The sequence below is a fragment of the Candidatus Accumulibacter phosphatis genome, assembly GCF_000024165.1.
GTDB classification, from domain to species: domain Bacteria; phylum Pseudomonadota; class Gammaproteobacteria; order Burkholderiales; family Rhodocyclaceae; genus Accumulibacter; species Accumulibacter phosphatis.
Window position 1 is genome coordinate 57,672 of the sequence record NC_013193.1, and the last position, 56,301, is coordinate 113,972.

General features: G+C 61.9%; 51 protein-coding genes and 5 pseudogenes (2 of these 56 running past the window's edge). 24 read left to right on the top strand and 32 right to left on the bottom strand.

What is annotated here, in order from left to right; translation table 11 throughout:
- Together CAP2UW1_RS22445 and istA (CAP2UW1_RS22450) are read left to right on the top strand one after the other, a co-directional pair.
- Positions 1-343 carry the final stretch of a TRAFAC clade GTPase domain-containing protein gene (locus CAP2UW1_RS22445; RefSeq protein ID WP_012806736.1) on the top strand. It extends 374 nt beyond the left edge of the window, so only the last 343 of its 717 coding nucleotides appear in the window; its start codon lies beyond the left edge, outside the window; it ends in the stop codon at positions 341-343.
- A gap of 824 nt (positions 344-1,167) precedes the next feature.
- Positions 1,168-1,857, top strand: a pseudogene (gene istA, locus CAP2UW1_RS22450) (IS21 family transposase); the annotation flags it as partial.
- A gap of 21 nt (positions 1,858-1,878) precedes the next feature.
- Here the strand turns inward: istA (CAP2UW1_RS22450) and CAP2UW1_RS22455 are convergent.
- The 4 genes from CAP2UW1_RS22455 to CAP2UW1_RS24925 form a co-directional block, all read right to left on the bottom strand.
- Complete coding sequence (locus CAP2UW1_RS22455; protein ID WP_012806738.1) at positions 1,879-3,957, bottom strand: recombinase family protein; 2,079 nt, start codon at positions 3,955-3,957, stop codon at positions 1,879-1,881.
- Complete coding sequence (locus tag CAP2UW1_RS22460; protein WP_012806739.1) at positions 3,954-4,238, bottom strand: hypothetical protein; 285 nt, start codon at positions 4,236-4,238, stop codon at positions 3,954-3,956. Before CAP2UW1_RS22460 ends, CAP2UW1_RS22455 begins: the two co-directional genes overlap by 4 nt.
- Positions 4,235-4,702 carry a helix-turn-helix domain-containing protein gene (locus CAP2UW1_RS22465; protein ID WP_012806740.1) on the bottom strand — a complete coding sequence of 156 codons (468 nt, stop codon included), beginning with the start codon at positions 4,700-4,702 and terminating at the stop codon, positions 4,235-4,237. Before CAP2UW1_RS22465 ends, CAP2UW1_RS22460 begins: the two co-directional genes overlap by 4 nt.
- Before the next feature lie 166 nt (positions 4,703-4,868).
- A complete protein-coding gene (locus tag CAP2UW1_RS24925) occupies positions 4,869-5,117 on the bottom strand; it encodes a DUF5372 family protein (RefSeq protein WP_412566887.1) in 249 nt (82 codons plus the stop codon).
- A 104-nt stretch (positions 5,118-5,221) separates the two neighbouring features.
- On the opposite strand from CAP2UW1_RS24925, the gene CAP2UW1_RS22475 reads away from it, so the two are divergent.
- The 5 genes and pseudogenes from CAP2UW1_RS22475 to CAP2UW1_RS22490 all read left to right on the top strand — a co-directional run bounded on the left by CAP2UW1_RS22475 (position 5,222) and on the right by CAP2UW1_RS22490 (position 9,407).
- Positions 5,222-6,025 (top strand): Mu transposase domain-containing protein, encoded by an 804-nt coding sequence (locus CAP2UW1_RS22475; protein ID WP_049778702.1) that lies wholly within the window; start codon positions 5,222-5,224, stop codon positions 6,023-6,025.
- Complete coding sequence (gene istB, locus CAP2UW1_RS22480) at positions 6,012-6,773, top strand: IS21-like element helper ATPase IstB (RefSeq protein ID WP_012806741.1); 762 nt, start codon at positions 6,012-6,014, stop codon at positions 6,771-6,773. Before CAP2UW1_RS22475 ends, istB (CAP2UW1_RS22480) begins: the two co-directional genes overlap by 14 nt.
- Entirely contained in the window at positions 6,770-7,012 is a 243-nt protein-coding gene (locus CAP2UW1_RS22485) for a hypothetical protein (RefSeq protein ID WP_012806742.1), read from the top strand. Before istB (CAP2UW1_RS22480) ends, CAP2UW1_RS22485 begins: the two co-directional genes overlap by 4 nt.
- Before the next feature lie 137 nt (positions 7,013-7,149).
- Positions 7,150-7,317 (top strand): annotated as a pseudogene (locus CAP2UW1_RS26305) (hypothetical protein); the annotation flags it as partial.
- Positions 7,317-9,407 (top strand): GAP1-N1 domain-containing protein, encoded by a 2,091-nt coding sequence (locus tag CAP2UW1_RS22490; protein WP_012806743.1) that lies wholly within the window; start codon positions 7,317-7,319, stop codon positions 9,405-9,407. The pseudogene CAP2UW1_RS26305 and the gene CAP2UW1_RS22490, both read left to right, overlap by 1 nt.
- Before the next feature lie 2,159 nt (positions 9,408-11,566).
- Here CAP2UW1_RS22490 and istB (CAP2UW1_RS22495) read toward each other — a convergent pair.
- From istB (CAP2UW1_RS22495) to CAP2UW1_RS22515, 5 genes are all read right to left on the bottom strand, one after another.
- Positions 11,567-12,355 (bottom strand): IS21-like element helper ATPase IstB, encoded by a 789-nt coding sequence (gene istB / locus CAP2UW1_RS22495; protein ID WP_012806746.1) that lies wholly within the window; start codon positions 12,353-12,355, stop codon positions 11,567-11,569.
- A 54-nt stretch (positions 12,356-12,409) separates the two neighbouring features.
- Positions 12,410-13,948: an IS21 family transposase gene (istA, locus tag CAP2UW1_RS22500; RefSeq protein WP_012806747.1), complete on the bottom strand. Its 1,539-nt coding sequence runs from the start codon at positions 13,946-13,948 to the stop codon at positions 12,410-12,412.
- Between the two features lie 480 nt (positions 13,949-14,428).
- Positions 14,429-14,866 (bottom strand): conjugal transfer protein TraM, encoded by a 438-nt coding sequence (locus tag CAP2UW1_RS22505; protein WP_012806748.1) that lies wholly within the window; start codon positions 14,864-14,866, stop codon positions 14,429-14,431.
- Positions 14,866-15,591, bottom strand: coding sequence for a nucleotide-binding protein (locus CAP2UW1_RS22510; protein WP_012806749.1), 726 nt, complete (start codon positions 15,589-15,591; stop codon positions 14,866-14,868). Before CAP2UW1_RS22510 ends, CAP2UW1_RS22505 begins: the two co-directional genes overlap by 1 nt.
- The gene (locus CAP2UW1_RS22515; RefSeq protein WP_012806750.1) at positions 15,591-15,989 is read right to left on the bottom strand and encodes a TraK family protein; all 399 of its coding nucleotides are present in this window, start codon (positions 15,987-15,989) and stop codon (positions 15,591-15,593) included. The genes CAP2UW1_RS22510 and CAP2UW1_RS22515 overlap by 1 nt, the downstream gene beginning before the upstream one ends.
- A gap of 344 nt (positions 15,990-16,333) precedes the next feature.
- On the opposite strand from CAP2UW1_RS22515, the gene traJ reads away from it, so the two are divergent.
- Genes traJ through CAP2UW1_RS22545 form a run of 6 tightly spaced genes read left to right on the top strand, consistent with a single transcriptional unit; the run spans position 16,334 to position 24,453 of the window.
- Positions 16,334-16,705: a conjugal transfer transcriptional regulator TraJ gene (gene traJ, locus CAP2UW1_RS22520; protein WP_012806751.1), complete on the top strand. Its 372-nt coding sequence runs from the start codon at positions 16,334-16,336 to the stop codon at positions 16,703-16,705.
- A gap of 34 nt (positions 16,706-16,739) precedes the next feature.
- Complete coding sequence (gene traI / locus CAP2UW1_RS22525) at positions 16,740-18,965, top strand: TraI/MobA(P) family conjugative relaxase (RefSeq protein ID WP_012806752.1); 2,226 nt, start codon at positions 16,740-16,742, stop codon at positions 18,963-18,965.
- A complete protein-coding gene (locus CAP2UW1_RS22530; protein ID WP_012806753.1) occupies positions 18,962-20,872 on the top strand; it encodes a type IV secretory system conjugative DNA transfer family protein in 1,911 nt (636 codons plus the stop codon). Before traI ends, CAP2UW1_RS22530 begins: the two co-directional genes overlap by 4 nt.
- Positions 20,869-21,405, top strand: a complete 537-nt coding sequence (gene traF, locus CAP2UW1_RS22535; RefSeq protein WP_012806754.1) for a conjugative transfer signal peptidase TraF — start codon at positions 20,869-20,871, stop codon at positions 21,403-21,405. Before CAP2UW1_RS22530 ends, traF begins: the two co-directional genes overlap by 4 nt.
- 43 nt (positions 21,406-21,448) lie before the next feature.
- Complete coding sequence (locus CAP2UW1_RS22540) at positions 21,449-21,736, top strand: hypothetical protein (RefSeq protein ID WP_012806755.1); 288 nt, start codon at positions 21,449-21,451, stop codon at positions 21,734-21,736.
- Positions 21,737-21,741: 5 nt separating this feature from the next.
- Positions 21,742-24,453, top strand: coding sequence for a zincin-like metallopeptidase domain-containing protein (locus tag CAP2UW1_RS22545; RefSeq protein WP_012806756.1), 2,712 nt, complete (start codon positions 21,742-21,744; stop codon positions 24,451-24,453).
- Between the two features lie 434 nt (positions 24,454-24,887).
- On the opposite strand, the gene CAP2UW1_RS22550 is transcribed toward CAP2UW1_RS22545, so the two are convergent.
- Positions 24,888-25,328, bottom strand: a complete 441-nt coding sequence (locus CAP2UW1_RS22550; protein ID WP_041568870.1) for a hypothetical protein — start codon at positions 25,326-25,328, stop codon at positions 24,888-24,890.
- 29 nt (positions 25,329-25,357) lie between these two features.
- Positions 25,358-25,825: a hypothetical protein gene (locus tag CAP2UW1_RS22555; RefSeq protein WP_041568871.1), complete on the bottom strand. Its 468-nt coding sequence runs from the start codon at positions 25,823-25,825 to the stop codon at positions 25,358-25,360.
- 446 nt (positions 25,826-26,271) lie between these two features.
- On the opposite strand from CAP2UW1_RS22555, the gene CAP2UW1_RS22560 reads away from it, so the two are divergent.
- Entirely contained in the window at positions 26,272-26,664 is a 393-nt protein-coding gene (locus tag CAP2UW1_RS22560) for a CzcE family metal-binding protein (RefSeq protein ID WP_012806757.1), read from the top strand.
- A 105-nt stretch (positions 26,665-26,769) separates the two neighbouring features.
- Positions 26,770-27,057 (top strand): periplasmic Cu(I)/Cu(II)-binding protein CopK, encoded by a 288-nt coding sequence (gene copK / locus CAP2UW1_RS22565; RefSeq protein ID WP_012806758.1) that lies wholly within the window; start codon positions 26,770-26,772, stop codon positions 27,055-27,057.
- A gap of 9 nt (positions 27,058-27,066) precedes the next feature.
- Here the strand turns inward: copK (CAP2UW1_RS22565) and CAP2UW1_RS22570 are convergent, their stop codons facing one another.
- From CAP2UW1_RS22570 to CAP2UW1_RS22615, 10 genes and pseudogenes are all read right to left on the bottom strand, one after another.
- Positions 27,067-28,374: an HD-GYP domain-containing protein gene (locus tag CAP2UW1_RS22570; RefSeq protein WP_012806759.1), complete on the bottom strand. Its 1,308-nt coding sequence runs from the start codon at positions 28,372-28,374 to the stop codon at positions 27,067-27,069.
- The gene (gene flgB, locus CAP2UW1_RS25850) at positions 28,371-28,889 is read right to left on the bottom strand and encodes a flagellar basal body rod protein FlgB (protein WP_296757897.1); all 519 of its coding nucleotides are present in this window, start codon (positions 28,887-28,889) and stop codon (positions 28,371-28,373) included. Before flgB ends, CAP2UW1_RS22570 begins: the two co-directional genes overlap by 4 nt.
- Before the next feature lie 1,039 nt (positions 28,890-29,928).
- Entirely contained in the window at positions 29,929-31,512 is a 1,584-nt protein-coding gene (tnpC, locus tag CAP2UW1_RS22585) for an IS66 family transposase (protein ID WP_012806762.1), read from the bottom strand.
- Positions 31,503-31,880, bottom strand: a complete 378-nt coding sequence (locus CAP2UW1_RS25855; RefSeq protein ID WP_199931757.1) for a hypothetical protein — start codon at positions 31,878-31,880, stop codon at positions 31,503-31,505. The genes tnpC (CAP2UW1_RS22585) and CAP2UW1_RS25855 overlap by 10 nt, the downstream gene beginning before the upstream one ends.
- Positions 31,881-32,340: 460 nt before the next feature.
- Positions 32,341-32,683: pseudogene (locus CAP2UW1_RS22590) on the bottom strand (c-type cytochrome).
- A gap of 42 nt (positions 32,684-32,725) precedes the next feature.
- Positions 32,726-35,860, bottom strand: coding sequence for an efflux RND transporter permease subunit (locus CAP2UW1_RS22595; protein ID WP_012806763.1), 3,135 nt, complete (start codon positions 35,858-35,860; stop codon positions 32,726-32,728).
- 24 nt (positions 35,861-35,884) lie between these two features.
- Positions 35,885-37,513 carry an efflux RND transporter periplasmic adaptor subunit gene (locus tag CAP2UW1_RS22600; RefSeq protein WP_012806764.1) on the bottom strand — a complete coding sequence of 543 codons (1,629 nt, stop codon included), beginning with the start codon at positions 37,511-37,513 and terminating at the stop codon, positions 35,885-35,887.
- The gene (locus CAP2UW1_RS22605; protein ID WP_012806765.1) at positions 37,510-38,781 is read right to left on the bottom strand and encodes a TolC family protein; all 1,272 of its coding nucleotides are present in this window, start codon (positions 38,779-38,781) and stop codon (positions 37,510-37,512) included. Before CAP2UW1_RS22605 ends, CAP2UW1_RS22600 begins: the two co-directional genes overlap by 4 nt.
- 78 nt (positions 38,782-38,859) lie before the next feature.
- Positions 38,860-39,204: a copper-binding protein gene (locus CAP2UW1_RS22610; protein WP_012806766.1), complete on the bottom strand. Its 345-nt coding sequence runs from the start codon at positions 39,202-39,204 to the stop codon at positions 38,860-38,862.
- Positions 39,205-39,222: 18 nt separating this feature from the next.
- Positions 39,223-39,663 (bottom strand): DUF411 domain-containing protein, encoded by a 441-nt coding sequence (locus CAP2UW1_RS22615; protein ID WP_012806767.1) that lies wholly within the window; start codon positions 39,661-39,663, stop codon positions 39,223-39,225.
- Positions 39,664-40,186: 523 nt separating this feature from the next.
- On the opposite strand from CAP2UW1_RS22615, the gene CAP2UW1_RS22625 reads away from it, so the two are divergent.
- The 4 genes from CAP2UW1_RS22625 (at position 40,187) to CAP2UW1_RS24945 (ending at position 43,172) form a co-directional block, all read left to right on the top strand.
- Positions 40,187-40,720, top strand: a complete 534-nt coding sequence (locus CAP2UW1_RS22625; RefSeq protein WP_012806769.1) for a DUF6431 domain-containing protein — start codon at positions 40,187-40,189, stop codon at positions 40,718-40,720.
- Positions 40,721-40,849: 129 nt separating this feature from the next.
- Positions 40,850-42,175: a DDE-type integrase/transposase/recombinase gene (locus tag CAP2UW1_RS22630; protein WP_012806770.1), complete on the top strand. Its 1,326-nt coding sequence runs from the start codon at positions 40,850-40,852 to the stop codon at positions 42,173-42,175.
- Positions 42,176-42,177: 2 nt separating this feature from the next.
- Positions 42,178-42,972 carry an ExeA family protein gene (locus CAP2UW1_RS22635; RefSeq protein ID WP_012806771.1) on the top strand — a complete coding sequence of 265 codons (795 nt, stop codon included), beginning with the start codon at positions 42,178-42,180 and terminating at the stop codon, positions 42,970-42,972.
- Entirely contained in the window at positions 42,969-43,172 is a 204-nt protein-coding gene (locus tag CAP2UW1_RS24945; protein ID WP_012806772.1) for a hypothetical protein, read from the top strand. Before CAP2UW1_RS22635 ends, CAP2UW1_RS24945 begins: the two co-directional genes overlap by 4 nt.
- On the opposite strand, the gene CAP2UW1_RS22640 is transcribed toward CAP2UW1_RS24945, so the two are convergent.
- Together CAP2UW1_RS22640 and CAP2UW1_RS22645 are read right to left on the bottom strand one after the other, a co-directional pair.
- Positions 43,150-44,196, bottom strand: a complete 1,047-nt coding sequence (locus CAP2UW1_RS22640) for an IS5 family transposase (protein ID WP_012806773.1) — start codon at positions 44,194-44,196, stop codon at positions 43,150-43,152. The genes CAP2UW1_RS24945 and CAP2UW1_RS22640 overlap by 23 nt on opposite strands.
- Positions 44,193-44,399, bottom strand: coding sequence for a hypothetical protein (locus CAP2UW1_RS22645; RefSeq protein ID WP_041568872.1), 207 nt, complete (start codon positions 44,397-44,399; stop codon positions 44,193-44,195). The genes CAP2UW1_RS22640 and CAP2UW1_RS22645 overlap by 4 nt, the downstream gene beginning before the upstream one ends.
- A gap of 109 nt (positions 44,400-44,508) precedes the next feature.
- On the opposite strand from CAP2UW1_RS22645, the gene CAP2UW1_RS22650 reads away from it, so the two are divergent.
- Both CAP2UW1_RS22650 and copK (CAP2UW1_RS22655) read left to right on the top strand, forming a co-directional pair.
- The gene (locus CAP2UW1_RS22650) at positions 44,509-44,901 is read left to right on the top strand and encodes a CzcE family metal-binding protein (protein WP_012806774.1); all 393 of its coding nucleotides are present in this window, start codon (positions 44,509-44,511) and stop codon (positions 44,899-44,901) included.
- A gap of 105 nt (positions 44,902-45,006) precedes the next feature.
- A complete protein-coding gene (gene copK / locus CAP2UW1_RS22655) occupies positions 45,007-45,294 on the top strand; it encodes a periplasmic Cu(I)/Cu(II)-binding protein CopK (RefSeq protein ID WP_012806775.1) in 288 nt (95 codons plus the stop codon).
- Between the two features lie 9 nt (positions 45,295-45,303).
- Here the strand turns inward: copK (CAP2UW1_RS22655) and CAP2UW1_RS22660 are convergent, their stop codons facing one another.
- Both CAP2UW1_RS22660 and tnpC (CAP2UW1_RS22665) read right to left on the bottom strand, forming a co-directional pair.
- The gene (locus CAP2UW1_RS22660; protein ID WP_412566881.1) at positions 45,304-45,510 is read right to left on the bottom strand and encodes a hypothetical protein; all 207 of its coding nucleotides are present in this window, start codon (positions 45,508-45,510) and stop codon (positions 45,304-45,306) included.
- Positions 45,511-45,581: 71 nt separating this feature from the next.
- The gene (tnpC, locus tag CAP2UW1_RS22665; protein WP_012806762.1) at positions 45,582-47,165 is read right to left on the bottom strand and encodes an IS66 family transposase; all 1,584 of its coding nucleotides are present in this window, start codon (positions 47,163-47,165) and stop codon (positions 45,582-45,584) included.
- 82 nt (positions 47,166-47,247) lie between these two features.
- Between tnpC (CAP2UW1_RS22665) and CAP2UW1_RS22670 the strand changes: the two genes are divergently transcribed.
- Positions 47,248-47,502, top strand: coding sequence for a hypothetical protein (locus CAP2UW1_RS22670; RefSeq protein ID WP_012806777.1), 255 nt, complete (start codon positions 47,248-47,250; stop codon positions 47,500-47,502).
- A 320-nt stretch (positions 47,503-47,822) separates the two neighbouring features.
- Here the strand turns inward: CAP2UW1_RS22670 and CAP2UW1_RS22675 are convergent, their stop codons facing one another.
- Positions 47,823-48,083 (bottom strand): hypothetical protein, encoded by a 261-nt coding sequence (locus CAP2UW1_RS22675; protein ID WP_012806778.1) that lies wholly within the window; start codon positions 48,081-48,083, stop codon positions 47,823-47,825.
- 189 nt (positions 48,084-48,272) lie between these two features.
- Between CAP2UW1_RS22675 and CAP2UW1_RS22680 the strand changes: the two genes are divergently transcribed.
- Together CAP2UW1_RS22680 and CAP2UW1_RS25860 are read left to right on the top strand one after the other, a co-directional pair.
- Entirely contained in the window at positions 48,273-49,631 is a 1,359-nt protein-coding gene (locus tag CAP2UW1_RS22680) for an IS1182 family transposase (RefSeq protein WP_012806779.1), read from the top strand.
- A 145-nt stretch (positions 49,632-49,776) separates the two neighbouring features.
- A pseudogene (locus tag CAP2UW1_RS25860) lies at positions 49,777-50,011 on the top strand (IS3 family transposase); the annotation flags it as partial.
- A gap of 111 nt (positions 50,012-50,122) precedes the next feature.
- Here CAP2UW1_RS25860 and CAP2UW1_RS22690 read toward each other — a convergent pair.
- The 6 genes and pseudogenes from CAP2UW1_RS22690 to CAP2UW1_RS22715 form a co-directional block, all read right to left on the bottom strand.
- A pseudogene (locus CAP2UW1_RS22690) lies at positions 50,123-51,189 on the bottom strand (sulfate/molybdate ABC transporter ATP-binding protein).
- Positions 51,186-52,061, bottom strand: coding sequence for a sulfate ABC transporter permease subunit CysW (gene cysW / locus CAP2UW1_RS22695; RefSeq protein WP_012806780.1), 876 nt, complete (start codon positions 52,059-52,061; stop codon positions 51,186-51,188). The pseudogene CAP2UW1_RS22690 and the gene cysW overlap by 4 nt, the downstream one beginning before the upstream one ends.
- Positions 52,058-52,933: a sulfate ABC transporter permease subunit CysT gene (gene cysT / locus CAP2UW1_RS22700; RefSeq protein ID WP_012806781.1), complete on the bottom strand. Its 876-nt coding sequence runs from the start codon at positions 52,931-52,933 to the stop codon at positions 52,058-52,060. The genes cysW and cysT overlap by 4 nt, the downstream gene beginning before the upstream one ends.
- Before the next feature lie 95 nt (positions 52,934-53,028).
- Positions 53,029-54,027, bottom strand: a complete 999-nt coding sequence (locus tag CAP2UW1_RS22705) for a sulfate ABC transporter substrate-binding protein (protein ID WP_012806782.1) — start codon at positions 54,025-54,027, stop codon at positions 53,029-53,031.
- 711 nt (positions 54,028-54,738) lie between these two features.
- Positions 54,739-55,122 carry a hypothetical protein gene (locus tag CAP2UW1_RS22710; protein ID WP_012806784.1) on the bottom strand — a complete coding sequence of 128 codons (384 nt, stop codon included), beginning with the start codon at positions 55,120-55,122 and terminating at the stop codon, positions 54,739-54,741.
- 25 nt (positions 55,123-55,147) lie between these two features.
- Positions 55,148-56,301 carry the end of an efflux RND transporter permease subunit gene (locus CAP2UW1_RS22715; protein WP_012806785.1) on the bottom strand. 1,966 nt of this gene lie beyond the right edge of the window, so the window shows 1,154 of its 3,120 coding nt (coding positions 1,967-3,120); its start codon lies off the right edge, out of view; it ends in the stop codon at positions 55,148-55,150.

A 56,301-nucleotide genomic window follows, 5' to 3' on the forward strand; every position in this document is an offset into this window, starting at 1 on the left:
AGACGACATCAAGCGTCCGCTGTGGATCATGGATGTTGCCGCCATGGCGCTCGCGCTGGACTTGCCGCCGGACGAAGTTGCACAGCCCGTGCCATGGCAACCTCGTCTGGCGCCCACACAAGTGCAGTTGGTGGGACTGCTGAGCCTCCTCGGCGCAGCACCGCTGGACATTGGGCCACGGCGCCTTGTTGTGATGCTTTCCGCTTGGGATAAAGCGAAGGGCGAACGTCTTGCGCCACGTGAGTTTCTTCGCGCAAAGCTGCCCTTGCTCTCGCAGTACCTAGATACGAATCCGAAGCTTTGGCAGTGGACGGTGTCAATGGCGGTCAAGAAGCGCCGATAACTGGCTGCGAGCGGTGGAGGATGTGACCGGGGAGGGACGGTCCGTGGTCGAGACGGATGGGGGTTTTGGGGCGTCTGGGCGACCGATGGTGCGGCAGGAGGGCGCGTCGGAAGGAGCCCGAAGGGCGACTGGAGACGCGCCCTCCTGCCGCGCGGTGGCCATCGGGGAAACCTGCCGCGGATGCGGCCAAGGGGGCCAGGCGGGGATGACAAGCCCGTTCGCGATGCGGTAAAAAGGACCCGCCGAGGAGAACGGGCACGACACCGGCCAAACCCGCAAAGTCCACACCGATGTCGTGCCCCACACCGTGCTGGGCACGGGTGCAGGGAGAGTATTTCACGAGCGGCCTCTTCCTGTCGATAGCTCGTTGGCGTAAGCGGAACCGCCAATGGAAGCCACCGGCCGATTCTTCCTGTGCCATCGCTGTCGAACCCAGGTCGTCGTCTGCAGCCGCTGCGACCGGGGCCAGATCTATTGCGCCGCTGGCTGCGCGCAGGCGGCACGCCGCGCTTGCGTCCAGGAAGCCGGCCGCCGCTACCAGAAGAGCCGAAGAGGCCGCCTCAAGCATGCCGAAAGAAACCGCCGTTACCGGCTGCGTCAGCAGAATGTGACGCATCAGGGTTCTATGCCGCCGGCACAAGATGATCTACTGCTGGCGAACTCGGCAGTGGGCCGGGAACCGGCGGCAGTCGGTTCGAGCGCCCATTCCCGGACGGCGCGCTGCCATTTCTGCGGGATGCGCTGTTCGGGTTTGCTCAGGCAGGGCTTCCTGGGTAGCTGCCGGGTTCCATCCGCCATCTCACCTGATCGAAGAGGAACCCGATTTGAGCATTTCCCCTGAAACGGAAGCGCAGATTCTGCGCTACTACCATGCCGAGCGCTGGCGCATCGGCACCATCGCCACCCAACTGGGCGTCCATCATGGCACCGTCCGGCGTGTCCTGACGCAGGCGGGTCTGCCACGTACGGGTATTTCGCCGCGCCCTTCCCGCATCGACCCCTATCTGACCTTCATCCGCGCGACCCTGGCGCAGTTTCCGACGCTGACGGCCAGCCGGCTGTACGTCATGGTCAAGGAACGCGGCTATCCCGGCCGTCCCGATCACTTTCGTCATCTGGTCGCCTTGCATCGTCCGCGACCGAAGGCGGAAGCCTACCTGCGGCTCTCGACGCTGCCCGGCGAACAGGCACAGGTCGATTGGGGGCACTTCGGCCACCTGGAAATCGGCCGCGCCCGCCGGGCACTGATGGCCTTCGTGATGGTGCTGGCGTGGTCGCGCATGATTTACCTGCGCTTCTTTCTCGATGCGCGCATGGAGAACTTCCTGCGCGGCCATGTCGGGGCGTTTGGCGCTTGGGGGGGGCTGGCGAGAGTGCTGCTGTACGACAACCTGAAGAGCGCCGTCCTCGAGCGACAAGGGCAGGCGATCCGCTTCAATCCCACCTTGCTGCAGTTCGCCGGTCATTATCGCTACGAGCCTCGCCCGGTGGCGATCGCGCGGGGGAATGAGAAGGAGTGTGCTGCATATTGCACCTCATGCGGTATGTGCGGGGAAACTTCCCTCGCGGGTGGTTGATTTGCCTGTGGTTTTGCCTTGATGTTGATGCTTGACCGGCGTGTCAGGACCAGGCGGTTCGAAGAGGTAGCCGCCCCTGTCGTCATACTTGTGGGCCTTGAGCAGGCCGGCGCGCCGCCAACGCTTGAGGCTGTCCGGACAGATGTTGAGACGCTGTGCCATTTCATGCAGGGTCAGCAAGCCACGCGCGCGCAGCCGATCGTGGCGACTGGGCAGCGCATAGTCGATCCGGATACGACGAACCATCGGGCGGTGGAAGGGCTTGCCGTCGCCGGAGATCAAGCCTTGGTCGTTGAGCCAGTCCGCGATTTCACTATCGGTGTGATCTTCGAGGAGTCGGTCAATCTCGGCGACCACGGTGCCTGGCGTCTGGCGCAGCATCCAGGCTGGCTTGGGCAGCGGGAGGTGCAGCGTGTGCGTCGCACCACCGCTGAAGCGTACTTGCGCCCTGATGTCGGCCTCTTTGAGCAAGGTGACATCCGCGATCAGCAACCGGGCCATCCGCTTGCGCTCCCGGTCAGCCGTATGGGGATCGTTCCACAGGCGTGGGAAGTCTTTCGCCAGCGCAAGGATGGCGGCGCGCTGCTGGTCATCGAGCCCGGTCTCGCTCTCGCGCTGTTTGTCGTAGTGCTCCTGGGCCGCCGTCTGGTTGCGCAGCGCCTGGTTCCATTCCACTTCCAGCGAATCGGCGACCAGACGGTTGTCGGGATCACAACGCATATAACGGCGGCGTGCCAGATCGGACTCGTAGCGCGCCCGCTCGACGGCTTGACGGCGCAAGCGGTCACTGTCTTCGCTTCGGCTCTCCAGTTCTTTCTGCACCGCCAGCGCCACCCCCAGGGTGATCGGAGTCACGACCTCCACCAGCAAGCGGCCAATGGCCGCGTCGAGTTCGCCACCGACAATCTGCTGGCAGATCGGCTGCGCATGCTCGACCCCCTCGCGCTGACAAACATAATCCGGCACGCGCCGTGTGCCGTTCACATGATAGCGAACGGTCATGCGATCACCACATTTGGCGCAGAGGGCCAATCCTTGCAGCAACGCCGGGCCTTCACGCGGCGTGCCCCGATCACGCCCGGTGGCAGGTGCCTGCGCATTGTCGCGCAGGATCCGGAGGTTCTCTTCGTACTCGTCCCAAGTAATGTATCCAGCATGGGCATCACGAATCAGCGCGATCCATTCCTCGGATGGCAGCCGTTGATGGCGATGAGAACCATCGGGCTGCTTGCGCACGCGCGTCCGCCCAAAGCAAAAGGCACCGGTATAGCGCGGATGATGCAGGAGCCAGAGCGCGCGCGAGTGTTCGAGATCAGTCCACAACAGCTCGCCAGTCTGCGGTCCGCGGTAAATCCGGTGCGGGAAGCTCAGCCCTTCGGCACGAAAGGCCTTGACCGTCGCCGTTGCCGAACCCGTACGCCGGAAGGTGCGGAAGAACTGCCGCAGGCTTTCCTGAACGCGGACATCGGGATCCAGCCGCACGCGCCCGGCCGGATCGTAATCAAATCCGATCGGCAGCCGAATCTCGAGTTCGCCGCGGCGAGCCTTGTTGAGGATGCCACCGCGCAGCCGGGCCTGCAAAACGTGCAGTTCGGCCTCGCTCATCGTACCCTTCAGGCCGAGCAGCAAGCGATCATTGAAGTGCGCCGGGTCGTACACACCGTCTTCGTCGAGGATCAGCGTGTCCGCCAAAGCGCAGATCTCCAGCAGGCGGTGCCAGTCCGTCGAGTTGCGCGCCAGACGCGACACTTCCAGGCCCATGACGATCCCCGCCCGCCCCAGACCGACCTCGCTGACCAGTCGCTGGAAGCCTTCGCGATCCACCGCACTCGCCCCGGACTGGCCGAGATCGGAGTCAATGACGACGACTTGATCGAGACGCCAGCCCAGTGCCAGGGCCCGCTCGCGCAAATCGTACTGGCGCTTGGTACTCTCGCTGTTCTCGAGCACCTGGCGCAACGTCGACTGCCGCACGTAGAGATAGGCATTTCTCTTCAGGTGTCGCGCCTGTATTTTTGCGTGCTGCTCACCCATCATGGCCTACTCTCCCGTGCCGTCGCCAGCGCCATGCTGGCGACCAGATTGATCAGGTGCTGTTCCATCCCCGCCGGTAACCTCGACTCATTGCGCAGAGCGGCGGCGGCCGGACTCGGGGCCGTTTCGCTGACGCCACGCATCCAGGCCGCCATCCCTTTGAACAGGAAGAGTGCACGCCCGGGCGAGCGGTGACGGCCGCCGGGCCTCTCGGCGGTCTCTTGCCGCAAGGACTCGTAACCCTCGGCCAAGGTCTGGCCATCGGTCATCAGCGTCGGCTTCATCGGCGTTTTTTTTTGCTCCGTGCCAGCGCGCGGTCGACCGTGCGCCGATGGACGGCCAGTCCGAAGTGCTCTGCGATCCGCTCCACCAACTCCTGTGCGTCCAGTCCTTCTTCCTGGGCACGTGCCGCCTCGATGAAGGCCATGACCTCGTCGGTGATCTTGTGCGGTCCGTGCGGCCCTCGCTTGACCGGCAACAGTCCGGCGAGACCCGCGCGTTCGAAATCTGCCTGGGCCTTGTAGAAGGTCGGCCGGGAGACGCCGAAGCTGCTGGCGGCATCGACAACGGTCTGACCTTCGGTGCGTACACGACGCAGCATCTCGTAACGCACCTGTACCAAGTCCCGCGGATCGAAGAACTCGCTGTCGAGAAAGGCGGCATCCTGAACGTCCTGCGCGTGCGGATTCACGGTTCCGCTCTCGGCGAGAGCGAGGAGTTTGGGGTCGGGCTTCGAGGGCGGGATCATTGTAAGCATAATTCTGCCACACAAAGGCCGATGCAAAGACCCATTTTTGAGTTGGAGCCGTAACGCACTGATTGGTAATGGTCTTGCCATATCGGAAACGGAGTCATGGCATCGAGTCCTCCGTCAGTTCTCCCAGCAGGGCAGAATTCACTTAACACTGCCGGCATTATTCTCTTGACACTTTGCGCTGCCGGGAGCTTGCCCCGGCCGACCCCTGTGCTGCGCTTTGGCGGACAATCAGCGCCACCAGGTGCAAGAGGTCGTCGACCCGGAAGTGCGAGCGGCCGGCCGACACGCTGGCGAACGGATCCGGCGCCACTGCACTGGTCCAGGCGGCTGTCAGGCGCCTCACCCGGCCGCTGTCATCGTGAAAGTAGACGCGCTCCTCGCCCCAGGCATTGCGCCGTTCGATCAGAACGAACTCGCGCCCAAAGAGGGGATGAAACGGGTGGGTGACCCGAAAAACTTGTTGCTGATCGACTGCATCATCTGCAGTTGGCTGCTCATGTGAAGGGGCGCGTGGAAAGGGCCATTCGCTATGCTCGCGAAGCCTTCTTCGCCGGTCGCACCTTCCTCGATCTGGCGGACCTCAATGCGCAGGCCGAGGCCTGGTGTTCGGGAGAGGCGGCTGACCGGCGTTGCCCCGAGGACCCTTCGCTGAGCGTGCGCGAAGCCTTCGCCCTGGAAGCGGCACATCTTCTGGCGTTACCGGAGCATCCGTATCCGACCGATGAACAGGTGGCGGTGAAGGTCGGCAAGACGCCCTATGTGCGCTTCGACCTGAATGACTATTCGGTGCCTCCGGAGCAGGTGCAGCAGACGCTGACGGTGGTCGCCGACCCGCTGCGAGTGCGCATCGTCGATGGGCAGACGGTACTGGCGACGCACCGGCGCAGTTATGACCGGGGGCAGTGCATCGAGGAACCGGCGCATCTCGCGACCCTGGTCGAACAGAAGCACCAGGCCAGTCTGCACCGGGGAACCGACCGGCTGACGCGGGCGGTGCCGGAAAGCCGGGAGTTGCTCGTCCAGGCGGCCGGCCGGGGGGCGAATCTGGGGACGATCACGGCGGCGCTGTTGCGTTTGCTCGATCGCTATGGGGCGAGCGAGTTGCGGGCGGGCATCGAGGAGGCTCTGGCCCGTCAGGTGCCGCACCCGAATGCGGTGCGCCTGGCGCTGGAGCGCCGGCGCGAAGCGACCGACCGGCCGCCACCGGTCGAGATCCCCTTGCCCGAGCACCTGCAGCGCCGCGATACGCCGGTCCGGCCGCACCGGCTGGAACCCTACGACCGGCTGACGGGGGGGACCGATGATCCCGAGTGAGGCCTTGCGCAAACGGGCGGAAGCCCTGCATCTGCACGGCTTGCTGGCGCATTGGTCGGAGCTGGCCGAGTGCGTTTGGGTCGAGCCCTTGCTGACCTGGGAGGAGACCGAACGGGCCAGGCGCAGTCTGGAGCGCCGTCTCGCCGAGGCGCACATCGGTCGCTTCAAGCCGCTCGCGGATTTCGATTGGGACTGGCCGGAGCAGTGCGATCGGACAGCGATCAGCGAGTTGATGAGCCTGGAGTTCCTGAAGAGCGCGAGCAATGCCATCCTGGTCGGGGCGAGTGGGCTGGGCAAGTCGACGATCGCCCGCAACATTGCGCACCGAGCGGTCCTGTCCGGGCATACGGTGCTGTTCACCACCGCCGGTCAGCTCCTCGGCGACCTGGCAGCGATCGACAGCGATTCGGTTCTGCGCCGGCGATTGCGTCACTATGCGGCGCCGGCGCTGCTGGTGATCGACGAGGTCGGCTATCTGTCGTATTCGAACCGCCACGCCGACCTGCTCTTCGAGCTGATCAACCGGCGCCACGAGTGCCGCAGCACGCTGATTACAACCAACCGTTCGTTCTCCGAGTGGTCGGAGGTCTTCCCCAATGCGGCCTGTACCGTCGCCCTGATCGATCGTCTCGTTCATCACGCCGAGATCATCGCCATCAAGGGGGAATCCTATCGTCGCAAGGAGGCTCAGGAGCGGGCGGAGCAGCGGGCCCGCAAACGTCGATCCACCGTCGGAGCTGCCGCATGAAGCCTTATCACCTGCCTTCCGGGCTGGGCGGTGGCCTCGATTTCCTGATCTGTGCCGACTGGACGCCGGATCAGGCGCTGGCCGTCGTCGAACTGCTCGAAGATCTGCGTGACCGCATCTGGGCCCACTACGAGTTGGCGCTCTTCGACTTGCTGCGCGAGGAACGCGGCGGTCCGGGCGAGCCACTTCCTGGCGACCACAGCACAGCCGAAGACTGGCCTGACGAACCGCCGTTCTAAACATCGCCGATCGCTCAGACTTCAAGGGGCCTCAGTCGGCCCCTTTCTATGTCAACTCCAACAGTCAACCATTCTCCGCCATCTTTGCGCGCCAGATATCCGCGGTTCTTCGCAGCCACTAACAGACGGTCTACGGCGTTAGCGCGCAGGGCGGCGAATACGATGACACGCAGCCCGGAGCGCAAGCGAAGCAAGAAGCGCAGGACCTCCGCGCGGCTGACGAACCTTCGAGGCGCATCCAACTGACGGATGGCGTTAGCACGTCCCACGACCTCACCGTCCCTCTTGAGTGGTTGATGCAGTGATGGCGCAGCAGCAGATCGTCATACGACAGGCTGTTCACGGCTATGTCGAAGGACACCGGGAATTGTGGAGCTCTGCTCAGCTGAAGCAGCGGGACAGCAAGACCGTTCTGATTTACAGCGACACTTCAAGCTCGGGACTGCCGATAGGCGAAGGCGGCTATCTGACTGGCTACCCACTACCGGAGTCTGGCTACTACGCGTTCGCCCGCACTTGGCCGGCGCCCGAAATGCAGCGTCCCGGCGCGGTATGGACTCATACGCTATTCATTGAGTTCGCTGACGTTGCTAGGCTACGGGATGCGACAGCCTTGTTGAGGCTATTCCGGCGCCCTGAGGGCATGCAGGGCTCGAAGAGTGAATCGACTAGAGAAGAGGCACTTGAACTCTCCGTCACTGAATCAGAGCCACTCGACTTCGCCACCGAAAGCGACGAAATCTGGTATCGGCAGCTGCTCGTTGCACTCTATGGGTCACCGGATGCGAAGGTCGTCGCTGTCTGCGGTAGTGACGACGCAGCGCGCATTGAACGGAACGTGTTGACGCTCTGGTCACAGCAATGGCCGCGTCTACGCCGTGCGATGCGATTCTGCACACTGACAACTGCCGATCGCTCGGCCCCAAAGAGCGCGTTTGATCTACAAGTAGTCCCGGACTCCGAGCGCGGAATGCGCAGCAAATTTCCCTCCACGACGTTTGCCCAAGACACAGCAGTAGTCGCGGCCGATTGGCTCGACCATCTTGTTCTTGACTCGAAGAGTCCAGGGGTGACGGGACTGCGCGACTTTCTGCAGCAAGCCGGAGCTGACCTAACAACAGGGCGGCGTGCCTTCGTTCCGCTAACGCGCTTGCACATGGCGCTAACCAATCGCACCTCTGGTCGCGACAGGTGGAATGATGCTCTTAGCTTGGTTAGCGAGGTATCGAGTGGCGAGCCGTCAACTGCCGCCCAGCTGGTACTTACAGCGGCTATTAGCAGTGCCTCAGATCTCGATGCTCCTAGCCTGGACTTCGTGCTGAACAATCTCGCGCTTGTTGACCAGCAGCAGCTGGTCGCGAACGCGCGCGCGCTTGGTGTCGCCGTATGGCGCTTGTCGCCCCTTCGTCTGGCGCAGCTCTGGGAATCCGGTGGGCCGGGTCGTGATGTAGCGAGTTCCGGACTGAATGCGATTGATCTGGACTTGTTGCTTGAAGGCCTGCCGCTCACAGGAGAGTTTGCCGATACTGCATTCAAACTGCGTCCTGATCTGCTCACGAGCGCTGCGATTTGGCGTGCCGATCCAGTGCTCGCAACGCGAGCCATCCGCGCAGCGGCGAGCAACGTCGAGATTGCGCCGCGCTCGCTCGATCAGTTGATCGCCTCACAGTCATCTGCGTTGATACCGACCGCATTTGAGGCATTTGGGAATGAGAATGTTTGGCGGCATCTCGCTACGGCTTTGACTTCTCGAGAGCAACATGCGCCTGCATTGCCTGATTGGCTACAGTCGGGTATGAAGTATCCGGAGACGGTTGCGCAAGTATTGGCATCTACGCACGGTCTGGATCGCTCGGCACTGGCGGCTATCGCTCGCGCGAGTCATCCCGATCTCGTGCCAAACGATTTCGGCGATGACCCCTGGGTGATTGCAGTCCAACCGACCGATGCAGACGCGATTCCAGACGATGACGTATACCTTTGCAGCTACTTGCTGGCTCGCGCTTTCGGACCGCGATCGCGGAGGATTGCTGAGCTGGTAGAACTTGCCCTCAATACTGTCAGTTCGGCAGCGGCGTCGAATGTTCTTACCCAAAGCGCATGGCAATTACTTGCGCCTCGTTTTCCGGAATCGCATGACTGGCAGTCTTGGGATCGCTACCAGCGTTTGCTTGCCGGAGTCGGTCAGCTATATGTTCGGAAAAACCTTGCAGTCGATTCGTTCGGGCGCCTTGGACGCGACACTTCCGATTTCAACTGCATTGTGTCGGCTGCTGCCAAGGAATGGGACGGACGTGGGTATCTGCGGGGTGTGAGGCGGGAGTTCAAGAACTCCCACGACTTTTCTAGTCAAAGGCGTCGCATCATCGAAGACGCGATTGGCTCGTGGTTCTAGGGTCCAAGGAAAATAGCTGTTGCGATAACCACAAACTGCGGCAATCACAGGCGCCATTCTTCAGCGCAAGAGTACTTGCGTAGACGCAACCCCGACAGGATCCGGTTGGCAAAAGGTCGTCAAATGACTGCTTCCAGGAGAGTACACTGGGCTCGCGGCCGGCCCCCTTGGGTCGGGTGCCGACAGCAAACCACGAAAACTCAGCGGCCGCTTGTGGTCCTGGAGCGGCCAGCTCGATGGGAAACCTCCGAGGCCGAGAATCAACGGCCGGATCAGACTGGAAGTAGTCGTTCAAATGTTTCAGCCCACTAGCAGCCACCGACCCAAAGCGGAAGTAGCCCGATCTGAAAAGCTGCCGCTCAACGTTTGAGGTAAGGTGCGCGGAGCCGGCTTGCCGGCGGAGTGTCCCTCTTGACCGATAGGTTACCAACACCGTAGGGCACGCTTAGCTCATAGTTGTGGGGTTTGCTGGCAAGGCTGTACCATACGCCTTGACGTATCCATCTCAACCATCCCGGTAAGATGACACGGAAGTGGGACGACTCGTTGTTCCAACGATGTGTCAGTACGGAAATCCGAGGTGGATACGTCACTTGTCCCTCTTGCACCACCAAGCCGCCAATGTCGCTACCTGCTGAACTTCCGTGTCGCTAAGCGGTCGTTTAGCCCATTCTGTTGGGTAAGTGATCTCCTCGCGGATTCTGACCAAGAGCGAGTGACTCTCTCCGTCAACCGTGAGTGCTTGGCGGTACCAACACATCAGGTATCGGGTTTCGGTTGTTATCGAGCCATTCGCCTTTAGCCCTACGAAGTTGCTGGTGTAGCGGTCAGGTGGGCTAGCAAGAAATGCTTTCAGGTAGGGAAGAATTCTCAATGACATTGTGCGTCTCGCTACCGACTTTGACCGTCTTGTAATGTGGCGCCAAGCAAATCGGGTGATTTGAAGAGGCCCAACAAGTGGGTTGTGCCACTGCTGTGCCTTTAGTGCCTTGTAGGCTTCCTTTGCTCTTGGCATTACCTGTGCGCTAGACAACGCTGCGACGGTTTGTTTTGTATAGCGACGTGACCATGAGGCGTAGTCGTACAGCCGGGAAAGGTCGTAGCGAAGCGATGGACGTAGGTATTGCGTTCTTCGAACTTTTGCAGGCGTCCTGAGTGGTCTTCGAGGGTCGGTTGCATACCAGTAGAGCCGGTCCATGGGAGGCGGCGGAACCCAAATAACCAGACCGGGCATGCCAGTCCCTGAAAGGGCTTGAAGTGTTGCCTTGTCAATTCGAAGTGTTAAAAACTGCGTATTCGATGAGTCTCGGCGATACGACGGCCCAGCCTTTACTTGAGCATGGGCGGTGATTAGCTTTCCCGTCGCCACTATGTGACGAAACGAGAACTTCACGTCGACCTTGCCGGCATCCTCGGCCATCGTGGTGGCCGTAGTCTCGGCACAGGTGGCAACCCCGAGAAGGCCTGCTGCGTAACGGGCAGCGGCGGCGCCGTCTGTAGTCTTGTGAGCTGGAAGGGTCATCTTGGGATGGCTAACTTTGTTATCGGGAGACAGTCTCGCGCCACAACTCCGCCGCCTGCTCCCTAACTCGGCGTCGCTCAGAACGGTGGAAGCCTTACATTAGAAGGCTTCGCGCCGTATCCATGGGAATTCTGTACTGTATAAAGGAATCGTGAAAAGCAGCGTTTCCCAGGCTAGGTGGATAGCATATACCCAGACCGCTTCAAAATGGCTGCCTTGATTGGACTGCTTCACCATCTCTTCCTGGCCGGTTGCCGACGGACGCCATCCTGCAGCCAGTGACTGGTGCCGCTTCGTAGCTGTCGGTTAGCTTGTGTCAAATCGCGGCCTAATGCGGCCACCGAATCGCGGCGTAATGCGGCCAGTAGAAGTGGTCGTTTTACGGTTTCGGACGGGTGAGTTTTTACGCCGTTTTTTGGTTTTTAGCAAACCGTAGACTGGCGTCCGGAAGGATGTCCAGGGGACCGTGGAATAAATGCGTGCTTCTCGCGTTTATGCCGCGAAAGCCCCTTGACAGCCTGGAGGGCGGTGACACTGGAGGCAGTTGTCGGGGAGGAGTTTTTTCATCCCCGGCGGCTGCCTCACGGCGAGTGCGGGGTCTGGGGCAGCGCCCCAGGGTGTGATGGGCGAGAGGGTGCTAGCGGGCAGCCTGGAGGGTTGCAGGCGGGATGCGTGCGGCCGAGGTCGATTCCGGCATCGGCCGTGGCTTGCGCCGCGTCTCCCCGTCGAGGACGATGCGATAGGCCCCGTCGCGCAAGCGATCAAGCGTTGCTGCCCCCATCAACTTGTTGGGAAATGCCGCACCCCACTCGTCGAAGTGAAGATTGCTAGTGAGCAAGCTGGTGGTCCGCTCGTAGCGTGCGTCGATGAGATCGTGGAAATCCTCATCCTGCGGTGAGCGCATGGGACGCAAACCGAAGTCATCGATGGCGAGGACATCGATGCGCGCCAGTTGCCGTAGCTTGCGCTCAAACGTGTCGGTGGCTCGGGCAGCCTGGAGCTGCGCCAGCAGTTTGGTGTGCGAAATGAACAACACCTCATGGCCGGCGCGCAGCGCACAATGACAGAGCGACTGAACGAGATGTGACTTGCCGGTCCCGGTGGGGCCGGCGATCAGAACGGATGAATGTTCGGTGACGAATCGGCAGGTCGCCAGTTCGGCGATCAGGGCATGATTGACCGACGGACTGTGGGTGTAATCAAAACGTTCCAGGGTCTTGTCACCGATCACCTGCGCCTTGCGCAGGCGCTGGGCGAACTGGCGCTGATCGCGACGGGCGATTTCGTCTTGCACCAGGAGCGCGAGGAAATCGGTGTAAGCCAGTTTGGCCTCGATGGCCTGGCGATTTCTGGCGTCGAGTGAATCGAGGATGCCGGACAGGCGCAGTTGCTTGAGGAGAGGTTCGAGTTGAGGCACGGGATTCATGAGGGAACTCCGTCAGGGAATGAAGGTGCGAGGATTGAGGTGCCGCGTGTCGGCTCAATGGAGAGAGTCGTTGGGACTACGGCTGAAACGGCCCCCGTCCAGATAAGGCGCGTCCAGCGCGGGTGACTCGATCAGCTCGGGTTGCTGATCGAGCCCGGTATTGAGGATCTGCTTGATCGTGCGATAGCTTGGCGTGCCAAAGTTCAGCGCACGGCTACAGGCCGCGTCCAGCCGGCCGCGTCCGAACTGGTCGCCGAGTCGAAGGAGCCCCTGAGCGGCGCGCAGGTGGTCGAGCACGCGGTTGGCGAACAGGCTCTCGACCACCGCCAGACAGGCCGGCCCGATGGTCATGGCCTGCGCCAGGCACCACTGCGGATCGCGCATGAAGTAGGCCTGGGCATGGGGCGGCAGGTGATCCTGTACGGTGGAATGGTCCCCGCGCTTGAACAGGCGCGGATGGATCGCGACCAGCTCATGCTCCTGATAGATGCGCAGTGCATCCGGCGTGATCTCCAGCCAGAGCGTCTGGTGGATCAGGCGAAACGGCGCGGAATACTGGCAGTACTCGTGCTGGACATGACAGTTGCCATGCAGTTTCGCCTTGGCCCAGGTCGGGCATGCCGGGGCGATGGCCGGCAGCGGCTGCAAGAGGGCCTGCTCGGTTTCATTGAACCGCTTGAGTGGCCGCTCGCGCGTGCTACCGTGTATCCGGTTTCCCGCCTCGTCCCGGACCCAGGTCTGCAACTGCTCATTGGCGTGCGCCAGGCTATGGAACTCGCGTAGCGGCATGAAGTTGCGCTTGACATATTTGACGCCCGCCTCGACGCGGCCCTTCTTGGCGGGGTCCGCGACCGGACAGGGGTCGATCACGAAGGTGTAGCCAAGAGCGAGTTCCCCGTAGGCCCGCTGCACGGTCGGCTCGTAGTAGCAGGCGCGCGTGATGGCGCATTTCGGGTTATCGATGCGAACCTTGCGCGGCACCCCGTTGAACCACTCGAAGGCGTGACGGTGACAGGCCAGCCAGGTTTCGACGCTCTGATTCCGAACGAGCTCGGCGTACTGGTGTCGGCTCCAGGCCAGGGTCATGACGAAGAACCAGGTCTTGAAGACTTCGTCGGAGTGCCGGTCGGTGATCAGCGGCCCTGAGCCAAAGTCCACTTGGGCCTGTTCGCCGACGGCAAAGTCGAGCATCACCGTCGCCACGGGAGCGTCGGGCGCTTCCCGCCGAATGAACCGGTAGAGGGCGTGAACGCTCCCGTCGTAGCCATGCTGGCGAGCCAACGCCTGGCGGATGCTACTGACCTGGATGCCCTGTCTGTGCCACGCCAGAACGTCCTCGCGAAAGGGCTCCACCGTCGACACATGGCTCGGATTCTTGATCGGACCCTCGGTTGCCCCTTTGCCAGTGCTCCGGTAATGCAGGGCAATGGTGGCATCGTCAGGCATCGGGCCCGTCGCGTCTAGCCAGTTCTGGCTGGCTGCGAGGTTTCGTAGCTGCGCGACCGTGTCGCGCCCGACCCCTTGCGATCGGGCGACCGCGCGATTGCTCTCGCCCAGTCTCAAGCGCTGGATGATTTGTCGTATCTCGTACATTTCGAACTTCCTGTTAGCCATTGCGCCTGCCCCCGGCAAAATTGCCAGAGGTTACGCAATTGGAAGTCCGAAACCGGCTTTACTTACCTTCTACCTGGCCTCATTACGCCGCGATTGCACTGGCCTCATTGTGCCGCGATTCCAGTGGCCTCATTGTGCCGCCACTCGAATGGCCTTATTGAGGCGCGAATTAACAGCTTGAGAATCCGGATGGCACTTCTGGGTCGAAAGCGCCCCCTCTTGCATGCATTGCAGACGCGGTTTTGCACTACTGCTGCGAAGGCCGTCACGCACCTAGCGCGTCCGACTGATGAGGCATCGATCAGCGAATTCCATCAGGGGCAGAGGCATCGCCTCGCTCAAAGTCCGAATGTATGGCTGCAATCTTTACCCTGCGAACCGTCCCAATTGAATGCTTGGCAAAAACCCAGGGGCGCCCATGTAAGGCTGCTAGACGGTTTGCTGCGGGCCGAGCTCTCTTCAGTGCACCGCCGCCCACAGCGCAACCGCTGCCGCCAGGCACGTGATGCACGACGCCACCACATTCAAAGCAGCAACCCGTCGAGCATCACGCATCGCGCCGCGGACCCGCCCCAGCGCCGCGTCGACTTCCCCACGCACCACCCCCGCCGCTTCCCTCGCACCCTCCTGCATGACCATCACCATCGCCCCCTTGCTCGCCGTCAGCGACGCATTCAGAATCCTCTCCGCCTTGTCCCTGGCATCATTACCCCAGCGCAGCGCCAGGGCTTCCAGTTCTTCCTTGTACTGATCCAGCATCACCTGCTGGGCCTTGGCGCTGTCCTGTAGCAAGCGGGTGTTGATCGTTTGCAGGATCAGGATCGGGTCGTCGCGGCTGACGGCTATGCCGTGCTTGGCGGCGATTTCCTTGATCAGTTCTTCGACCGGGTCGGCCATCACAACACCGCCGCGCTGTCCAGTTGGCTGAACAGCTGCCCTTTGACGATCTTGAGGCGCTGCCGCGTCATGATCGTCAGGGAGTCCATCGCCAGGGCTTCGTCGAAGGTCAGACGTTCCAGCAGCATGTCGCTCAGATCGCGGCCGTAGGTGTCTTCCTTGAGAGCCGGGATCGTCACGATCGCCGACACCCGCGCCTTGTTGGCCGTGTAGGCTTTCATCTGCTCAAAGCCCTTGCCCTCGTGCTCGATCGATCCCCAGAACGGATTGAGCCAGACCACGAAGAGCGCTTCGGCCGGGAACTGGCTGGCGAGCTGGGCGAAGCCGCTGACCGTGTCGAGGAGGGCCTGGCTGCCCGTGATCACGGTGTGCACCACCATCTCGTGCCCCATCTCCTGCAGCAGCGCCGGCACCTGGTTGCTGATCAGGTAGTGCGTCAGCGGTACGAAGGAACTGGCGCCGTTGTCGATTATCACGTCGTCTTTCGACGGGGCAATCAGTTCGACCAGGGTGTCGAAGTTGCGGGTCTGGATCTCGTCGCCCTGCATGATTTCCAGGAGCCGGACGTTGAGCGCCTTGAAGCCGTGGAAGGTGGCGTTCACCGGGTCAGTGTCGATGCACAGGGGCTGTTGCCCCTTGCTGATCTTGTACTGCGCAATCACCGTCGCGATGAACGACTTGCCGACGCCGCCCTTGCCTTGCAGAACCATGTGAATCTTGGCCATCAGAGTAAATCCTCCTTCTTCGGTGTTCGGTTGAATGTGAAGCCGGTCGCGGTTGGCTTCTCTGCTTTCCTTTCGGCCGGGTTTGTGGCTGACTGCGGGGCCAACCTCGAGGCCACCTGCCTGGGCTGATCGGCCACCACCGGCACCGGCGCAGCTTGTCCGTCTGCCGGCGGCGACAGAATCAAGCGATTCACGTAGCCGCGAAACGCCTGGTAGCTGAAGGCGACCTTCTCTTCGTCGTGCAGCGTTTCCCAGATCGTCTTGACCGGCCAGCCATCGTCGATGGCCTGCTTCACCTCGCCACGCAGAGCCAGGAACGCCGCCCGGTTGCGCACATTGCCGGCCGGCTTCTTGCGCGCGATCCGTTCAGCGATGCGCGCCGACAAGCTCTTGGCCATCGATCCCCCGGCGTTGCTGTTGCCGTTGTTCCGTCATTGTTTCGTCCTCGTTGCAGCAGGCTTACCTGTTCTCCACCGTTGTTTGATCGTTGTCAGCCCGTTTCTGTCTTCACACAACAAAGGATATAACGAATAAAAAGCTACAAGCAAGGGCAGAGACATGCTACCCTTGGCGTATGAAAGGCATATATCGGGGCAGGATAGGTGAAGTAGGCCCACCCGCAAGCGGCTTGTCCTTCTTCACTGCGCCTTATTCGCACTGCGTGCTCAACGGGCGTCCTGCTCTGCGAGGCCGGACGGCTACCGCCGTCACAAGCAAGGAGAAAACGATGGAGAACAGCGCGATGGAGAACACCGACAAGACCACCCGCAAAGGCAGCCCACCGATCAAGGTGTACTGCCTTCCCGAAGAACGGCAACAGGTCGCGGCGAACGCCAGAGCCGTCGGCCTGAGCCTGTCGACCTACCTGCTGAACGTCGGCGTCGGCTACCAGGTGCGCGGCATCGTGGACCACAAGCAGGTCGAGGAGCTGGCGCGGATCAATGGCGACCTCGGCCGGCTGGGTGGCCTCCTGAAACTCTGGCTGACTAACGACGCCCGCACGGCGCAGTTCGGCGAGTCCACCATCCGGGCGGTGCTCTCCCGGATCGAGGCGACGCAGGGCCAGATGATCAGCGTCATGCAGAACGTGGTCAGACCGAGATCCGACCGATGAGAACTTTAGCCGCTGAAATTCCCGGAAGTCCGGGATGATCGCCAAGCACGTCCCCATGAAGTCGGTCAGGAAGAGCGACTTCGCCGGCTTGGTGAAGTACCTCATCGATGAGCAGCAGAAGCGCGAGCGGGTGACGGGCGTCTCGGTCACCAACTGCCACGCCGAGCGGCCCGATGCAGCGATCCTCGAAGTGCTCAATACCCAGGCGCAGAACAGGCGCGCCGAGTCCGACAAGACCTATCACCTGATCGTCAGCTTTCGCGCCGGCGAGCAGCCCGACGCGGCGACGCTGCAGGCGATCGAGTGGCGAATCTGCGAAGGACTAGGCTACGGCGAGCATCAGCGGGTCAGTACCGTGCACCAGGACACCGACAACCTGCACCTGCACATCGCCATCAACAAGATTCACCCGACCCGCTACACGATCCACGACCCGTACCGCGACCACAAGACGCTGGGCGAGTTGTGCGAGAAGCTGGAAAGCGAATACGGGCTGCAACGCGACAACCACCAGGCACAGAAGCGCGGGGCCGAGAACCGGGCAGACGACATGGAGCGGCACGCGGGCATCGAGAGCCTGCTCGGCTGGATCCGACGCGAATGCCTGGAACAGATCCAGGGCGCGCAAAGCTGGGCCGAGCTGCACCAGGCCCTGCGCGACAACGGCCTCGAAATCCGCGAGCGGGGCAATGGTCTGGTCATCGCCGACGCGGCCGGCACGATGGTCAAGGCGAGTTCCGTTGCTCGCGAACTGTCCCTGGCCAAGCTCGAGGCCCGCTTCGGCCGCTTCGAGCCTTCACCCGAGCGGCTGGCGAACCAGGCCGACCAGCCGACCCGGCAGTACCAGCCGCGCCCCTTCCGGATGCGCGTCGATACGGTCGAGCTTTACGCCAGGTACCGCGCCGAGCAGCAAGGCCACGGCGCTGCGCGCACGGTCGAGTGGACACAGGCCCGTGACCGCAAGAGCCGCCTGATCGAAGCCGCCAAGCGCAGCGGGCGCCTGAAGCGGGCGGCGATCAAACTGATGGGTGGCCCGGGTTTGAGCAGGAAGGCGCTCTACGCCCTGACCAGCCGGACGCTCAAGGACGAGCTCAACCAGATCCACCAGCAGTACCGCAAAGAACGGCAAGCCATCCACGACAAGTACCGGCGCCAGGCATGGGCCGACTGGCTACGCCGCAAGGCCACCGAAGGCGACAGCGAGGCGCTGGCAGCCCTGCGCGCCCGCGAGGCCGCCCTCGGCCTGCAGGGGAACACCATTGCCGGCAACGGTGGTCAGCAAAAAGGGCAGGGCGTCGAAGCGCAGCAGGACGGCGTCACCAAGAAGGGCACCCTCATCTACCGCGTCGGCGCATCCGCCATCCGGGACGATGGCGACAAGCTGCAGGTGTCCCGTGGCGCCACCCCAGACGGTCTGGAAGCCGCCTTGCGCATGGCCATGGCGCGCTACGGCGACCGCATCACGGTCAAGGGCAGCGCCGAATTCAAGGAAAGCATCGCTCACGCCGCGGCGACCGCGGACCTGCCGATCACCTTTGACGACGCTGCCCTGGAGCAACGCCGCCAGACCCTCTTGAACGAAATCACCGCGAAGGAGAACCGCCATGATGCAAGCGCACGCACTGACCGAGGACGAGCAGATCGAGGCCGCATTCGCCATCCTGGACCAAACGCAACCCACCCCACCGGCGCCGGCCGCCGCGTCGGCAGCGCCGCAGCCCCTCGAGCTACCCGCAAGCCCAACGTTGGCCGGGTTGGACGCCAGCCGCCGCCCGAAGCTCAGAACCGTCTGCGAAGTCTGTCCCAACTCGGTCTGGTTCGCATCGCCAGCGGAAGTGAAGTGCTATTGCCGGGTCATGTTCCTGATCACCTGGAGCACCCAGGAGCCCAACCAGATGACGGCTTGCGACGGGGCCTTGCTCGGCCAGGAGTAGCGGCGGTGGCCGGAAGAGCCGGGCCAGCCCCAGCCTCCTCAGCGCTGGCAGCAGTCGACAAGTACATTGCCGAACGCGAAGAAAAACGCCTTGCAATATTCGATATACCGAAACATAGACGATATAATGAGAATGACTCGGGCGCGGCAATTTACGCCGGCAGCCGTCAGATCGATGGCCACTCGCTGGCCCTGCTGAAACGCGGCGAGGAAGTCATCGTGCTGCCGATAAACGAAGCGACCGCCAGACGCATGCAGCGTCTTGCCCTGGGTGATCCGGTCACCGTCACCCAGGGCTCGATCAAGATGCCAGGAAGGAGCCGATGAAAGACCAGTTCAACAACGCCGTCGGACCCCAGGTGCGAGGATCGACGCCGAAGGCCGGCAAGCTCATCCCGGCGTTGGTCGTGGTTTCCCTGGCGGCCGGCCTGCAATCCGCCACCCAGTTCTTCGCGCACGATTTCGGCTACCAGGCGGCACTGGGCCGTCACTTCGAGCACCTGTATGTGCCGTGGTCGATCCTGCAATGGGCTGGCCAGTGGTACGGGCAGTACCCGGAGGCGATCATGCGCGCCGGCAGCGTCGGCATGATCGTCACCACCCTGGGCCTGCTCGGCCTGGCGGTTAGCCGGATGGTCCTGGCCAACTCGTCCCGGCTGAACCCTTACCTGCACGGTTCGGCCCGCTGGGCCAACCTGAAGGACATCCAGGCGTCTGGCCTGCTGCCCCGGCCGCGAACGTTCTGGCAGGCGCTCACCGGCGCCCGGCCGGCGGCCAGTGCCGGCGTCTATGTCGGTGCCTGGCTGGACCCGCGGGGTCATTCGCATTACCTGCGCCACAACGGCCCGGAGCATGTCCTGTGCTACGCGCCGACCCGTTCCGGCAAGGGCGTCGGCCTGGTGGTGCCGACCCTCCTGTCGTGGGGCGAGAGCGCCGTCATCACCGACCTGAAGGGCGAGCTCTGGGCCTTGACCGCCGGCTGGCGCCGGCAGCACGCGAAAAACCAGGTGCTGCGCTTCGAGCCCGCCGCGGCCAGCGGCAGCGTCTGCTGGAACCCTCTGGACGAAATCCGCATCGGCACCGAGCACGAGGTTGGCGACGTGCAGAATCTCGCCACGCTGATCGTCGACCCGGACGGCCGCGGCCTGGAATCACACTGGCAGAAAACCAGCCAGGCGCTGCTGGTCGGCGTCATCCTGCACGCGCTCTACAAGGCCGCCAACGAGGGCACGGCGGCCACCCTGCCGGCCGTCGATGCCCTGCTGGCCGATCCAGACCGCGATGTCGCCGAGCTCTGGATGGAGATGCGCACCTACGGCCACCTTGACGGCCAGAACCATCCGGCCGTCGGATCGGCCGCCCGCGACATGATGGATCGCCCCGACGAAGAAGCCGGGTCGGTCCTGTCCACGGCCAAGTCGTACCTGGCGGTGTACCGCGATCCCGTCGTCGCGCGCAACGTCAGCAAGTCCGAATTCAGGATCCGGGACCTGATGCACCACGCGCAGCCGGTCAGCCTGTACATCCTCACCCAGCCGAACGACAAGACCCGTCTGCGGCCGCTGGTGCGCGTCATGGTCAGCATGATCGTCCACCTCCTGGCCGATAAGCTGCACTTCGAGAACGGCCGGCCGGTCGCCCACTACCGGCACCGCCTGCTGATGATGCTCGACGAGTTCCCCAGCCTGGGGAAACTCGAAATCCTGCAGGAGTCGCTGGCCTTCGTCGCCGGCTACGGGATCAAGTGCTACCTGGTCTGCCAGGACATCAACCAGCTCAAGAGCCGCGAAACCGGCTACGGCCACGACGAAAGCATCACCTCGAACTGCCACGTGCAGAACGCCTACCCGCCGAACCGGGTAGAGACCGCCGAGCACCTTTCCAAACTGACCGGGCAAACCACCGTCGCCAAGGAGCAGATCACCACCAGCGGCCGGCGCGCGAGCGCCTTGCTGGGGCAGGTGTCGCGCACCATCCAGGAGGTGCAGCGCCCGCTGCTGACCCCGGACGAGTGTCTGCGCATGCCGGGCCCGATCAAGAACGCCCACGGCGACATCGAAGAAGCCGGCGACATGGTCGTGTACGTTGCCGGCTATCCCGCGATCTACGGCAAGCAGCCGCTCTACTTCAAGGACCCGATATTCCAGGCCCGCGCCGCGATCCCGGCACCGCAGGACAGCGACAAGCTGATCCACGTCCACGACGTGCCGGCAGGGGAGGGCATCACTCTATGAACCGCCTGCTGCGACGCCTTGCCGTGGGTACCGCCATCGCCGGCGCCGCGATCCTGGCGCTGGGTGCGCTCGCCTATGCCAGTGGTGCCCGCATCAACAGCACCAAGAGCATCCCGGTTGGGCTGTACTGGCTGAGCAGCGAGCCGGTGGAGAAGGGCGCTTACGTGATGTTCTGCCCACCGCCCATCGGCGTCTTCGAGGACGCCAGGGCCAGGGGTTACGTTGGGGCCGGCTTCTGTCCGGGCGGGTACGGTTACCTGATGAAGCGCGTCCTGGCCGCCAAAGGCGACGCCGTCACCATCAGCGATGAAGGTGTGCGCGTGAACGGCGAGCTGCTGCCGCACAGTACCCCGATCCGGGCCGACAGCAACGGCCGGCCCCTGCTGCGCTTTCCGGCCGGGCGCTTCACGCTGGACGGTTCCGAACTGCTGCTGATGTCGGATGTCAGCGGCACGTCCTTCGATGGCCGCTACTTCGGCCCGATCCACCGTTCGCAGATCAAGGGCGTGATCCGCGCTGTTTTTACCTGGTAAAGAGTTGGCAAGCCCCATCACAGCAACCGCAAGGAGAAAGGCCATGAATGACCCAAACACACTTCCCAAGAACGACGTGACCTTCGCCGAGAGGGCCGACGATCAGGCCAACGCAGCCGACGACCAGCCCAACGCCGCCGACGCGCTGCGCGAGAAGCTGCTCGACGCGATGACGCCCGGCTATCAGGCCGAGTTCGACCCCGACGAGGCCGAAAAGGCCGGCGCCTTCATCGAAGACGCCTTGAGCGAGCAGGATGCCGCCGAGAGCGACATCGACCTGGTGGATACCACCGCGGCGGTCGCCACGACCACCACCAAGGCGAGGAGGTGAGAAGGATGGCCGACACCAAGAAAGCCTTTCACGAACAGGTGGCCGAGAAGCTGATCGAGCAACTGCGGCAGGGCACCGCGCCATGGCAGCGGCCGTGGGAAGCGGGCGAGGCGGCTTCCCTGCTCCCGATCAACCCGACTACCGGCAAGCGCTATCGCGGCATCAACGCCATCCAGTTGCTGAGCCAGGGCCGTGTCGATCGACGCTGGCTGACCTACAAGCAGGCCGCTGCTGCCGGTGCGCAGGTGCGCAAGGGCGAGCACGGCACGGCCATCCAGTACTGGAAGTTCAGCGAGGAACAAACCCGGACCGACGAGAGCGGCAAGCCCGTCCTCGATGCCCAGGGCCAGCCGGTCAAAGCGGAAGTGCGGCTGGAGCGGCCGCGGGTGTTCTTCGCCACCGTCTTCAACGCCGAGCAGATCGACGGCCTGCCGGCGATGCAACGCAGGGAACAGACCTGGGACGCCGTCGAGCGCGCCGAAGCCATCCTGCAGGCGTCCCGGGCCGTGATCCAGCACGGGGGGCAGAACCGCGCCTTCTACCGCTTGCGGACCGACAGCATCCACCTTCCCGACAAGGGCCAGTTTCCTAGCGCCGACAACTATTACGCGATCGCACTGCACGAACTCGGGCACTGGACTGGCCACCCATCACGCCTGGATCGCGACCTGGCGCATCCTTTTGGCAGCGAGGGCTACGCGAAGGAGGAACTGCGGGCCGAAATCGCCAGCATGATCCTGGGCGACGAACTCGGAATCGGCCACGATCCCGGCCAGCACGCGGCCTACGTCGGCACGTGGATCAATGTCCTGCGGGACGATCCGCTGGAGATTTTCCGGGCCGCGGCCGACGCCGAGAAGATCCACGGCTACGTGCTGGCTCTCGAACAACAGCAGGTTCAAGAACAGACCAGCCAGCAGGCACAGACCCAGGACAGTGCACAGAATCAGGGTAGCGCAGAGAACCACGACAACACAGAGAATCAGGAGGCGGCCATGAAGAGCTTCACGCAGACCCCCGTGCTCGCGAGCGCGGCGCTCAACTCGACCGATGGCGAAGCGGCAGTTGCCGACCCCCGCCTCGACCCGATCAACCCGCACGAGCAAGCGGCCCGGTTGGCACGAATCGAGGAAGAACGGGTGCGCCGCGACCCCAACAGCACCGATGAGGACATTGCCGCCGCCCGAGAAGCGCGCAAGTCGGCCGACGTCGCCGCGCTCCTCAATGACAAGGACCTGCAACGGCAGATCGCTGAACACGAACGCGAGCAGCAGACTACCCAGGCCGGTCAGGTAGACCAGGCCAGCCAGTCCAGCAAGATCTGGATCGACGTTCCCTACCCGCAGAAGGACGAGGCGAAAGCGCTGGGTGCGCGGTGGGATCGTCAGGAACAGTCCTGGTATGTCCCGGCCGGTGTGGATCCAGCCCCCTTTGCCCGGTGGACGCCGGCGGCTGCTCCCCAGGCCCGACCCAAGCAGTCGCCAGCCACCCCGCCGCGCCAGTATCTTGCCGTTCCCTACGGCGAACGCGTCGCCGCCAAGGCGGCCGGCGCCGTGTGGGACAAAGCCGCGAAGTCCTGGTACGCCGGGCCAAAAGCCGACCTGGCCAAGCTCAAGCGCTGGAAGCCCGAGAACGTGCCCACTCAGCAAGGCCCGGCGATGACGCCGAGGGACGAGTTCGCCGAAGCACTGCGCTCGATCGGCTGCGTGGTGAGCGGCGACCACCCGATCATGGACGGCCAGAAGCACCGCATCAGCGTCGAAGGCGAGAAACACAGCGAGAAATCCGGGTCGGGCTTCTATGTCGGCCACCTGGACGGCCACCCGGCTGGCTACATGAAGAACAACAAGATCGGCATCGACCTGAAGTGGAAATCGAAGGGCTACACGTTCGAACCCGAGCAGAAAGCCCGGATGCTCGCCGAGGCGGCCGAGAAGCTGCAAGCCAGAACCGCCGAACAAGAGCGGCTGCACGAGCAGACCGCGCAGCGTGTCGCCCGGCAGATGGCGAAGCTGCTGCCGGTCATCGAGCCGACCGCGTACATGAACGCCAAGGGCATCGAACCACAGCCCGGCGTCTTCACCGACCGCGAAGGCCAGAAAACCTACATCCCGGCCACCGACGTCGACGGCAAGCAATGGACGATGCAGTACATCCGCGAGGACGGCAGCAAGCGCTTCGCCAAGGACAGCCGCAAGGAGGTCTGCTTCCATGCGATCGGCGGCCTGGACGCGCTGGCCAAGGCACCCGTCCTGGTCATCGGAGAAGGCTACGCCACCGCCGGCAGCCTGTCACAAACGCTGGGCTTCGCGACCGTCGCCGCCTTCGACTCGGGGAATCTGGTGCCCGTCGCCAAGGCCCTGCACGAGAAGTACCCGGACAAACCGATCGTGATCGCCGGCGACGACGACAAGCACCTGGAAGCCACCCAGGGCGTGAACCCCGGCCGCAGCAAGGCCGAGGAAGCCGCCCGGGCGGTCGGCGGCAAGCTGCTACTGCCGATCTTCGCGCCCGGCGAGCAAGCCGCGAACCCCAAGGGCTTCACCGACTTCAATGACCTGGCTACCAAGAGCGTGCTCGGGCAGGAAGGGATTGCGCGGCAGGTTCGGTCGGTGGTTGATGACGTGATCGAGTGGCAGCGGGGGCGCAGTGTCGAGGGGCGGGCGCGCGGGGAAAGGCAGGAGCAGGCAGTGCGTCGGGTAGCGAAGGTCGGATGATACCTACGGCGGCATCGCAAGTTGTACCGCGATGCCGCTTGTTCGTTGCTCGGCAGCCCCTTGTGGTGGATGGACGCTTTCAAAAACGGCGACTGTCGGTTCCGGGTCGTAATCGGGATTAGGCTTTCCCCTGTCTCAATGTGTCGATGAGAGGCCACGGCCGATAGCCGCCAGTGGAGGCTCTTGAAAGCGGCCATTCACCGCACGCCGCGACAAATCGAAAGCCGCCGTTCGATACTCAGCAGTGCTACTCTTGCGTGATCGGCAGGTTTGAAGGAGCAGCGGTCGCTGCGTGCAGGATGGCGTCCGTCGGGGGCCGGCCTTAAGCGGACGGTAGGGACTTGTCCCCAAAGGCGACGGTGACCTGGGGGCGATCAACCGTAAGCGGTCATTCGGCTGGGGATGTCGATCTTCTCGCCTGACCGACCGCTACGCTACGGAAAGCAGTCACTGGATGCAGGATGGCGTGTGTCGCCACGCCAGCGGGGTCGTTGTTGGCGGCCGAACAGCGTGCGCAGGATCGGCACGTCGAGCAGGCGCTGGGTACGATCAATCAAGCCCTGGAAGATCGCATCCAGGGTGGTGCCACGGACGAACAAGAGATTGCGGCTGTACTCGATTTGATAGACCGAGTAGCGGTGCCGGAAGCGGCTGCGCTCTTGCTCCTCGATCGTCAGCGCGAAGCACAGGCAGCTTGAGTACACCCAACGGTCACAGACCTCGGCCAGTCGCCCTATGGCGTGCTCATCGCACAAGGTATCTGCGAGCTGATCCAAAGCCTGGAACGAACCCCCGACGAAGCAGTTACCCTCCTTCTCCAAGGAGATGGCCTGCGCGCGGGCCTGCCGTTCGACCCATTCGTGACCGTTGAGCATGAGTTGGACACCGAAAGGCGGGTGTCCGCTCATTTTGATGGTGAGGTGACCCCACTCGGGGTCGATGAGGGGAAAGTGGTAATGATTGACGTAGGGCCAGGGCTTCTTGCGCTCCAGGTGGGGGCACCGCTCTTGCAGGTCGTGACCTTCCAGACCAGGGCGGGCGCCCTGGCGACGAGGATCAGGAACAGACCGCGAAACTGTAGATCCGCGGGCAGGTACTTCTCGGCCAACTCGTGCTTGCGCTGATCGGGCGGGCAATGGATCAGGGGAATGCCGTGTCCCTTGGCCCAAGCATGAACCCGGTGGCTGAAACGGCCAGCCATTTGCATCAGGTGGTCCGCATCCAGGGTGGCGTCCGATCCGGTCAGTACTCGCCACCAGGTACGGAAAGCGCCACCTTGCTGGCCAAGCGGAAAGTAGCCGTTGAGCACGATGCGATCGACACAATCATAGGCGGCCTTCGAGAAGTTCCTCGTAATACGCCGACAAGTCATCGGGTTGTTTCATCGGAAGAGCCTCCGCGCACACCGGAAAATCCCGTTGATCCTTTGACCGCTGTAGCGCCAACGGATTCTTTCCCCTCACCCGGCGTGAGAACGGCTGCTCGCCCTGAGCTACCCCTGTCGCGACCGTAGGGGGGTCAGCTGCCCAGCCAATGCGGTAAGGGGGCCAGGGCATCACACCATCCCGACCACTCGGTTTTCGGCTGTTCTCAGAAGGAGAACCTCTTTTCCCAAGCGCAGCCTTGGGAAAAGCCTAAACCTTAGGATAAACGCTGCGGTACGAAATCTGCGGTTCGCTTCCTGACAATTTGCGTACGAAACCTTTCAAAAACGTAACGCGTGGGTCAGCGTCCTGTTGGTATCGGACTCGTAAGATGGCATCGCGGTTGGACGAAATGAGTCCGACACGATTAACCCGATGTCACAAGGAGAGAACCATGAAAACGAATTTTTCCAAACTTGCCCTGATCGCTGCGATCGGCCTCGCTGCCGCCGGAACGAGCTACGCGCACGAAGATTATTCCGAAGCCCGCATCGACCACTGGCTGCGCCACGTTTCGGAAAGCCAGAGCGCTCCGACGGCCAATCAACTGGCTCCGTTCGGCTACGCCGCCACGAAAAATGCCGACCGCGAGGTCAGCCTGCCCAGCGGTGGCAAGTATCTCAACGTCACGCGCCTGGAAACTCTCAAGCTCAATGTCGATGGCAAGAGTGTTGTCTGGACCTTCGATACGCTCGGCACGGCGGCCTTTCCGCTCTCCACGATCGTACCGGGAGCCGATGGCATCACCGTTTATGTAAGAGAAAACCCCGCCTACCAGGGGGGCTGAACAACCTGACTGCCGGATGACGGAATTGTCACCCGGCAGCTGGGAAAATGTCAGGATCAACACCCTACTATTCATACTGCAGTACAACTTCTTGAGGAGATTGAAATGATGAAAAAAATGCTGATGGTTGCCCTGATGAGCGCGGTCTCAGTGACCGCATTCGCATCCGATGCTGCTCGCGCTGCTGCAAAGCAAGTGATTGAGCTGAAGGATGGCTCGACGGTCTACATTTTCAAGGATGGGAAAATGGGCATGGAGGACAAACTCGGTCGTGCGATTCGCATGGAGAAAGGCATGGTGATGGAAACCAAGGATGGTCAGAAGATCATCATGCACGGCGACGAAGTCATGCGCCTCAACCCACTGCTACGCGAAGGGCATCGCGGTCCTTGATTTCCCGCATCACGCAAATTCGACGGCTCCTTCGGGGGCCGTTTTCATTTTGAAGCACCGTTCAAGCATCACCTTCAGTTCCAGTATCCATTGGGTGTGATCTCTGGACTGGCCTTGCTCGTATAGCATCGGAGCAATCTGGCGGAAGACGGCATAGATCGCCGGGTCGAAATGCTGCCCAGCCTCCCGTTCCATGATGCTCAGCGTCTCGTCCAATGACAAAGCTGGTTTGTAGGGACGAACGGAGGTCAATGCATCGAACACGTCCACCAGGGCAAAGATTCTTGCAGCGAGCGGTATCGCCTTTCCTGAAAGTCCGTCTGGATAGCCTTTCCCGTCAAAGCGTTCGTGATGATGCCGGATGGTCTTCTCGGCACCGGACAGCCAGGGATTGCCAGCGACAATCTCGATGCCCAGCACTGCGTGGGTCTGCATGACCTGGAATTCTTCGCTGGTCAGCCGTCCCGGTTTCAACAAAATCTGATTCGGGATACCGATTTTTCCAACGTCGTGGAGAAAGGCGCCCAGCACCAGTTCGGTAACGGTTTCCTTGTCAACGCCCACCGCTTCAGCAAGTGTGACCGCATAGCAGGTAACCCGGTAGTTATGGGCGTCGGTGTCCGCGTCACGCTTGGCGATGGCGTTTCCGAGAGATCGCAGCAGTGAGAGATTGGCGTCCAGGAGTCGAGACGACAATGCCACCGTACGCCCCAGCAATCCTGACATCAATGGATAGAGCAGCAGTGCCGCGGCGAGTACCGAAATCGTGGCTGTTAGCGCAGCCCCACGAGTCTGAAGTTTTCTCTCATGCAAGGCTGACTGGGAAACCAGGCTGATCCCCTCAACATAGCCCACAAGACGGCCATCATTCGTGGTCATCGGCAGAATGACCTGGACCAGTTCTTCTCCTGCCACGGGGATTCGCTTGCTATGGCTATTGGGCGGGATTGGCCATGGATGGCGCTGCTGTCGGGCAAACTCTTTCAATGTTTCGGGCAGTGGTCGCCAGACGTCGAACAGCATCTCGGCATTGGATGCAAAAACTCGAATCCCGACAAACTCGTCGGTCAGCAACTGCGAAATCGCGGAATGACCATCTCCTTTCTCACCGCCGACCGCCAACTGCATTGCAGGCGACTCGAAATGCCTGACCCCCGTAATAGCGCGCTCAAGAGTACGCTGCTCGACGCGATACGATTCGACCCAGTAGGCAAGACCTCCCGCGAGACTGCCAACCAGAAGCGCACCGATGCCAAGGCGTCGTGCCAACAGGTGGTGCAATTGCCGGGGAGTTTCAGGGAGTTCAATGGTTTTCATTTCAAATTCTGTAGTAATTCCATGAGATGCTTGAAATGCCCGCTGACCCGATCAAGGGAAAATTGGTACATCAGTGAGTTTTCGGAAAACTTCTGTCGCTCAACATCCATCTCCACCGTATTACCATCGGCTGCGGCTTGATACGGTACATGGAACTTCAGCGGGAACGGTGGTGCCTGCGTTCCCCCTGACAGATGGCCATTAGCGGTAGTGGCCAACGATAGCGATGCCGCCGTGCTCGTGACGACTCGGGCGGCCTCATTGATGTCGATATCGACCGCCTTGTAGCCAGGCGTATCGGCATTGGCGATATTCGAGGCCAGAAGTTGCTGCCGATACGCCCGAACCCCAAGCATTTTCTGCTGAAAATCATGGCCGGCATGACCACCTTGCCCGATTGAGAGGTCCTTGGGATGGGCCGATGTCGTACTGGATGCCGTCCCAGAAAATTCTCTGCCATGAGTACCGTGGCCGCCTCCGCGATTGTTGGATTTTTGGGCAATCGCCTGATTCAAGGCTTGGGAAAATGCTCCGTTGTCGGTGATAGCCGTCCCCCCTCCATGTTCCTCATGTCCGCCTTGCACCGGTGGCGACGGGGTGTTTGCAGCTGGGGAAATGGATGGAACTCCTGCCATGACGGCGACTACCCGTTCATGATCAGGATGGCCTTCACTGGATCAATTTGGCCGACGTCATGCCATTTCAGACCAATGTCCGCCATAGGAATCTCTGCCAGGCAGCCATGGTTGCATTCGACGATCCAGCGTTTCTGAAGCACCGTCCGACAATAGTTGTAATTCAGCATCTTCGGGTCACACCCGACCGCGAGTGCTAGATTGCGACACACACATCGATTGCCGTGCTCTGCCGGTTTGCGGATGTCCATAGCTGAAAAGTCGGGGCCTTACAGGCAAGTTACTTCATATCTCGTGGATGGTAGTGCTTGCTCTTGTACTTGGCTGCGTTGGGCTTATCGGCCTTCGCATCCGGCATGCTTTGCGGGATACCGGTCTTCTCCTGGAGATGAGAATGCGGGCTTGTCAGCCGCCTTGTCAGCCTGTGCTTCGGCAGCCTTCGGGGCCGCGGCCTTGTCATCGGCGTAGACGGCACCCGTCGTGGCTGCTCCAGCGAACAGAACAGCGGCGATGAGGGAAGAGATTTTCATGATCGTGGCTTCTGGGTTTTGGGGAATTCAATGGTCCGAATCGCATGGACAAATGCAGTTTATGCTTCTGTCGCCGTCAACAAGGTGACTTGCAAATTACATTGTCGTTAGCAAGCGTTGCCGAATACGGTTTCACCAAATGCCCGATTACGTCAGCGAGCGCCTCACGCAATTGCCGTCCGCAACACCCCATCAGAATTCCGTTTTCCAACGCATCCTGGGCCACCTGACGAAGTTCAACCAGGTTCTCGTTGAGTATTTTGATTATTTCCGCACAGACAATGAGCTTCCCGGAGGAGTCTTGTCAACGCGCCGGCCTTGACGACATCATCAAGTTCACTTTGCCGAATGTCGGGCCAGCGTCTGCAGAACTGTAATCATTCACTCCCCTACGCGGTTGCCGGGATGGCGGGGATCGTGGGGAGCTGCAAGCCTTTGCGGGCGGCGGCGATGACGGTGCCGAGGTACTGCCAGGCGGATGCTCCGCGACGGCGACAGGTTTCGATGAGGCTGGCGAGGAAAGCGAAGGCGCGGGATCCCTCTTCAGAGCGTGTGCCGTGGCTGATGGTGCGCGAAATCACCCAGTGCCGAAGCGCCTGTTCCGCGGCGTTGTTGGAAAGCGGCAGGTGGGGCTCGGCAACGGGACGCAGGATCACGTCCCAGTCGTAGAGGAATTCGCGCACGACGCTACGCAGCACCGAGTGGTCATCCATCCGATGGGCTTCGCACAGGTGCCGCAGTCGCTCAATCTCGTTCGCGTAGCGGGCCGGGAGTCCTTCCGGCGGCGGATCGATCCGCGCCGCGTAGATGGCGGCCATCAGCGTCTTCATGATGCCTTCCATCTCTTGCCCCACCCCGGAGACTCGCGCGTCGCTCGATTCGGCCAGCCCTCTCAGTTTGCGCAGCAGGTGCGGCCAGCAACGCAAGCGGTTTGCCCAGGCGCGATAGACGCCGTAGCCATCGCTGATGAGCAGGCCGGCAAAGCCGTCCTGCAGGGCGTTCTCCAGCATTTCCCGGCTGCGTGGGCCGATCAGGAACAGCACCGTGTGGGTCGTCACCAATGCCCACAGCCACAGCAGCGTGCCGGACTCCGGCCACGAGGTCTCATCGACATGCAGTTGCGCTGCCTGCACGATGTCGGCCACCAGGGCGTCCTCCAGCGGCAGACTGGCGCGGCCCGCTTCCCGGATGGTTTCGTCGATGACGCCCGTACTCAGCGTCAAGTCGAACAGTTCCATCAGCAATTCGCGAATGCTCGCCCGCGACAGGCGCATGCGCACCGCCAGCAGGACGATCACCCCGGCCAGCCGGGGACCCACGAGACGCCATTCCCCGAGCTCAACCTTCTCCCATTGCCCGTCGGCCGGCGCCCGCCAAGCTTGCGCACGGCTGACATGGCCGCAGGAGCAGCTCACTTCAAGCAGCGTGTGACGGGTGACGCTGAACGTCAACCCGATCAGGCTCTCGACCGGCGGCGCAATGTCGACTTCGTCCCAAGCCGTGTAAGCCTGCGACGCGGCATCCGCCGACAACACTGCCGCACAAGCGGCGCAGATCTCGGGACGGTGCTCGCACCGGGCGGTGATCGCCAGCTTCTGACTGCGACCATGACCTGGACTGCCCGGTTGCTTGCCGGGCCGCTTCCCAGACCCCTTCTTGGCCGATTGCCGCTGCCCATCAACCGGTGGAGCCTGTTCCGTCTCTTCCGTAGAGCTTCCAGCCGTCTCCGCGGCGACGTCGGCATTGCCGCGCTCGTCCGCCGCGCCATTCTGTTCCTCCGAGCCACCTGTCTTCGCCCAGGGCGGTTGGCTGGTCGGCGGACGCGAGCTGTTGTCCGGGTTCTGATTCAGCCGATCCTGCAACTCCTTTACGTCGTGCAACAGCCGCTTCGACACTTCCAGCAAAAGCTCCGCCGGCAGCTTCTTCAGCCACTCGTCGTTCATCTGGAACAGGTCATGTTTGCTCAGGTGCATCGTGCCGCGTCTGTCAGGTCGTCTGCAAGTTCCGCAACTATGCCATACAAATCATCAGGCTGGCAGCTTTTCTTAAGGGGGTGTGAACGATTACGCAGAACTCGGTGTTGGTAATCCAAACTATCGAGGGTGCATGCCTTCCAATACTTGATGGAGAAAAAGCCTACGGCAGCCCACCATGCCCCTGTTTGCCCAGGTTGATCCAGAGAAAACGACGGTGTTCGCTCAAGGAGTTCCTTGATCGGGGAAAACTGCGTGGAAACCATCCTTTCCAAACAGTCGAGATTCACGTCAACCAGCCGGGCAACCAAATCCAAATGGAGGTCGGAGGGTACATTGAAGATAGCGAACGAATTGTGTGCGGACATGATTTGCTCCCTGCGGCACGATCAAGGCTCATTGCCTCGTAGGGAGAGTTTGCCTGTGGGTAGCTGTCGCCCCAATAACGGGAGGATTACAATTCGGTCACTGTTTCGTCAGCGTGTTGTCGTGCCGATCGCAGAGAGTATTACTTCTTACGTCTGGGCGCTTAGCCCCAGAAGGACTTGTTGCCTCAGCCTCTCGAATCCGCTGCAGAAACTTGCCACTGTGGGTCATCGGGGCAGTTCAGTTTGTCAGCGACAATCCGACGCACATAAGCCAGCGCGGATGCCTTGCCCCGCGTAAGCCGCAACAAAACCGCCTTTGCCAAATCGAAGGCATCGCGATGATGGTCTCTCAATCCAGTGGTGAGCACCACAAGAATGGCAATCGCAACCTCAAACGGTCGCATTGAGTCATCTTTTTTGGGCAATTTTTCCCTTTATAGTGCTTTGTTCGCACCATCCGCTATTGGATGCCAACCTTCCGCTGCTCAGCCCGTACATAGGCGGTGACGAGGGCGACGTCGTCCGGCGTTACCCCTTTCACCGGGGCCATGTCGCCGAATTTCCAGTGATGGGCCCGCACACCGTTGGCCACGGCCAACTGGAATGCCGCATCGGCATGATGTGACGGCTCATAAATCTTGTGCAGCAGGGGCGGCCCCCTTTTCCGATCCCTTCAAGTCGCCGCCATGACAGCCCGCACAGTGGTTGGCGAACAGCGCCTTGCCCATGCCGGGATTGGGCATTAGGCCGGGGCCGGGTTTGGGAATGCTCCAGCCTTGAGCCAGGGCTAGGCTTGGCAGCATCGCCACAAGAAGCGATGCAGGAATCCAAAACAAGCTTGTGCCTCATTGCTCCATTCCCCGTTTGATTCGCCACTGCTTGACCAAAGCGTAGATGGCTGGGATGACCGCGAGCGTCAGCACCGTCGACGAGATCATCCCGCCGACCATCGGCGCCGCAATGCGGCTCATGACTTCGGAGCCTGTCCCCGTGCCCCACATGATTGGCAGCAGGCCCGCCATGATTGCCACCACCGTCATCATTTTCGGGCGAACCCGTTCCACGGCGCCTTCCATGATGGCCTCGTAGAGATCGTGCAGCGTTGGGGCCTGATTATCCGTCCGACGTTTGGCTTTCAACGCTTCCCAAGCATGATCGAGATAAATCAGCATGATCACCCCGGTTTCCGCCGCGACCCCGGCCAAGGCGATGAAGCCCACGGCGACGGCGACCGACAGGTTGTAGCCGAGCCACCACATCAGCCAGACGCCGCCGACCAGCGCAAAAGGCACCGAGAGCATGACGATCAGCGTTTCGGTGAGGCGCTTGAAGTTGAGGTAGAGCAGCAGGAAGATCGACAGCAGCGTCACCGGGATGACGATTTTCATCTTCTCGATAGCCCGTTCCATGTACTCGAACTGGCCGCTCCAGGTGACGTAGTAGCCGGGCGGGAAGCTGACCTGTTCGGCGACCGCCTTCTTGGCGTCGGCGACGTAGCTGCCGATGTCGCGGTCGCGGATGTCGACGAAGATATAGGCTGAGAGCAGCGCGTTCTCGGTGCGGATCGACGGCGCGCCCTTGGCGACGCCCACCCTGGCCAGTTGCCCGAGCGGAATCATCGCGCCGTCCATGGTCGGGATCAGCACTTCGCGGGCGATCTGCTGCGGGTCGGAACGCAATTCGCGCGGATAGCGCACGCTGACGCCGAAGCGTTCGCGGCCCTCGACCGTGGTCGTCACCATTTCGCCGCCGAGCGCCGTGCCGATCACGTCCTGCAGGTCGCCGACGGCCAGGCCGTAGCGCGCCAGCTGTTCGCGGTCCGGTTCGATGTTCAGGTAGAAGCCGCCGGTGATGCGTTCGGCGTAGGCGCTGGTCGTTCCGGGAACGGCTTTGACGACGGCTTCGATTTCCCTGGCAACCTTTTCCATTTCGCCGAGATCCTTGCCGAAGACCTTGATGCCGATCGGCGTGCGGATGCCGGTGGACAGCATGTCGATGCGCGCCTTGATCGGCATCGTCCAGGAATTGGCGACGCCGGGGAATTGCAGGGCCTTGTCGAGTTCGGCAATCAACTTGTCGGTGGTCAGGCCCGGGCGCCATTCGGACTCCGGCTTCAGGTTGATTACCGTCTCGAACATCTCGGTCGGCGCCGGATCGGTCGCCGTATTGGCGCGCCCGGCCTTGCCATAGACCGAAGTAACCTCGGGAAAGCTCTTGATGATCTTGTTCTGCGTCTGCAGCAGCTCGGCGGCCTTGGTGATCGACATGCCGGGCAAGGACGCCGGCATGTAAAGCAGCGAACCTTCGTTGAGCGTCGGCATGAACTCCGAGCCGAGTTGAGAGGCCGGGTAAATCGAGGCCACCAAGGCGACGACGGCAGCAACGATGGTCGTTTTCTTCCAGCGCATGATGCCGGCGATGATCGGCCGGTAGACCCAGATCAGGAAGCGATTCACCGGATTCTTCGCTTCCGGCATGATCTTGCCGCGGATGAACAGCATCATCAGCACCGGCACCAGCGTCACCGACAGCAGCGCCGCGCCGGCCATCGAGAAGGTCTTGGTGTAGGCGAGCGGCGAGAACAGCCGCCCTTCCTGGCCTTCGAGGGCGAACACCGGCAGGAAGGAGACGGTGATGATGAGCAAGGAAAAGAACAGCGCCGGGCCGACTTCCTTACAGGCGGCGAGCATCGCATCAGCGCGCTCGGCGGTGGTATGCCCTTCGGGCAGGCGTTCCAAGTGTTTATGGGCGTTCTCGATCATCACGATGGCGGCGTCGATCATGGCGCCAATGGCGATGGCAATGCCTCCCAGGCTCATCAGATTGGAGTTCAGGCCCAGCGATCGCATGGCGATGAAAGCGATCAGCACGCCGACCGGCAACATCAGGATGGCGACCAGCGCGCTGCGCACGTGCATCAGGAAGACGATGCAGACCAGCGCGACGATGACCGCTTCCTCAATCAGCGTCCGTTTCAACGTGTCGATGGCGCGGTGTATCAGTTCGGAACGGTCGTACACCGTCTCGACGGTGACGCCGGCCGGCAAGCCGCCGCCGATTTCGTCGATCTTGGCTTTCAGGTTATGGATGACCTCCAGCGCGTTGGCGCCATAGCGCGCCATGGCGATGCCCGACACAACTTCGCCTTCACCGTTGAGTTCGGTCAGGCCGCGCCGTTCATCAGGCACCAGTTCGACGCGAGCGATGTCGCGGATCAGCACTGGCGTGCCCTTGTCGCTTTTGACGACTAGCATTTCAAGATCGCTTTTGCCGCGCAGGTAGCCCTTGCCGCGCACCATGTACTCGGTTTCGGCCATCTCGACGACGCGTCCGCCGACATCGCGGTTCGAGTCGCGGATGACCTGTGCCACCTTCATCAGCGGAATGCCGTAGGAACGCAGCTTGACCGGGTCGACGGTGACCTGGTAGGTCTGAACGAAGCCGCCGATCGAGGCCACTTCGGCGACACCATGGGCCTTGGTCAGTTGATAGCGGACGTACCAATCCTGAATGGTGCGCAGTTCGGCCAGCGTCTTGTCTTTGGCGAGCAACGCGTACTGGTAAACCCAGCCGACGCCGGTGGCGTCCGGCCCAAGCGACGGCGTGACGCCCTTCGGCATGCGGCTGGAGGCGAAATTGAGATATTCAAGGACGCGCGAGCGCGCCCAGTAGATGTCGGTGCCATCCTCGAAAATGATGTACACGAAGGAGGCGCCGAAGAACGAAAAACCGCGCACCACCTTTGATTTCGGCACCGACAGCATGGCTGTAGTGAGCGGATAGGTGACCTGATCCTCGACGACCTGGGGCGCCTGGCCGGGATACTCGGTATAGACGATGACCTGCACGTCCGAGAGGTCAGGCAAGGCATCGATCGGCGTGCGCAATACGGCATAAATGCCGGCGATAGTGATGAATAGGGTGGCGAACAAGACCAGGAAGCGGTTCCGGCCCGACCATCCGATAATATTGGCCAACATGGGGCGACTCTCCGTGGTTCTCGGTCAGTGACCGGCGTGCGGGTTGGCGCCGACGGCCGGCGTGCCGGCTCCCTGGTTTGCTGGCAGCGGCTTGACGGCCGTAATCACCCATTCGCCGGGCTGCCGCTCGACGAACTCGACGGCGACTTTGGCCCCCGGTTTCAGCCCTTGCAGCAGCGATGCGTTGGCGGCCTTGAACTCCATGGTCATGGTCGGCCATTTGAGGCTGGCGACCGGGCCGTGATTGAGACTGATCGTGCCGGCTGCCGCGTCAATGCCATCCACCGTACCTTCGGCCTGGTGGCTGGATCCTTTGGCGGCTGCCTGTCCGGGCACTGCCGGTTTTCCGTCCGTCGGGGCGGCACCGTGGGCGGCGTGGCCGAAACCGCCGACCGCTGCCTTGAGGTTGCTCTCGGCATCGATCAGGAAGTTGGCAGCGACCACCACCTGCTCGCCATCTTTGACACCCTCCAGCACTTCGACATGATTGTCGCTGCGGCCACCGAGCTTGATTTCGCGTGGCTCGAAGCGACCTTCGCCTTGCTGGATCAGCACGATCTGGCGGGCACCGCTGTCGATTACGGCGGAGGTCGGCAGCGTGACAACCTGGCCTTTGGCACCCACCGGCAGTTCGACCTGGGCGAACATCGACGGCTTGAGCAGCAGCCCCGGATTGGCCAGTTCGACGCGAACCGGTACCGTGCGCGTCTGGGCGTTCAAGGTCGGATAGACATAGCTGATCGTGCCTTCGAAGGTCTTGTCCGGGTAGGCGTTGATCCTGACCTTGGCCTTGGCCCCAGTCCTGACCTGGCCGATGTCCTGCTCAAACACGTCGGCGACCACCCAGACGGCCGACAGGTCTGCCACTTGGTAAAGCGCCTCGCCCGGCATGAAACGCATGCCCTGTAGCGCCTTCTTCTCGGTGACGATGCCGGAAACCGGCGAGCGGAAAGTCAGCGTGCGCCGCGCTTCGCCGGACTTGGCCAAGGCCTTGACCTGCTCCTCCGAAATATCCCAGTTCTTCAGGCGTAACAGGCTGGAATCGGCCAGTTGCTTCATGCCATCCCGCGCTGGGCCGTCGGCTTCCTTCAGCGATTCGACGCCTTGGGCGGCAATCGCGTATTCGCGCTGGGCGGAAACCAGTTCCGGGCTGTAGACCTCGAACAGCGGCTGCCCCTTGCCGACCGGCTGGCCGGTGACATTGACGTGCAGGCGCTCGACGTAGCCCTCGAACTTGGGAGAGATCGCATAGATACGGCGCTCGTCCGGTTCGATACGACCGGCGGCGCGGACCACCTTGTCAAGGACGCGCAATTGGGCGGCTTCCGTCCGCACACCCAGTTTCTGCACCTTCTCGGTACTGATCTTGATCTGGTTGGCAGATGCCGGTTCGTCATCCTGCTCTCCCTCATAGACCGCGATGTAATCCATCCCCATCGGATCTTTCTTGGGCACAGGCGAAGTGTCGGGCAGCCCCATCGGATTGCGGTAGAAGAGCAGCTTTTTCTCTTTCTTGGCCGGCTCGGCTGAGGCGCTGGCGACCGATGCTGCATCGCCATGGGAAGCGTCACCACGTCCGCCCAGCCAGTAACCACTACCGGCTGCCATGGCAACCGCAATAACGCCGACGGTCAGTCCCGCACCCTTGTTCATAGATCTTCCCCTAAAAGACGTTCGATTTCGGCCAGACGCATCTGGGCGTCGACTTGAGCCTTAAGCTGGTCTTGTCTGGCCTGCCGGATTTGGCGCTGGGAATCTAGCAACGTGGCGAAATCCACCTTGCCGGTCTCGTAGCCGGCCAGTGCCGCCTTGAAGGTCAATTCGGCCTGCGGCAGCAGACTGTTTGTCAGCAGGTTTTCCGTGCGACGGGCGGCTTCGATGCCGGACAGGGCCTCGGCCAGTTCGGCGGAGACCTGGTTGGTGGTGGCTTCCTTGCGCGAGCGGGCGGCATTGAGCATCGACTCGGATTCCCGCTCCTGCGACCGCCGCGAAGACTGTTGCAGCGGGATATTCACTTCGAACATCAACTCCCATTCCTTGATGGAGTTCTGGTACTGGATGGGGGATACGCCCAGCGTAAAGTCGGGATAGCGGTTTTTGTAGGTCAGGTCGCGAGATTTCTCGGCAGCCTTGATTTTCGATTCGTCGGCGAACAGTTGCGGGTTGCGGGTGCGCACGCGCTCTTCCAGCGTGGCGTAATCCAGCGTCACCGGCGCCGGCAGCTTGCGCAACTGGGTTGGCACCTGCAACGGCGCATTGTTTGGGCGGGCCAGCAAGGCGTTCAGCCGGGCATGCAGGTGGTGCTGTTCGGTTTCCAAGGCAATCAACTCGTTGCGCATGTTGGTCTGCTCGACCTGGGCTCGGATGACATCCTGCTGTGCCGCCAGGCCGCCGGAATAGCGTACCTGGGCGACTTTTTCCAGGCGGGTCATCAGGTCGAGGATTTCCCGGGTCAATTGCTCATTGCGGTGCACGTAATAAAGCTGGGCGAAATTGACTTTGATCCGCCCGGCCACATCTGCCCAGGTGCCCAGCGCACGACCCTTGGCTCCGTCGGCTTCAAGCTCTGCAATCTCGCGCTTCAGGTCGCGCTTGCCAAACCAGGGAATGTCCTGCATCAGCAGGTAACGGGTGCTGCCGACGCGACTTGGGGAAAGCGTTGCGCTTTGTTCGCCCATCCGGGTGATGTCGCGCAATTCAGTACGGAATTTCGGGTCGGGCAAGGCACCAGCTGGCGTCACCCGCTCGCCCGATGCTTCGGCCTCGGCCTGCATCGCGGCGTACTCCGGATTGCGCGTCTTGGCGTAATTGATCAGGGTGTCGACGTTCGCACCGAGGGCGGCCTCCTGGGCAAGAACGGGCGCGCCAGAGGCGGTGGCAAGCGCCAGGATCAAAATGGATAACGGCCTGAGTCGGCGCATGCGACCTCCTGAAATATTCATTTTGTGGAGCATGCTGGCAGCGAGATGGAATCACCCTCTCGCCGCCAGTCGATCTTGCTATTTGGTTGGTTCGAAATGGACGACGGTGATGGCACCTTTCACGGTGTCGGCCATGAAGCGAATCTTATCGCCGGACTTCATTTGGTCCAACCAGGCGGCATTTGAAACCTTGAAGACCATGGTCATCGCCGGCATGTTCAGGTTGGTCAACGGGCCGTGCGACAAGGTCACCTTGCCAGCGGCCTTGTCCACTTTTTTGACCTGGCCGTCGACCATTTGCATTTCAGCGGACGCGGCGGCCGGTGCAGCCATGGCATGGCCGGCGTGGTTGCCTGCAGCCTGGACCGAAACGGCTCCGAGAGATGCAATGGCCATCAGGGAGGCGGTGATGAGTGTTTTCATGGGTTTCTCCTATTGGGATCAATGTTTGGCAAAGATGCTGGCTTCACCGCCGGACTGGACCAGCAGCGTGTTGTAGGGAACGGGTTTCGAACTTTCCATGCCTGGCGAACCGGGGGGCATCGAAGGCACCGCGATGCCAAGGGCTTTCGGCTTTTCCTTGAGCAGGCGCTGGATGTCGCCAGCAGGCACATGGCCCTCGACCACATAACCGGCTACCTTGGCGGTATGGCAGGAGCCGAGGCGGTCTGGCATCCCCAGTCGCTTCCGGGTTGCCGGGACGTCCATGACATTGTGCGCGCGAACCTCGAAGCCCGCGTCCTTCAGGTGGTCAATCCACTTGCCGCAGCAATCGCAGTTCGGGTTCTTGTAGACATCGACCATTTCGCCTGCCGTTGCGACGGAGGAAAGGCCGGCACCGAAGGCTGTGATCAAGGCGAGAACAAGGACGTGGTTACGCATGGCGAGGCTCCTGGTTGAATCGAGTGGCGTCAGCAGTATGGATAGGCAATGCCAACAATTAGCTGTCCCGCTGATTACATTTGTGTAATGTTGGGCCGCCTAGGGAACCGCTGATCAATGGACCTCAACACGCGCAAAGGCCCCTCCAAGTCGGCAAACCGAGCGCTCGCGGTCAGGCGTCGCGCCGTACCGGCCGATTTCTCCGGGGTTCAAAGCCTCGTCCTGGCCTTTGCCGCTCCTTTTCGGGGCCCTTCGCCGTGCTCAGGACGCATCTTGGCTGTGAAGGGCCAGAAGCTGTCGCTTGGCGATGACCAGATTGGCCAGCGCAAAGAGGATGTGCAACTGGGTGTTACGTCCGCCCCTGTGAAAGGCCTGTAGTGGGTTGGCTATCCCGCTAACGGCGAGGAAGAAAGCAGGAACGGAGCCGGAAGGAGAGTGGGACGGGGAAGGTCAAGGAAGGGCTGGGACAGCTCTGCTATCGTGGGAAGCTTGACGACCACCCGGAGAGAAAGGAGCCCAGCCCATGCAACGAATTGTAGCCGGCATCAGCACGCTTGAGCAGCACCTGGAGACGGTGAAGGGGAAGCGCGAGGTCTATCGACCGCCGTCGTGTCCGCACTGCGGAATCAAGCTCCTGTGTCAGCACGGGTACTACTACCGGAAGGCCGATCGGCGAGTGCAGCGGCCCTCGCTCAACCCGGTGCCGATCTGCCGTTACCGCTGTGGCGGTTGCCGGCGCACCTGTTCGCGCCTCCCCGAGTGCATTGCCCCACGGCGTTGGTACGACTGGTCGGTGCAACAGAACGCCCTGTCGGCTCGACTCGACGGCCGGCCTGTCGGCGGCGGTGGCGACGACGGACAGCCTGCCGTGCGCAGTACCGGTCGCTGGTGGGCCTGGCTCCAGGCTCGCGGACCGATCTTCGCGTTTTCTCTGCGTTGCCGCTTTCGCGAGCTGGGTCGGGCGAGTGACTTCACGGGGTTCTGGCGCCAGGTGTTCGCCACGCTCGGCCTGCCACGAGCCATGGCCTGGCTGGACCGGGAGATGAGCGTCCCATGATCGGCTGATCCCCAAACGGCGGCAGACAGTGGGGGCCCCGCCCGGGCGGGGCCCCCACACACTTTGCGACTGTCATTGACGCGGCGATTGCGCTTTGATGGCGACTCCCATTTTTCACGAGGAGTGGTCATGAACGAAATCGATCCGCAAGCCCTGTTTCGCTTCTCCGTCCTGGGTCCGCTGATCAGTCGGCAGCGGCTGGCGCGGGGTGAGCTGCAAAAGAGCCTGCGTGAGCTGGCAACGCGCGAGTACGTCATCCCCGGCACCGATCGGCGCTTGCTCGGCGAGAAGACGATCGAGGGGTGGTACTACCGCTACCGCGCGCGCGGCCTCGATGGGCTGATCCCGAAGGTGCGTGCCGATCGCGGCCAGTCGAAACTGTCGGCGTCCGTCCAGGCGGCTATTCTCGCCGCCAAGCGCGAGAATCCCCGGCGCTCGATTCGCCAGATCCAGCGCGTGCTCGAGATCGGCGGCATCGTCGCGCGGGGCACCCTGTCGCGCTCGAGTCTCCACCGCCTGCTCCAGCAACACGGTCTGTCGCGGCTCCCCGGCTCGGCGAGCCTGCCCGAGGAGAAACGCAGCTTCGTCGCCGCCTGCGCCGGTGAGCTCTGGTACAGCGACGTGATGCACGGCCCACGCGTGCCGATCGGCGGTCGTTTGGGCAAGAGCTATCTGGTGTCGCTCTTCGACGACGCGTCCCGGCTCGTCGCTCACGGCGCCTTCTGCCGCGGCGAGACGGCGCTGGACATTGAAGGCGTCCTCAAGCAGGCGCTCCTCAAACGGGGCGTACCGGTCAAGCTAGTCGTCGATAACGGTGCCGCCTATGTCGCGCAGACGCTACAGGGGATCTGCGCGCGTTTGGGCATCGTCCTGGTCCATTGTCGGCCCTACGCGCCCGAGAGCAAGGGGAAGATCGAGCGCTGGCACCGGACCTGCCGCGATCAGTTTCTCAGCGAGGTCGAGGAACGCCATGTCCTGAGTCTGGACGATCTCAACGCGCGGCTGTGGGCCTGGCTGGAGCAGGTCTATCACCGCACCCCGCATGACGGCCTTGAGGGCCAGACGCCGCTCGCTCGGTATCAGCAGGATCTGCCGAAGATCCGTTTGCTGGGGCCACTGGCGGCGACGCTCGATACGCTGTTCCTGCACCGCGTCCGCCGTTTGGTGCGCAAGGATGGCACGGTGTCGTATCAGGGCGGGCGCTTCGAGGTGCCTTTCGAACTGACGGGCAAGACCGTTTGCCTGCGCGTCGATCCGCACACCGAGACGGTGGTCGGCGTCGAGAACGACGCCGGCGAGTTGATCGGCCGGGCGACACCGCTCGATGCGTTGGCCAATCGCGATCGGCGGCGACGTCAGCCGGACCCGGTGGCGGCCGTACCGGTCAAGCGCCCCGCTGGGCCGAATCTGGTCGAGCTGGTGTATGAGCAGTACTACGGCCGCCAAGGAGACTGAAGATGGAACTGCAACACTTTGGGCTGCGCCACTCGCCGTTGGGCAAGGAGACCCGCGAGTTGTGGGACGACGGGATGCTCACGCGCTTGCGCGAGCGCTTCCAGTGGTTGCTGCAATCGCCGGGGATCGGGCTGCTCACCGGCGAGGCGGGAGTGGGCAAGACGGCAGCGCTGCGGGCGGTGACGGCGACGCTCAATCCGCATCGCTATCAGGTGATCTACCACGCGGAGACGGACTTCGGCCGCCTCGATCTGTATCGGTGCCTGGCGCAGTCGCTGGGCCTGGCACCGAGCTATCGGCGGGCGCTGTTGTGGCGGGAGATCAAGGCGCATATCCACCATCTGGCGGATGGCAAGCAACTCCTGCCGGTGTGGATCCTCGACGAGGCACAGAATCTGCCGCCGGACTTCTTCCGCGATTTCCCGGCCTTCCTCAACTTCGCTTTCGACTCGCGCGATCTGATGAGTGTCTGGCTGGTCGGCCATCCGGTGCTCGCGCAGACGCTGCAACGCGCCCCATATGCGGCGCTCGCCGGACGCATTCAGGCGCGCGTGCACTTGACGCCGGTGTTCGAGCGCGAGCGCTTTGCGCGACTGATCGAGCATGGGCTGAAGAGCGCCGGCAACTCGTCTACGCTGCTCACCGATTCCGGCATGGAGATCTTGCGCCAAGCGAGCAAGGGGCTGCCCCGGAATGCGGCGCGTATCCTGCGCACCGCCATGCGTCTGGCGCTGCCGCGCGGGCTCAATCATCTGCCCGACGAACTGTTGCAACTGGCCATCGAGGAACTCCGATGAGCCGCCGTCGTCACGCTGGCTTCCCCGAGGGTCTCTCCGACGAAGCCGCCGCGGCGCTTTGCGACTTCCTCTTCCAACTCGCCACCGCCTGCGAGAGTCACTATCTCGTGCAACTGCGCCGCCATCACGATCGCCAAAGGAATCTGTACGATCCCGAGGACCCCTGGCGCTTTCCGCCTAACGCTCCCCGATCCCGATAGGCCCCTTGTCCCACCCTGTCGCCGGAGCCAGTCCTCCCGGCGACAGCGTGGGACTTTCGGCTTGTCTCACCCCGAAATAGCTCGGGACAAAGAATCCAGAATAGGGCGGGACGTAACACTGGGCCGTGTTCTTCTTCAGTCCCTTGTAGCGGACCTTGCGATGGCTGAAGAGGTTCTTCACGATGTGAAAGGGGTGCTCGACCTTCGAGCGGATGCTCGCCTTGACCGATTCCAGGCGCCGCAGCAGTGGGCCAAGCTGGCTCTCCTTCGGGATCGCCTTCAGCTTGCTGCGCTTGGTCGCCACCTGCCAGTCGATGTCCCGGTCTTTCAACTCTTCGCGCTTCTCGACACCGGTGTAACCGGCATCCAGATACACGGTCGTCTCTTCGCCGTGCAGCACTTCGGCGGTCTGCGTCACGTCGGCGGCGTTCGCCGCCGTTCCGACCACCGTATGCACCAGCCCGCTCTCGGCATCGACCCCGATGTGCGCTTTCATGCCGAAGTGCCACTGGTTGCCCTTCTTCGTCTGGTGCATCTCCGGATCGCGGGCCTTCGCTTCGTTCTTCACCGACGGCGGTGCGGCAAGGATCGTCGCATCGGCAATCGTTCCCTCGCGCATCATCAGCCCCTTGGCCGTCAGTTGCGCGTTGATCGCCGCGAAGATGGCCTTCGACAGGTCCTTCTCTTCCAGCAAGTGGCGAAACTGCAGCAGCGTCGTCGCATCCGGCACCGCCTCTCGCGACAGATCGATCCGCACGAATCCCCGCAACGCCTGGCTGTCGGTGATCGCATCCTCTACCCCCTCGTCCGACAGGCCGTAGCATTGCTGGACCAGGTACACCCGCAGCATGCGCTCCAGCCCGATCGGCGGCCGGCCGCGCTTCCCTTTCGGGTAGTACGGTTCGATGATCGCCAGCACGTCTTGCCAGGGGATGACCCGTTCCCTGTCGGCAAGAAAGCGCTCGCGTCTGGTTACCGGCCTCTTCGCGGCAAACTCGGCTTCCGAAAAGCTGATCTGCTTCACTGGCACAATCCCATCGTCAGCGCCGGGCACATCATACCAGCGGCATCGTCCACCGCGACGATTAAGTCAATGATTCTCTTGTTCGTCCCATGGTCATGGCTGCCATGGTGGTGACTGTCGGCCTTTTTGCTCTTGCTCACCGGCAGTTTCGGCATCTCGGCGGCCGGCTTTGCTTCGTGGTCGTCATGTACGAAACCTTTCAAAAACGTAACGCGTAGGTCAGCGTCCTGTTGGTATCGGACTCATAAGATGGCATCGCGGTTGGACGAAATGAGTCCGACACGATTAACCCGATGTCACAAGGAGAGAACCATGAAAACGAATTTTTCCAAACTTGCCCTGATCGCTGCGATCGGCCTCGCTGCCGCCGGAACGAGCTACGCGCACGAAGATTATTCCGAAGCCCGCATCGACCACTGGCTGCGCCACGTTTCGGAAAGCCAGAGCGCTCCGACGGCCAATCAACTGGCTCCGTTCGGCTACGCCGCCACGAAAAATGCCGACCGTGAGGTCAGCCTGCCCAGCGGTGGCAAGTATTTCAACGTCACGCGCCTGGAAACTCTCAAGCTCAATGTCGGTGGCAAGAGTGTTGTCTGGACCTTCGATACGCTCGGCACGGCGGCCTTTCCGCTCTCCAAGATCGTACCGGAAGCCGACGGCATCACAGTCTATCTAACCGAGAACCATTTCTACCAAGGCAGTTGATCAGCCTGACAGATGAGTGACGAACTTGTCACTTACTGGATGGCAAATTGTCAGGATCAACACCCTACTATTCATACTGCAGTACAACTTCTTGAGGAGATTGAAATGATGAAAAAAATGCTGATGGTTGCCCTGATGAGCGCGGTCTCGGTGACCGCATTCGCATCCGATGCCGCTCGTGCTGCTGCAAAGCAAGTGATTGAGCTGAAGGATGGCTCGACGGTCTACATTTTCAAGGATGGGAAAATGGGCATGGAGGACAAACTCGGTCGTTCGATTCGCATGAAGAAAGACACCGTGATGGAAACCAAGGATGGTCAGAAGATCATCATGCACGGCGACGAAGTCATGCGCCTCGACAACCTGTTGAAGGAAGGTCATACGGGCGGTTGATTTCCCACGTCACGTGAATGCAGCGGCTCCTTCGGGGGCCGTTTTCATTTTGAGGCACCGTTCAAGCATCACCTTCAATTCCAGTATCCATTGGGCGTGATCTCTGGACTGGCCTTGCTCGTATAGCCTCAGAGCAATCTGTCGGAAGACGGCATAGATCGCCGGGTCGAAATGCTGGCCTGTTTCCCGTTCCATGATGTTCAGTGTCTCTTCCAAGGACGACACTGGTTTACATGGGCGAACAGAGCGAACGCGAGAACACCGTCAGCGCGTAATCATTCACTCCCCTACGCGGTTGCCGGGATGGCGGGGATCGTGGGGAGCTGCAAGCCTTTGCGGGCGGCGGCGATGACGGTGCCGAGGTACTGCCAGGCGGATGCTCCGCGACGGCGACAGGTTTCGATGAGGCTGGCGAGGAAAGCGAAGGCGCGGGATCCCTCTTCAGAGCGTGTGCCGTGGCTGATGGTGCGCGAAATCACCCAGTGCCGAAGCGCCTGTTCCGCGGCGTTGTTGGAAAGCGGCAGGTGGGGCTCGGCAACGGGACGCAGGATCACGTCCCAGTCGTAGAGGAATTCGCGCACGACGCTACGCAGCACCGAGTGGTCATCCATCCGATGGGCTTCGCACAGGTGCCGCAGTCGCTCAATCTCGTTCGCGTAGCGGGCCGGGAGTCCTTCCGGCGGCGGATCGATCCGCGCCGCGTAGATGGCGGCCATCAGCGTCTTCATGATGCCTTCCATCTCTTGCCCCACCCCGGAGACTCGCGCGTCGCTCGATTCGGCCAGCCCTCTCAGTTTGCGCAGCAGGTGCGGCCAGCAACGCAAGCGGTTTGCCCAGGCGCGATAGACGCCGTAGCCATCGCTGATGAGCAGGCCGGCAAAGCCGTCCTGCAGGGCGTTCTCCAGCATTTCCCGGCTGCGTGGGCCGATCAGGAACAGCACCGTGTGGGTCGTCACCAATGCCCACAGCCACAGCAGCGTGCCGGACTCCGGCCACGAGGTCTCATCGACATGCAGTTGCGCTGCCTGCACGATGTCGGCCACCAGGGCGTCCTCCAGCGGCAGACTGGCGCGGCCCGCTTCCCGGATGGTTTCGTCGATGACGCCCGTACTCAGCGTCAAGTCGAACAGTTCCATCAGCAATTCGCGAATGCTCGCCCGCGACAGGCGCATGCGCACCGCCAGCAGGACGATCACCCCGGCCAGCCGGGGACCCACGAGACGCCATTCCCCGAGCTCAACCTTCTCCCATTGCCCGTCGGCCGGCGCCCGCCAAGCTTGCGCACGGCTGACATGGCCGCAGGAGCAGCTCACTTCAAGCAGCGTGTGACGGGTGACGCTGAACGTCAACCCGATCAGGCTCTCGACCGGCGGCGCAATGTCGACTTCGTCCCAAGCCGTGTAAGCCTGCGACGCGGCATCCGCCGACAACACTGCCGCACAAGCGGCGCAGATCTCGGGACGGTGCTCGCACCGGGCGGTGATCGCCAGCTTCTGACTGCGACCATGACCTGGACTGCCCGGTTGCTTGCCGGGCCGCTTCCCAGACCCCTTCTTGGCCGATTGCCGCTGCCCATCAACCGGTGGAGCCTGTTCCGTCTCTTCCGTAGAGCTTCCAGCCGTCTCCGCGGCGACGTCGGCATTGCCGCGCTCGTCCGCCGCGCCATTCTGTTCCTCCGAGCCACCTGTCTTCGCCCAGGGCGGTTGGCTGGTCGGCGGACGCGAGCTGTTGTCCGGGTTCTGATTCAGCCGATCCTGCAACTCCTTTACGTCGTGCAACAGCCGCTTCGACACTTCCAGCAAAAGCTCCGCCGGCAGCTTCTTCAGCCACTCGTCGTTCATCTGGAACAGGTCATGTTTGCTCAGGTGCATCGTGCCGCGTCTGTCAGGTCGTCTGCAAGTTCCGCAACTATGCCATACAAATCATCAGGCTGGCAGCTTTTCTTAAGGGGGTGTGAACGATTACGTCAGCGCGGTCGTCAGCGAGCGCCTCGCCTCGCGCGGACACGCCACCGTCAGCGCCCGCGTCGACCGCCGCCGCGAGGCGACACTGAACTTCGCCATCGGCGCCGCCGTCGCGCAGCGGCGGGGAATCGTCCCCGGCGCCAGTGTGCCGCTGCGACTGCAGAAGCCAGCGATCCGCCTGCTGCCCGGCGATGTGGCGATTGCCGGACAGGCGGGAACTTCCGGCAAGGGGCAATCCCCATGAGCGGTGCCGTGCCCGGACAAAGCATACCGTTACCGGGAAGAGATGTCGGAGATCCGTGGCGACGCGCCCGATGGGGGATCGTGGTGGCGGCAAACCGCCGACAGCAGACGATCGCGGTCCGCGAGAGCAGCCGTTCACCGCATCACCCGGCAACACGGAAGCCACCGTTCGCAATTCGGCCCAGTGGGAGCGAAGCTCCAATTTGAGGCCATATAAGCATTTGCTGTTCCTTAATAGGCCGATTCTGACAAACGGCGCCCTTCCTCCTGCTCTCAAAACACTGTCGGTCCAGCCGGCACGCGGGCATTGCTTTTCCACGATCAGTGCGGCACCAGTTCCATCCGGTCGTTTGCCAGGTCGAGGTAGGACGGGTCACCGCGGCAGACCCACCCCAGCATCTGGCCTGGCGGTTCCGGCCGCCGACGGAATTGCGCGAGCGTCTTGTCGTATTGCATGCTGCTGGTGGTCGAGCGCTCGATGCGCGGGAAGTGCTCGTGCAGACCGGCCAGCACCGTCTCGCCGATGTTGGCGCGGAAGGCGGTTACCTGCTGGTCGGGCCGATCGCCAGAACGAAGTAGCACCCCTGGTCCACCACTCGCGTCATAACGTCGTTGCACTTCAGAGTTGAATCTGCCTCCTCGATAAATCGCTTCATTCCTGCACCTCCGTACAGGAATTAACGCACCACGCCCTAGCAGCCTGTCGGACTTTCGGCTTGCTCCCCACCGGATATGCTATAATCATGCCTTTTGAAGCAACCGAGGGCCGGCATGTCCCACTTCATCGTCACCGACCGTAAGACCGACTACCTGCTACCGCCGTCACTGGACGATTGGCTGAACCAGGATCACCTGGCGCGATTCATCGTGGAGGTAGTCGACCAGCTGGACCTGTCGAAGCTGACGCGACAGTACGCTGGACGTGGATCGAAGGCGTACCATCCGGCGACCCTGCTGGCAATTCTGGTCTATGGCTACGCCACGGGTATTTTCTCCAGCCGCAGGCTGGAGCGGGCAACCTACGATTCGGTAGCCTTCCGCTACATTGCCGCCGGAAGCCATCCCGATCACGACAGCCTGGCGACGTTCCGCCGGCGTTTTCTGGACGAACTGAGCGACCTGTTTCTGCAGGTCCTGGCGATGGCCAAGGAAATGAAGCTGCTCAAGCTAGGTAACGTCTGTCTTGACGGCACGAAGATCGACGCCAACGCCTCAAGGCACAGCGCGCTCTCCCACGGACACATCGAAAAGCTGGAAGCCCAGCTCAAGGCTGAGGTGCAGGAACTCTTCAGCTTGGCGGAACAGGCGGATCAAGCCGACGTTCCGGACGGCGTCAGCCTGCCCGAAGAAATCAAGCGTCGTGAAGATCGGCTGGCGGCGATGGCAGTGGCCAAGGCGAAGATTGCTGCCCGGGCCGAAGAGCGTTATCAGCGAGAGAAAGCCGATTACGACGAGAAAATGGCGCGGCGCGCGGCCAAGGAAGAAGCGGCCGGCAAGAAGTTGGGCGGCAAGCCGCCGAAAGCCCCCGAGCCCGGCGCACGGGACAGTGACCAGATCAATCTGACCGACGAAGAATCGCGCATCATGCCGGTGGCCGGTGGCGGCTTCGAACAAGCGTACAACGCCCAGGCCGGGGTTGATGCGGCGACGATGCTGGTTGTGGCGGTCGGCGTGACGCAAGCCCCCAATGACAAAGAGCAGGTCGAGCCGATGCTGGCGACGCTCAAGGCACAAGCCGAGGTGCTGGGTCCCGTGGAAAGTTTGATCGCCGACAGTGGCTTCTGCAGCGAGAAGAACATCAAGGCATGCGAGGCCGCCAGTATCGATCCGGTGATCGCGGTGGCTCGCGACGAGCACCACCCTGACTGGCGGGAGCGGCACAGCGAACCGGCGCCGCTGCCGGAGAATGCGACACCCGTGCAGGCCCTGTCGCATCGCTTGAAGACCAAAGCGGGACGAGCCCTCTATGCCTTGCGCAAGCAGACCGTCGAGCCGGTCTTCGGTATCATCAAATCGGTCATGGGCTTTCGCCAGTTCTCGCTGCGCGGTTTGAAGAAGGTCACGGGCGAGTGGACGCTGGTCTGCCTGGCGTGGAACTTGAAGCGCATGGCCAAATTGCGCCCACAGTAGGGAAAACGAGGAGAAAACCGTCCAAAAGGCCGCAAAGTCGAGAAAATCCGGCCTTTTCATTCCGCATTGTGAAATTTGGCGGTTTTCTAAACCTCAAGTCCGACAGGCTGCTAGTTTGGAGTACACAGCCAAGGGGTTTTCACACAGCCTCGGTCGCAAGGGCAACTGTTGGGACAACGCACCGATGGAAAAGCTGCTGGGATTCACTGAAGACTGAACTGGTGCATCACTGTCGCTTCGCGACCCGCGAGCAGGCCAAACGCGAGATCACGGAATACATCGAGATCTTCTACAACCGCATCCGAGAGCAGGCTCGACTCGGCCATCTGTCGCCCACCGCTTTCAGTCAGCAATACTATGCAATGCAGATGGCCGCTTAACCCGTCGGACTCTACGATTTGCAACCGACCTCAATATCACCGGGTACGGTTGTGCAGACGAAGTGGGGGCCGATTATATCACCCGCCCCCGTTCGCCCGATTTGCCCCGGATCAGAACAGGAAAGCCTGTTTTTCCGACGCAGCCGCGGGCTGATTGTCGGCCCCGAAGACGCGGAGCTGACGCGGCCGGAACCAGACCTGCTGGCCGACCACCAGTTGCAGCGCCTCGTGGCGCTCGCGCGACAGTTCGACTTCGACGATTACCCGCCCATGCAGTAACTCGATACGGACCACCGGTCCGATCGGATGCACATGCTGCACAGTCGCCTCTAGGCTGCCTTCGGCAATCGAGTGGGTGATGTCGATATCGTGCGGCCGGACGAAGGCGGTGGCCCGCTCCGGCTTCTCGCGGCACTCGACTTCGGCGTAACCTCCCTGCACCCGGCTATGGAAGACGTTCACGTTGCCGAGGAACTGGTACACGAAGGGCGAGGCGGGGCTGGAATACACCTCGTCCGGCGAGCCGATCTGCTCGATCTTGCCGTGGTTCATGACCACCACGCGATCGGCGACTTCCAGCGCTTCTTCCTGGTCGTGGGTGACGAACACCGACGAGATGTGCATGTCGTCGTGCAGGCGGCGCAGCCAACGGCGCAGTTCCTTGCGTACCTTGGTGTCGAGCGCGCCGAAGGGCTCGTCGAGCAGCAGCACCTTGGGCTCGACGGCGAGGGCGCGGGCCAGTGCAATCCGCTGCCGTTGGCCACCGGAGAGTTGCGACGGATAACGATCCGCCAGCCAGTCGAGCTGGACCAGGCCGAGCAGTTCCATGACCCGGCGCTTGATCTCGGCATCGGACGGGCGCTCCTTGCGCGGCTTGACGCGCAGGCCGAAGGCGACATTCTCGAATACCGTCATGTGGCGGACAGCGCGTAATGCTGGAAGACGAAACCGACATTGCGCTCGCGGGCGTGCACATGGGTCGCTTCGGCGCCGGAGAACAGGATCTCGCCCTGATCGGCGGTTTCCATGCCGGCGATGATGCGCAGCAAGGTCGTCTTGCCGCAACCGGAGGGGCCGAGCAGCGCGACCAGCTCTCCGGTCGGGATATCGAGGTTGATGTTGTCGAGCGCGACGAAATTGCCGAAGCGCTTGGAGATGTTGCGGATTTCGATGCTCATGAAGTTTTCTCGCCGGGGAGTTCAGCGTTCAGCATGTCGGTCTCGGCCTTCATGCGCCATTCGACGATGGTCTTGGCCACCAGCGTCACCAGTGCCAGCAGGGCCAGCACGGAGGCGGCGGCGAAGGCGCCGATCGCGTTGTATTCGTTGTAGAGGATCTCGACGTGCAGCGGCAGCGTGTTGGTCTCGCCGCGGATGTGGCCGGAAACCACCGACACCGCGCCGAATTCGCCCATCGCCCGGGCGTTCGACAGGATCACGCCGTAGAGCAGGCCCCACTTGATATTGGGCAGGGTGACGCGCCAGAACATCTGCCAGCCGGAGGCGCCGAGCGAGATTGCCGCCTCTTCCTCGTCCTTGCCCTGCGACTGCATCAGCGGGATCAGCTCGCGGGCGATGAAGGGGAAGGTGATGAACAGGGTGGCGAGAATCATGCCCGGCACGGCGAAGATGATCTTGACGTCCTTGGCCGCCAGCAACCCGCCGAAATAGCCCTGCGAGCCGAACATGAGGATGAAGATCAGGCCGGCGACCACCGGCGACACCGCGAAGGGCAGGTCGATCAGCGTGATCAGCAGGCTCTTGCCCTTGAACTCGAACTTGGCGATGGCCCAGGCCGCAGCGACGCCGAACAGGATGTTGAAGGGCAGCACGGCCAGCGCAATGACGATGGTCAGCCAGATCGCCGAACGGGTTTCCGATTCCTTCAGCGCCTCAAGATAGATCGGCAGGCCCTGCGCCAGCGCTTCGACGAAAACCGCGACCAGCGGCAACCCGAGGAAGAAGAACAGGAAGCCGAGGCCAACCGTCAGCAGCGTGTAACGCACCCAGGCCGGTTCCTGCGTGGCGCGTGTCAGTTTGTTGCTACTCATGCCGCACCCGCCTTGGTCTTGCCGGCAGCCACTTCCAGCGGCTCACTGTTTTTGTGCCGATTGGCTGCCCACCATTGCAGCGCATTGATGACCAGCAGCAGCACGAAGGAAATGGCCAGCATGACCACGGCCAGCGCCGTGGCGCCGAGCACGTCGTACTGCTCCAGCTTGGAGATGATCAGCAGCGGCACGATTTCGGAAATCAGCGGCAGGTTGCCGGCGATGAAGATGACCGAGCCGAATTCGCCGAGCGCCCGGGCAAAGGCCAGCGCGAAGCCGGTGAGCAAGGCCGGGCCGATGGCCGGGAAAATCGCTTTTACGAAGGTCTGCCAGCGCGAGGCGCCGAGCGAGGCGGCTGCCTCCTCGACTTCGGTTTCGATATCCTCGATCACCGGCTGCAAGGTGCGGACGACGAAGGGCAGGGTAATGAAGGTCAGGGCGACGATGATGCCGAGCGGCGTATAGGCCACCTTGACCCCCAGTGGCTCAAGGTACTGCCCCAACCAGCCGTTGCCGGCGTAAAGCGTGGCCAGCGTGATGCCGGCCACCGCTGTCGGCAGCGCGAATGGCAGATCGACCAGCGCATCGACGAAGCGCTTGCCGGGAAAAGAATAGCGAACGAGGATCCAGGCTACGATCAGCCCGAAGAAGGCATTGATCGACGCGGCCAGCAACGACGACACGAAGGTGACACGAAAGGCCGCCAGCGAGCGTTCGCCGAGCGCGATGTCGAGAATCTGGCCGAAACCGAGTTCGGACGCCTTGAGTATCATGCCGCCGAGGGGCAGCAGGATCAGTAACGAGAGATAGACCAGCGTATAGCCCAGCGCCAGACCGAAGCCAGGCAACACGCGTTGGGATTTTGCGGACATGAGTATTCTTGTTTTTTTGGCCAAATTCTCCGGTCGACCGCAGCAAAGCCTCAGGCCGGGCAGAACCCGGCCGGCTTTGGCGGGCGGGCGAACGCTTACTTGGCGACGTAAATCTGGTCGAAAGTGCCGCCATCCTTGAAGTGGGTGGCAAATGCCTTGTTGGCACCGCCGAACACCTCATCGACGGTGAATGTCTTCACCGGCGGGAAGAACGCCGCATACTTCTTCAGCAGCTCGGCGTCACGCGGCCGCAGGTAGTTCTGCGCGGCGTTCTCCTGGCCTTCTTTGGACCACAGGTACTCCAGGTAAGCCGTGGCCTGCTTGCGCGTTCCCTTCTTGTCCACCACCTTCTCGACGACAGCGACCGGGAACTCGGTCTGCATGGTCAGGCTGGGATAGACCACCTCGAAATTGCCCTTGCCGAATTCCTTGGCGATCATTTCGGCTTCGGATTCAAAGGTGATCAACGCATCGCCCATGCCACGCTGCATGAAGGTCGTTGTCGCGTCACGGCCACCGGCGGCGAACAGCGGAGCGTTCTTCAACAGCTTGCCGACGAATTCCTGCGCCGTTTTGTCGCTGCCGCCCGGTTGCTTGAGCGCCCAAGCCCAGGCCGACAGATAGGTATTGCGGCCGTTGCCGGTGTTCTTCGGGTGCGGCATGATGACCTGAACACCCGGCGCTGCCAGGTCGGCCCAATCCTTCAGGGCCTTGGGATTGCCCTTGCGCACGATGAAGACCATCGCCGATGTGTAGGGCGAAGCGTTGTTCGGGAACTTCTTTGCCCAGTCCTTGGCGACCAGACCTTTCTCGGCCAAGAACTCGATATCGTTGGCCTGATTCATCGTCACCACGTCGGCCTCCAGCCCGTCGGCCACGGCCCGCACCTGCTTGGTCGAGCCGCCGTGCGACTGCTTCAACTCCACGCTTTCGCCAGCGTTGGCTTTCCAGTGCTTCTGGAACATCGGGTTGTAGTCCTTGTAGACATCGCGCGCGACGTCGTAGGACGCGTTGAGCAGCGTGGCATCTGCCAGGGCGGCCCCGGCAACCAGGCTGAGCAGAACGGTAGCTATCGATTTACGGAAATGGGTCATGATTCACCTCGCTATGGATGGCCGCTAATCTAGCGGAGTCACTTATAACCACAAAGACGGTTTTTGAATTTGCTTATAACCCGGCAATCAAATAGCCGGTAATGCTGCATATTGGACGGCGGAATGTTTGAAATAAGCCATAACCCGTTCCGGTGTTTTGCTGAGGCACTCCATGAATCGGCTCGCCTTTTGCAATGAGGCAGGTTGGAAAAGATGGAGTCCGACGGATCGTGTAATTTGACGATTAGGAGGACACAGGCTTACCCAGAATCAGTCGAAGCGAACAGCAATCTGCTTCCCATCAGATTTTGTACAAACCCCGGCGGGGTCTTGGCCCGGCCCCCAAGTCAGTAGGCATCGAATCGTCTCCCCATTGGGGGCACGTAGTACCGGCGATGCCGAACTCCTTAGGTGATCTCTATCCACGCCGCTGGCAATTCGGTCGTAATGTTTGCCAGGGCCATACAACTTACGCATTTCTGCTAGGTCTTGATGACGCCTAATCTCAAATCCTCGCCCCTCATATCGTGCTCCTTCGAGTTCCAGAACCATGACCGGCACCTGTGTGCCGTCGTGGCTAAAGGAGCCAGTGACGGGTGAGGACTCGTTCACCGATTCCAGCTGATGGGTATGCCCGGCACAACCGGAAAGTGTCACGCCCAAGATACAAGTGGGGAGTATTTTTGCAACCGCAGACATGCGACCCTCCTTCTATTTCAACACGAAGCGAACCGTTGCTGTGGCTTTGCCCGGCACGGATACCAACGCGACAATCTTGCTGTTGGCAAATTTGAAACTGCCTGTGGCTTCCAGTTGCTGGCCTACCGGTTTCAACTCGACTTCCTGCTTATCAGCACCGACGAGGATGGTCAGCTTGGCGTTGGACTTCGAGACATCCACCGGCTTGCCATGATCGCGCAAATGCAACTGAATCAAATCCGGCTTGACCACCAGTTCGTAATCCACATCCTTGACCTCGCTGACGACGCCGCCGTGAAGCGGCTTGCGTTCGTGGCCATGGTCGTGACCACCGGCGGCGAAGGCAAGGCCGGACATGGAGAAGGCAAAAGCGGCGAGAAAATAAATCGGTTTCATGGGATTTCCTTTCGTAGAGCAATAATTAGAGCGCACCGGCATCGCTATCGTTCATCAGGCGTTCCGCATCCTTGCGGCCGAACAGCCAGAACATGGCGGGTGTCAGGAAGGTGTCGAGCAGGGTTGAGCTGATCAGGCCCGAAAAGATGACCACTGCGACCGGATGCAGGATTTCCGTACCCGGCCGCTCGGCCTCGAACAACAACGGTGCCAGCGCGAAGGCCGTCACCAGCGCCGTCATCAAGACGGGTGCAAGACGTTCCAGAGAGCCGCGCAGGATCATCTTGTGGTCGAAGTTCTCGCCTTCGATGCGCATCAGGTTGATGTAATGGCTGACCTTGAGGATGCCGTTGCGTACCGAGATGCCAGCCAACGTGATGAAGCCGACCAGCGCGGCGACCGATAGCGGCTGCCCGGAAAGCCACAAACCGAGCACTGCGCCAACCAGTGCCAGCGGAATGTTGGCCATGATCAGCGCCGACAGCACGACCGACTTGTAGCGACTGAAGAGCACCACAAACATCAGCACCAGCGAGACGATGGAGAGCAGACCAACCAGCCGCGAAGCCTCTTCTTGCGCCTGGAACTGTCCGCCCAGGGTGATGAAGTAGCCTTCAGGCAGTTTGCTGTCGCCGACCACCTTGCGGATGTCCTCGATAATCTCGGACAATGCCCGCCCTTGGGCGTTGGCCGAAATCACGATGCGCCGCTTGCCATCGTCGCGGCTGACCTGATTCGGCCCGTCGCCATCCTCGATGGTGGCGATTTTTGACAGGGGAATCGGGCCGCCGGGCGTTTCCAGCAATATCCGCCCCAGCCCTTGCAACGAGCGGGACGATTCGGGCAAACGCACGACCAGCGCAAAGCGCCGGCCGCCCTCGACCACTTGCGTTACTTTTTCACCTTCGACCAGGCTTTGCAGCGTCGCCAGAATCTGTGGCGTCGGCACGCCGTACTGTGCGGCCGTCGCGTAGTTGACACTGACCTTGATCTGCGGGGCCAGTACCTGCTTCTCAATTTCCAGATCGACAACGCCGGGAATACCGGCCAACCTGCCGCGCAGCACATCGGCCTGACCACGTAGCGTGTCCAGGTCGTCGCCAAAAATCTTGATAGCGATCTGCGAGCGCACGCCGGACAGCATATGATCGATGCGGTGCGAGATGGGCTGGCCGATAG

Coding starts and splice junctions, on each gene's coding strand:
- CAP2UW1_RS22455 (WP_012806738.1), bottom strand. CDS start 3,957: ATGATGGGTGAGCAGCACGCAAAAATACAGGCGCGACACCTGAAGAGA.
- CAP2UW1_RS22460 (WP_012806739.1), bottom strand. CDS start 4,238: ATGAAGCCGACGCTGATGACCGATGGCCAGACCTTGGCCGAGGGTTAC.
- CAP2UW1_RS22465 (WP_012806740.1), bottom strand. CDS start 4,702: ATGATCCCGCCCTCGAAGCCCGACCCCAAACTCCTCGCTCTCGCCGAG.
- istB (WP_012806741.1), top strand. CDS start 6,012: ATGATCCCGAGTGAGGCCTTGCGCAAACGGGCGGAAGCCCTGCATCTG.
- CAP2UW1_RS22485 (WP_012806742.1), top strand. CDS start 6,770: ATGAAGCCTTATCACCTGCCTTCCGGGCTGGGCGGTGGCCTCGATTTC.
- CAP2UW1_RS22490 (WP_012806743.1), top strand. CDS start 7,317: ATGGCGCAGCAGCAGATCGTCATACGACAGGCTGTTCACGGCTATGTC.
- istB (WP_012806746.1), bottom strand. CDS start 12,355: ATGAATCCCGTGCCTCAACTCGAACCTCTCCTCAAGCAACTGCGCCTG.
- istA (WP_012806747.1), bottom strand. CDS start 13,948: ATGTACGAGATACGACAAATCATCCAGCGCTTGAGACTGGGCGAGAGC.
- CAP2UW1_RS22505 (WP_012806748.1), bottom strand. CDS start 14,866: ATGGCCGACCCGGTCGAAGAACTGATCAAGGAAATCGCCGCCAAGCAC.
- CAP2UW1_RS22510 (WP_012806749.1), bottom strand. CDS start 15,591: ATGGCCAAGATTCACATGGTTCTGCAAGGCAAGGGCGGCGTCGGCAAG.
- CAP2UW1_RS22515 (WP_012806750.1), bottom strand. CDS start 15,989: ATGGCCAAGAGCTTGTCGGCGCGCATCGCTGAACGGATCGCGCGCAAG.
- traJ (WP_012806751.1), top strand. CDS start 16,334: ATGGAGAACACCGACAAGACCACCCGCAAAGGCAGCCCACCGATCAAG.
- traI (WP_012806752.1), top strand. CDS start 16,740: ATGATCGCCAAGCACGTCCCCATGAAGTCGGTCAGGAAGAGCGACTTC.
- CAP2UW1_RS22530 (WP_012806753.1), top strand. CDS start 18,962: ATGAAAGACCAGTTCAACAACGCCGTCGGACCCCAGGTGCGAGGATCG.
- traF (WP_012806754.1), top strand. CDS start 20,869: ATGAACCGCCTGCTGCGACGCCTTGCCGTGGGTACCGCCATCGCCGGC.
- CAP2UW1_RS22540 (WP_012806755.1), top strand. CDS start 21,449: ATGAATGACCCAAACACACTTCCCAAGAACGACGTGACCTTCGCCGAG.
- CAP2UW1_RS22545 (WP_012806756.1), top strand. CDS start 21,742: ATGGCCGACACCAAGAAAGCCTTTCACGAACAGGTGGCCGAGAAGCTG.
- CAP2UW1_RS22550 (WP_041568870.1), bottom strand. CDS start 25,328: ATGCTCAACGGTCACGAATGGGTCGAACGGCAGGCCCGCGCGCAGGCC.
- CAP2UW1_RS22555 (WP_041568871.1), bottom strand. CDS start 25,825: ATGACTTGTCGGCGTATTACGAGGAACTTCTCGAAGGCCGCCTATGAT.
- CAP2UW1_RS22560 (WP_012806757.1), top strand. CDS start 26,272: ATGAAAACGAATTTTTCCAAACTTGCCCTGATCGCTGCGATCGGCCTC.
- copK (WP_012806758.1), top strand. CDS start 26,770: ATGATGAAAAAAATGCTGATGGTTGCCCTGATGAGCGCGGTCTCAGTG.
- CAP2UW1_RS22570 (WP_012806759.1), bottom strand. CDS start 28,374: ATGAAAACCATTGAACTCCCTGAAACTCCCCGGCAATTGCACCACCTG.
- tnpC (WP_012806762.1), bottom strand. CDS start 31,512: ATGCACCTGAGCAAACATGACCTGTTCCAGATGAACGACGAGTGGCTG.
- CAP2UW1_RS25855 (WP_199931757.1), bottom strand. CDS start 31,880: ATGTCCGCACACAATTCGTTCGCTATCTTCAATGTACCCTCCGACCTC.
- CAP2UW1_RS22595 (WP_012806763.1), bottom strand. CDS start 35,860: ATGTTGGCCAATATTATCGGATGGTCGGGCCGGAACCGCTTCCTGGTC.
- CAP2UW1_RS22600 (WP_012806764.1), bottom strand. CDS start 37,513: ATGAACAAGGGTGCGGGACTGACCGTCGGCGTTATTGCGGTTGCCATG.
- CAP2UW1_RS22605 (WP_012806765.1), bottom strand. CDS start 38,781: ATGCGCCGACTCAGGCCGTTATCCATTTTGATCCTGGCGCTTGCCACC.
- CAP2UW1_RS22610 (WP_012806766.1), bottom strand. CDS start 39,204: ATGAAAACACTCATCACCGCCTCCCTGATGGCCATTGCATCTCTCGGA.
- CAP2UW1_RS22615 (WP_012806767.1), bottom strand. CDS start 39,663: ATGCGTAACCACGTCCTTGTTCTCGCCTTGATCACAGCCTTCGGTGCC.
- CAP2UW1_RS22625 (WP_012806769.1), top strand. CDS start 40,187: ATGCAACGAATTGTAGCCGGCATCAGCACGCTTGAGCAGCACCTGGAG.
- CAP2UW1_RS22630 (WP_012806770.1), top strand. CDS start 40,850: ATGAACGAAATCGATCCGCAAGCCCTGTTTCGCTTCTCCGTCCTGGGT.
- CAP2UW1_RS22635 (WP_012806771.1), top strand. CDS start 42,178: ATGGAACTGCAACACTTTGGGCTGCGCCACTCGCCGTTGGGCAAGGAG.
- CAP2UW1_RS24945 (WP_012806772.1), top strand. CDS start 42,969: ATGAGCCGCCGTCGTCACGCTGGCTTCCCCGAGGGTCTCTCCGACGAA.
- CAP2UW1_RS22650 (WP_012806774.1), top strand. CDS start 44,509: ATGAAAACGAATTTTTCCAAACTTGCCCTGATCGCTGCGATCGGCCTC.
- copK (WP_012806775.1), top strand. CDS start 45,007: ATGATGAAAAAAATGCTGATGGTTGCCCTGATGAGCGCGGTCTCGGTG.
- tnpC (WP_012806762.1), bottom strand. CDS start 47,165: ATGCACCTGAGCAAACATGACCTGTTCCAGATGAACGACGAGTGGCTG.
- CAP2UW1_RS22680 (WP_012806779.1), top strand. CDS start 48,273: ATGTCCCACTTCATCGTCACCGACCGTAAGACCGACTACCTGCTACCG.
- cysW (WP_012806780.1), bottom strand. CDS start 52,061: ATGAGTAGCAACAAACTGACACGCGCCACGCAGGAACCGGCCTGGGTG.
- cysT (WP_012806781.1), bottom strand. CDS start 52,933: ATGTCCGCAAAATCCCAACGCGTGTTGCCTGGCTTCGGTCTGGCGCTG.
- CAP2UW1_RS22705 (WP_012806782.1), bottom strand. CDS start 54,027: ATGACCCATTTCCGTAAATCGATAGCTACCGTTCTGCTCAGCCTGGTT.
- CAP2UW1_RS22710 (WP_012806784.1), bottom strand. CDS start 55,122: ATGAAACCGATTTATTTTCTCGCCGCTTTTGCCTTCTCCATGTCCGGC.